This window comes from Halorubrum coriense DSM 10284 (genome assembly GCF_000337035.1).
Lineage (GTDB): Archaea > Halobacteriota > Halobacteria > Halobacteriales > Haloferacaceae > Halorubrum > Halorubrum coriense.
Map to the genome: position 1 here is coordinate 53,881 of NZ_AOJL01000027.1, position 43,560 is coordinate 97,440.

General features: G+C 71.3%; 46 protein-coding genes and 1 tRNA gene (1 of these 47 only partly in view). 17 read left to right on the forward strand and 30 right to left on the reverse strand.

Annotation, left to right across the window (positions count from 1 at the left end; all coding sequences use genetic code 11):
- The 5 genes from C464_RS06515 to C464_RS06535 form a co-directional block, all read right to left on the reverse strand.
- Positions 1 to 441, reverse strand: partial view of a methyl-accepting chemotaxis protein gene (locus C464_RS06515; RefSeq protein WP_006112836.1) — the beginning only. It extends 1,959 nt beyond the left edge of the window; only the first 441 of its 2,400 coding nucleotides appear in the window; its start codon is at positions 439 to 441; the stop codon falls past the left edge of the window.
- Positions 438 to 1,679, reverse strand: coding sequence for an ABC transporter substrate-binding protein (locus tag C464_RS06520; protein WP_006112837.1), 1,242 nt, complete (start codon positions 1,677 to 1,679; stop codon positions 438 to 440). Before C464_RS06520 ends, C464_RS06515 begins: the two co-directional genes overlap by 4 nt.
- 337 nt (positions 1,680 to 2,016) lie before the next feature.
- Entirely contained in the window at positions 2,017 to 2,472 is a 456-nt protein-coding gene (locus C464_RS06525) for a ferritin-like domain-containing protein (RefSeq protein ID WP_006112838.1), read from the reverse strand.
- A gap of 185 nt (positions 2,473 to 2,657) precedes the next feature.
- Positions 2,658 to 3,251, reverse strand: a complete 594-nt coding sequence (locus tag C464_RS06530; RefSeq protein ID WP_006112839.1) for a DUF7411 family protein — start codon at positions 3,249 to 3,251, stop codon at positions 2,658 to 2,660.
- Complete coding sequence (locus C464_RS06535; RefSeq protein WP_006112840.1) at positions 3,252 to 3,605, reverse strand: DNA-binding protein; 354 nt, start codon at positions 3,603 to 3,605, stop codon at positions 3,252 to 3,254.
- 141 nt (positions 3,606 to 3,746) lie between these two features.
- Between C464_RS06535 and C464_RS06540 the strand changes: the two genes are divergently transcribed.
- Entirely contained in the window at positions 3,747 to 4,892 is a 1,146-nt protein-coding gene (locus tag C464_RS06540) for a 60S ribosomal export protein NMD3 (RefSeq protein WP_006112841.1), read from the forward strand.
- Between the two features lie 171 nt (positions 4,893 to 5,063).
- On the opposite strand, the gene C464_RS06545 is transcribed toward C464_RS06540, so the two are convergent.
- Together C464_RS06545 and C464_RS06550 are read right to left on the reverse strand one after the other, a co-directional pair.
- Positions 5,064 to 5,255 (reverse strand): UPF0175 family protein, encoded by a 192-nt coding sequence (locus C464_RS06545; RefSeq protein ID WP_006112842.1) that lies wholly within the window; start codon positions 5,253 to 5,255, stop codon positions 5,064 to 5,066.
- Between the two features lie 363 nt (positions 5,256 to 5,618).
- The gene (locus C464_RS06550; RefSeq protein WP_239640212.1) at positions 5,619 to 7,358 is read right to left on the reverse strand and encodes an ATP-dependent DNA helicase; all 1,740 of its coding nucleotides are present in this window, start codon (positions 7,356 to 7,358) and stop codon (positions 5,619 to 5,621) included.
- 342 nt (positions 7,359 to 7,700) lie between these two features.
- Here C464_RS06550 and C464_RS06555 point away from each other — a divergent pair, with 342 nt between their 5' ends.
- Positions 7,701 to 7,931, forward strand: a complete 231-nt coding sequence (locus C464_RS06555) for a hypothetical protein (RefSeq protein ID WP_006112844.1) — start codon at positions 7,701 to 7,703, stop codon at positions 7,929 to 7,931.
- Positions 7,932 to 8,047: 116 nt separating this feature from the next.
- Positions 8,048 to 9,451 (forward strand): beta-propeller fold lactonase family protein, encoded by a 1,404-nt coding sequence (locus C464_RS06560; protein ID WP_006112845.1) that lies wholly within the window; start codon positions 8,048 to 8,050, stop codon positions 9,449 to 9,451.
- Between the two features lie 73 nt (positions 9,452 to 9,524).
- On the opposite strand, the gene C464_RS06565 is transcribed toward C464_RS06560, so the two are convergent.
- Together C464_RS06565 and C464_RS06570 are read right to left on the reverse strand one after the other, a co-directional pair.
- Positions 9,525 to 9,599 (reverse strand) — tRNA-Glu (locus C464_RS06565).
- Between the two features lie 107 nt (positions 9,600 to 9,706).
- Positions 9,707 to 10,780 (reverse strand): M28 family peptidase, encoded by a 1,074-nt coding sequence (locus C464_RS06570; RefSeq protein WP_006112846.1) that lies wholly within the window; start codon positions 10,778 to 10,780, stop codon positions 9,707 to 9,709.
- A gap of 103 nt (positions 10,781 to 10,883) precedes the next feature.
- Between C464_RS06570 and C464_RS06575 the strand changes: the two genes are divergently transcribed.
- A complete protein-coding gene (locus C464_RS06575) occupies positions 10,884 to 11,897 on the forward strand; it encodes a zinc-dependent metalloprotease (RefSeq protein ID WP_006112847.1) in 1,014 nt (337 codons plus the stop codon).
- A gap of 15 nt (positions 11,898 to 11,912) precedes the next feature.
- Here C464_RS06575 and C464_RS06580 read toward each other — a convergent pair whose 3' ends face one another.
- Positions 11,913 to 12,332, reverse strand: a complete 420-nt coding sequence (locus C464_RS06580) for an SHOCT domain-containing protein (protein WP_006112848.1) — start codon at positions 12,330 to 12,332, stop codon at positions 11,913 to 11,915.
- 98 nt (positions 12,333 to 12,430) lie between these two features.
- Here C464_RS06580 and C464_RS06585 point away from each other — a divergent pair, with 98 nt between their 5' ends.
- A complete protein-coding gene (locus C464_RS06585; protein WP_006112849.1) occupies positions 12,431 to 13,096 on the forward strand; it encodes a non-canonical purine NTP pyrophosphatase in 666 nt (221 codons plus the stop codon).
- A 30-nt stretch (positions 13,097 to 13,126) separates the two neighbouring features.
- Here the strand turns inward: C464_RS06585 and C464_RS06590 are convergent, their stop codons facing one another.
- Positions 13,127 to 14,467, reverse strand: a complete 1,341-nt coding sequence (locus tag C464_RS06590; RefSeq protein WP_006112850.1) for an aminotransferase class III-fold pyridoxal phosphate-dependent enzyme — start codon at positions 14,465 to 14,467, stop codon at positions 13,127 to 13,129.
- 246 nt (positions 14,468 to 14,713) lie between these two features.
- On the opposite strand from C464_RS06590, the gene C464_RS06595 reads away from it, so the two are divergent.
- Positions 14,714 to 15,076, forward strand: coding sequence for an Hsp20/alpha crystallin family protein (locus C464_RS06595; RefSeq protein ID WP_006112851.1), 363 nt, complete (start codon positions 14,714 to 14,716; stop codon positions 15,074 to 15,076).
- Positions 15,077 to 15,190: 114 nt separating this feature from the next.
- Positions 15,191 to 15,838: a deoxyribose-phosphate aldolase gene (gene deoC, locus C464_RS06600; protein WP_006112852.1), complete on the forward strand. Its 648-nt coding sequence runs from the start codon at positions 15,191 to 15,193 to the stop codon at positions 15,836 to 15,838.
- Between the two features lie 32 nt (positions 15,839 to 15,870).
- Here deoC and C464_RS06605 read toward each other — a convergent pair whose 3' ends face one another.
- Both C464_RS06605 and C464_RS06610 read right to left on the reverse strand, forming a co-directional pair.
- A complete protein-coding gene (locus C464_RS06605) occupies positions 15,871 to 18,318 on the reverse strand; it encodes a methyl-accepting chemotaxis protein (protein WP_006112853.1) in 2,448 nt (815 codons plus the stop codon).
- Positions 18,318 to 19,481, reverse strand: coding sequence for a BMP family lipoprotein (locus C464_RS06610; RefSeq protein ID WP_049910926.1), 1,164 nt, complete (start codon positions 19,479 to 19,481; stop codon positions 18,318 to 18,320). Before C464_RS06610 ends, C464_RS06605 begins: the two co-directional genes overlap by 1 nt.
- A gap of 157 nt (positions 19,482 to 19,638) precedes the next feature.
- On the opposite strand from C464_RS06610, the gene C464_RS06615 reads away from it, so the two are divergent.
- Positions 19,639 to 19,863, forward strand: a complete 225-nt coding sequence (locus tag C464_RS06615; RefSeq protein WP_006112855.1) for a hypothetical protein — start codon at positions 19,639 to 19,641, stop codon at positions 19,861 to 19,863.
- Between the two features lie 71 nt (positions 19,864 to 19,934).
- Complete coding sequence (locus tag C464_RS06620; RefSeq protein ID WP_006112856.1) at positions 19,935 to 20,135, forward strand: hypothetical protein; 201 nt, start codon at positions 19,935 to 19,937, stop codon at positions 20,133 to 20,135.
- Between the two features lie 39 nt (positions 20,136 to 20,174).
- On the opposite strand, the gene C464_RS06625 is transcribed toward C464_RS06620, so the two are convergent.
- The 4 genes from C464_RS06625 to C464_RS06640 all read right to left on the reverse strand — a co-directional run bounded on the left by C464_RS06625 (position 20,175) and on the right by C464_RS06640 (position 23,253).
- On the reverse strand, positions 20,175 to 20,990 hold the full coding sequence (locus C464_RS06625) for an ABC transporter ATP-binding protein (RefSeq protein ID WP_006112857.1): 816 nt from the start codon (positions 20,988 to 20,990) through the stop codon (positions 20,175 to 20,177).
- Positions 20,978 to 21,781: an ABC transporter permease gene (locus C464_RS06630; protein ID WP_006112858.1), complete on the reverse strand. Its 804-nt coding sequence runs from the start codon at positions 21,779 to 21,781 to the stop codon at positions 20,978 to 20,980. Before C464_RS06630 ends, C464_RS06625 begins: the two co-directional genes overlap by 13 nt.
- Positions 21,781 to 22,809: an ABC transporter substrate-binding protein gene (locus C464_RS06635; protein WP_006112859.1), complete on the reverse strand. Its 1,029-nt coding sequence runs from the start codon at positions 22,807 to 22,809 to the stop codon at positions 21,781 to 21,783. The genes C464_RS06630 and C464_RS06635 overlap by 1 nt, the downstream gene beginning before the upstream one ends.
- A 222-nt stretch (positions 22,810 to 23,031) precedes the next feature.
- Entirely contained in the window at positions 23,032 to 23,253 is a 222-nt protein-coding gene (locus C464_RS06640) for a hypothetical protein (protein WP_006112860.1), read from the reverse strand.
- 156 nt (positions 23,254 to 23,409) lie between these two features.
- Here C464_RS06640 and C464_RS06645 point away from each other — a divergent pair, with 156 nt between their 5' ends.
- Entirely contained in the window at positions 23,410 to 24,213 is an 804-nt protein-coding gene (locus C464_RS06645; protein WP_006112861.1) for an SDR family NAD(P)-dependent oxidoreductase, read from the forward strand.
- A gap of 33 nt (positions 24,214 to 24,246) precedes the next feature.
- Here C464_RS06645 and C464_RS06650 read toward each other — a convergent pair whose 3' ends face one another.
- From C464_RS06650 to C464_RS06660, 3 genes are all read right to left on the reverse strand, one after another.
- On the reverse strand, positions 24,247 to 24,948 hold the full coding sequence (locus C464_RS06650; RefSeq protein WP_006112862.1) for a PadR family transcriptional regulator: 702 nt from the start codon (positions 24,946 to 24,948) through the stop codon (positions 24,247 to 24,249).
- A gap of 97 nt (positions 24,949 to 25,045) precedes the next feature.
- A complete protein-coding gene (locus C464_RS06655; RefSeq protein WP_006112863.1) occupies positions 25,046 to 25,882 on the reverse strand; it encodes an ABC transporter permease subunit in 837 nt (278 codons plus the stop codon).
- Positions 25,879 to 26,901 carry an ABC transporter ATP-binding protein gene (locus C464_RS06660; RefSeq protein ID WP_006112864.1) on the reverse strand — a complete coding sequence of 341 codons (1,023 nt, stop codon included), beginning with the start codon at positions 26,899 to 26,901 and terminating at the stop codon, positions 25,879 to 25,881. Before C464_RS06660 ends, C464_RS06655 begins: the two co-directional genes overlap by 4 nt.
- 208 nt (positions 26,902 to 27,109) lie before the next feature.
- On the opposite strand from C464_RS06660, the gene C464_RS06665 reads away from it, so the two are divergent.
- The 4 genes from C464_RS06665 to C464_RS06680 all read left to right on the forward strand — a co-directional run bounded on the left by C464_RS06665 (position 27,110) and on the right by C464_RS06680 (position 31,537).
- Complete coding sequence (locus C464_RS06665; RefSeq protein ID WP_006112865.1) at positions 27,110 to 28,690, forward strand: heme-binding protein; 1,581 nt, start codon at positions 27,110 to 27,112, stop codon at positions 28,688 to 28,690.
- 73 nt (positions 28,691 to 28,763) lie between these two features.
- The gene (locus C464_RS06670) at positions 28,764 to 29,228 is read left to right on the forward strand and encodes a universal stress protein (RefSeq protein ID WP_006112866.1); all 465 of its coding nucleotides are present in this window, start codon (positions 28,764 to 28,766) and stop codon (positions 29,226 to 29,228) included.
- A gap of 49 nt (positions 29,229 to 29,277) precedes the next feature.
- Complete coding sequence (locus tag C464_RS06675) at positions 29,278 to 30,516, forward strand: DHH family phosphoesterase (protein ID WP_006112867.1); 1,239 nt, start codon at positions 29,278 to 29,280, stop codon at positions 30,514 to 30,516.
- A gap of 4 nt (positions 30,517 to 30,520) precedes the next feature.
- Entirely contained in the window at positions 30,521 to 31,537 is a 1,017-nt protein-coding gene (locus C464_RS06680; protein ID WP_006112868.1) for a carbohydrate kinase family protein, read from the forward strand.
- A gap of 62 nt (positions 31,538 to 31,599) precedes the next feature.
- On the opposite strand, the gene C464_RS06685 is transcribed toward C464_RS06680, so the two are convergent.
- From C464_RS06685 to C464_RS06700, 4 genes are all read right to left on the reverse strand, one after another.
- Positions 31,600 to 32,502 (reverse strand): DUF106 domain-containing protein, encoded by a 903-nt coding sequence (locus C464_RS06685; RefSeq protein ID WP_006112869.1) that lies wholly within the window; start codon positions 32,500 to 32,502, stop codon positions 31,600 to 31,602.
- A gap of 122 nt (positions 32,503 to 32,624) precedes the next feature.
- The gene (locus C464_RS06690) at positions 32,625 to 33,248 is read right to left on the reverse strand and encodes an adenylate kinase (protein ID WP_006112870.1); all 624 of its coding nucleotides are present in this window, start codon (positions 33,246 to 33,248) and stop codon (positions 32,625 to 32,627) included.
- A 50-nt stretch (positions 33,249 to 33,298) separates the two neighbouring features.
- Positions 33,299 to 33,880 carry a GNAT family N-acetyltransferase gene (locus tag C464_RS06695; protein WP_006112871.1) on the reverse strand — a complete coding sequence of 194 codons (582 nt, stop codon included), beginning with the start codon at positions 33,878 to 33,880 and terminating at the stop codon, positions 33,299 to 33,301.
- On the reverse strand, positions 33,877 to 34,245 hold the full coding sequence (locus C464_RS06700; RefSeq protein WP_006112872.1) for a universal stress protein: 369 nt from the start codon (positions 34,243 to 34,245) through the stop codon (positions 33,877 to 33,879). Before C464_RS06700 ends, C464_RS06695 begins: the two co-directional genes overlap by 4 nt.
- A gap of 312 nt (positions 34,246 to 34,557) precedes the next feature.
- Between C464_RS06700 and C464_RS06705 the strand changes: the two genes are divergently transcribed.
- Together C464_RS06705 and C464_RS06710 are read left to right on the forward strand one after the other, a co-directional pair.
- Positions 34,558 to 35,265 carry a DUF5806 family protein gene (locus C464_RS06705; RefSeq protein WP_006112873.1) on the forward strand — a complete coding sequence of 236 codons (708 nt, stop codon included), beginning with the start codon at positions 34,558 to 34,560 and terminating at the stop codon, positions 35,263 to 35,265.
- On the forward strand, positions 35,262 to 36,959 hold the full coding sequence (locus C464_RS06710) for an ATP-binding protein (protein WP_049910928.1): 1,698 nt from the start codon (positions 35,262 to 35,264) through the stop codon (positions 36,957 to 36,959). The genes C464_RS06705 and C464_RS06710 overlap by 4 nt, the downstream gene beginning before the upstream one ends.
- Before the next feature lie 33 nt (positions 36,960 to 36,992).
- On the opposite strand, the gene C464_RS06715 is transcribed toward C464_RS06710, so the two are convergent.
- From C464_RS06715 to glyA, 6 genes are all read right to left on the reverse strand, one after another.
- Positions 36,993 to 38,714: an aldehyde ferredoxin oxidoreductase family protein gene (locus tag C464_RS06715; RefSeq protein WP_006112875.1), complete on the reverse strand. Its 1,722-nt coding sequence runs from the start codon at positions 38,712 to 38,714 to the stop codon at positions 36,993 to 36,995.
- A gap of 67 nt (positions 38,715 to 38,781) precedes the next feature.
- Positions 38,782 to 39,291, reverse strand: a complete 510-nt coding sequence (locus C464_RS06720; protein WP_006112876.1) for a metallophosphoesterase — start codon at positions 39,289 to 39,291, stop codon at positions 38,782 to 38,784.
- Between the two features lie 36 nt (positions 39,292 to 39,327).
- Positions 39,328 to 40,329, reverse strand: coding sequence for an ornithine cyclodeaminase family protein (locus C464_RS06725; RefSeq protein WP_006112877.1), 1,002 nt, complete (start codon positions 40,327 to 40,329; stop codon positions 39,328 to 39,330).
- Positions 40,330 to 40,387: 58 nt separating this feature from the next.
- On the reverse strand, positions 40,388 to 40,621 hold the full coding sequence (locus C464_RS06730; protein WP_006112878.1) for a hypothetical protein: 234 nt from the start codon (positions 40,619 to 40,621) through the stop codon (positions 40,388 to 40,390).
- Positions 40,622 to 40,807: 186 nt separating this feature from the next.
- Positions 40,808 to 41,218: a DUF3054 domain-containing protein gene (locus C464_RS06735; RefSeq protein WP_006112879.1), complete on the reverse strand. Its 411-nt coding sequence runs from the start codon at positions 41,216 to 41,218 to the stop codon at positions 40,808 to 40,810.
- 77 nt (positions 41,219 to 41,295) lie between these two features.
- Positions 41,296 to 42,543: a serine hydroxymethyltransferase gene (gene glyA / locus C464_RS06740; protein WP_006112880.1), complete on the reverse strand. Its 1,248-nt coding sequence runs from the start codon at positions 42,541 to 42,543 to the stop codon at positions 41,296 to 41,298.
- A gap of 242 nt (positions 42,544 to 42,785) precedes the next feature.
- On the opposite strand from glyA, the gene tbsP reads away from it, so the two are divergent.
- Positions 42,786 to 43,560: transcriptional regulator TbsP (gene tbsP / locus C464_RS06745; protein ID WP_006112881.1), on the forward strand; the 775-nt coding region annotated here is incomplete at its 3' end.

Genomic DNA, 43,560 nt, shown 5'->3' on the forward strand with positions numbered 1-43,560 from the left:
CGACGTGCTCGTGACGACGCTCCCGTCGGCCGTGTCGACGAGGTGGATCGCTCGCACGTCGACCGGGAGTTGGGCCTGCTTCTGGATCAGCTCTCCTTCGGCGGTTCCCGCGTCCGCCCCTGCGAGCGCCTGCGTCGACGAGACGGACCGGGTGTGGGTCTCCATCGAGACCGCCCACTCGTTGATCGAGTCTGCGTACATGTCCACCGCCGAGGTGAGCTGCTGTTCGGCGTCCCGCTCGACCGTAGCCTCGGCGCTCGCGTAGTTCACGCCGCCGACCGCCGCGAGAACGACCACGACGAGAAGGATGGAGATGACGAACTTCGCCCGGTAGTTGCGCCGGATCACGCCCGGCGTGAGCCGCCTCGCGACCCGGCTGACGACCGAGTCGTTGGGGTCGGGCTGGGCGCCGTCGCTCCCTCGGGATCCGGAGTCGCTCATTCGCTCACCTCTGGGGAGACCGTCTCGATCACGCCGATCCCGTCGGCGTCGTACCGGAAGTACTCGTAGTCGATCCCGGAGACGTCGCCGTTCTCGTCGAAGACGACCTCGCTCGACGCGCCCCGGTACTCGACCGGGTCGCCCGCGGCGGCGCGGCGCACGCCCTCGACGAGGGAGTCCGGCGTTACCTCCGCGCCGCCGCCGGAGACGACGTCCCGCATCTGTTCGCGGATCGCACCCCCGTCGTTCTCGCCGGCGGCGGCGTTCGCGAGGAGGAGCACTGCCGCGGCGTCGTACCCGTTCGCGGTGAAGATACCCGGGGCGCTCCCGTACTCGGACTCGTATCGCTCCGCGAAGGCGTCGTAGCCGGGACCGTTCGAGGACGGGGCAGTCCCGTAGACGTTCGACATCGGTTCCCCGACCTGCTCCGGGAGCGACGGGTCCATCATCCCGTCGGTAGTGAACACGGTCTCGTCGCCGGCGTGGCCGTCGTAGTAGTGGCCGAATATCTCGACGCCGTCTTCGGGGTAGCCGATCACGAAGAGTAGGTCCGGCTCGCCGGAGAGCGCGGTCGCGAGGGGCTCCTCGTACTCCTCGGAGAAGGAGACCTGCCGCTGTACCTCCCCGTCGAACGACGTGGCGAACGCCCCGGAGAGCTGCCGGCCGTAGTCGCCCGCGATGTGGAGCGTCGCCGCCGACGACGCGTCGTGTTCGTCGGCCGCGAGGTCCGCGGCGACGACCGCCTGTAGCGAGTCGTCGGGTGCGGTCCGGAAGCTGAACCCGCGGTCGTTGAGGATCGAGAGCGTCGGCGTCGTGCTCGCGGGCGAGCAGTTGACGACCTCCGCCGGGATGGAGGCCTGCTGAACCGCCTGGAGGGTCACGTCGGAGCCGAGCGGCCCGGCGACGGCCGGAAATCCGGCGTCGACGAGCGTTCGCATCGCGTCGATCCCGCCGCGGGCCGTCGTCTCGGAGTCCTCGATCTGCCACTCGACGTCGGCCTCGACGTCCGAGGCGTCGAGCTGTTTCCCCGGCAGCTCGACCGCGTCGGCGATCGGCGTCCCGACGGACTCCAGTCCGCCGGAGAGCGCCATCACGCCGCCGTACCGGAGCGTCCGCTCCGACAGCGGCGTGCGGCGATCGCCGGTGCGTTCGGCGTTCGATCCGAGACACCCGCCGAGCCCGAAGGCGGCGGCCCCAGCCGTCGCGCCCAACAGCTGGCGGCGGCTGCGTTCCTGCATCGGCCTGTTAGGACACACACGCGACCGGAACCAGTATCGGGTTTTAATCCCTCAGGCCAATTTATCGGGGTCGATAACTGAGGCGTGTGGTGTCTTTCCAATCTCCGAGAGATTGGTTTTCACGCCGTGCGACGTGCGAGTGACGGAGATTCGGTCGAATCGACAGACGCACACTTTGAGAACCGGAGCGAAACGAAGCGAAGCGCGGTCGGCGGCGGCGCTGCGACGAGCACTCGCTCGAAAACATCCACTCGGGGTGAGGCTCGCGGGTGCCGATGCGGAGGTCGCGAGCGTCGACGCACGACTCACGGCCGAGGAGACGAAGCCCCGTGCCAGTCTACTCGCGCCGGTATTCCTTCTGGAACCCGCGGAACTCGGTCCGGTGGGCCTCCTCGTCGGAGAGCAGCGTCACGGCGAGGTCCTCGGTGACCGGATCGTCCGCCGCCTCGGCGGCGTCGATCAGGTCGCGGTACGTCGCGATCGCGTCCTCCTCGGCGTCGAGCACGCCGTCGATGACGGCCAACACGTCCGTCGAGTCCTCGGGCGGCTGGAGCGACTCCTGTCTCGCGGTGAACTCGACGGACCCCGGGGGACGCGCGTCGAGCTGTTTGAGCCGCTGGCCGAGCTGTTCGGCGTGCCCGAGTTCCTCTTGGACGTCCTGTTTGAGGCTCTCTTTGATCTCCTCGGCGCGGACGCCGTCGAGGACGATCGCGTTCGTCTGGTAGTTCATCACGGTCTCGATCTCGTCGGCGTACGCCGTTCGGAGCAGGTCGACGACTCGTTCGGATGACATGCCCGGCGCTACGCCTGCGGGGTCGAAAGTAGTTCCGGCGGTTCCGGGTCCGCGGGAGTCCGTCGACAGCGGACGGACCGACGCGTGGGGGCCGGCTACGGCAGCGGAGAGCGCGGCAGCCGAGCGGCGCGGTGGCGGAGGGCGCGGCAGCGGAAGGTGCGGCAGCCGAGCGGCGCGGCCGGCGGTCAGTCGCTCCGGCCGTGGACGTACGTCTGGTCGTGGTCCGGGAACACCTCGCCGACGGTCCCCTCGCCGTACTCGTCGGCGATGAGCGTCCGGAGCTCGTCCTCGTAGTCCGCCTTCGGCACCTCCTCGCTCGGTCCCTGCTGGACGTCGAAGGTGGCGTCGACGAGCTGGTCGACGGCGTGGCGGCCGAACCCGGAGAGCGGGGAGATGTAGTCGATGCCGTTGCGGTCTTCGAGGCTCTGCGCCTGCGCCCGCGACACCGTGGGGACGCGGTCGTCGCGGCGCGTCCCGTCCGCGATGGCGTCGACGTCGAGCGCGGCGATGGCCTCTAGGGCGTGTTCGTGGACGCGCTGGATCCCGTTCCGAGGGTAGCCGTCCGCGACCATCGTCTCGGCGGCGCTCTCGGCCACCTCGCGGTCGAGGTCGGCGCGCTCGAACGGGAATCCGAGTTCGGTGGCCGCCCGCTCGGCGTGCTCCCAGTCGTCCGTGAGCCCGAAGCTCCCGGTGACACAGCGGACGTCGTAGAACCGGTCGAGCAGGAGAGCGGCCAGCGAGGAGTCTTTCCCCCCGCTGTACAGCAGCGCGAGCTCCATCTAGCGCCGTCGGATGTCGAAGCTCTTCTGCTCGGGCTGGAGCTCTTTGAGCAGGTCTCGCATCTGGTCCTCGTCGATCTGTCCCTGAATGCGCCCGCTCTGCGCCAGCGCGGCGACCTGCTGTTTCACCTTCTCGCCGAACTGCGGCTTCGACATCTCCACCGCGTTGAGCCGCTGGCGCGCGCCGTCGGTCAGGTACTGCTTCAACACCGCCTCCTGTTGCGCCTCGGCGCGCTCTTGGGCCTGCTGTTGGGCCTCGGCGGCGTCGCCCTCGCCGCCCTGCCGCTCGCGAAGCTCCTCCATCTTCTGTTCGCGCAGTTCCTCAAGCCGTTCGTCGTCGGGGTTGCCGCTCATACGACCCCGTTCTCGGTCCGTGCGAAAAACCATTTCGGAGGTCGGGACCCGCGCGGAACGGCCGGATCCGGCCTCGGACCCGTCGGACGCGGCGGGGGCGGTCCGCGCCGTTTAAACGGATCCTCGGCGTAGCCGCGTCCAATGAGCGACTCGCGGGAGTTCTGTCCGCGCTGCGGCGACCCGGTCCCCGAGCGGCGCGACCCCCTTCCGGGCGAGCCGCGCGGGCGAGACGCGCTGCTCTGTGACGACTGCTACTTCGAGGACTTCGACCTGGTCGACGCGCCCGACCGCATCGAGGTGTTGGTCTGTTCCGGCTGCGGCGCGGTCAGGCGCGGCGAGTCGTGGCGCGACGTCGGCGCGCGCGACTACACCGACGTGGCCGTCGACGAGGTGGCCGAGGCGCTTGGAGTCCACGTCGACGCCGAGGAGGTCGAGTGGGGCGTCGAGCCCGAGCAGGTCGACGAGAACACCGTCCGGATGCACTGCCGGTTCTCCGGCGTCGTCCGCGGGACCCTCCGCGCCGCGGAGGTGACGGTCCCGGTGAAGATATCGCGGGGGACCTGCGACCGCTGCGGGCGCATCGCCGGCGGGTACTACGCCGGGATCGTCCAGGTCCGCGCGGACGAGCGCGACCTCACCCCGGCGGAGCGCGCCGAGGCGCTCGACATCGCGGAGTCGTACGTGGCCGACCAAGAGGCCGACGGCGACCGCGAGGCGTTCATCACCGAGGTGAACGAGACGGACGACGGGCCGGACGTCAAGCTCTCCTCGAACCGGCTCGCGCAGAACGTGGCGACGCGGATCACGGAGTCGCTCGGCGGGAGCTTCGAGTCGTACCCGACGCTCGTCACCGAGGACGGCGACGGCAACGAGGTGTACCGCGTCACGTTCGCGGTCCGGCTCCCGAAGTACGCGGAGGGCGAGATCGTCGACCCCGAGGACGGCGACGGGCCGGTCCTCGTCACGGGCGTCTCCGGCCGTCTTCAGGGGGTCCGGCTCGCCACGGGCGCCGAGTACACTTCCGCGTTCGCGGACGCGGAGGCCCCCGACGCGACCCGGCTCGGCACCCGCGGGGACGCGGCGGAGACGACCGTGGTGACCGTGGAAGACGAGAACGCGATTCAGGTGCTCGACCCGGTCACGTACGAGGCGAAGACCGTCCCGAACCCGGCGTTCGTCGACGACGACGCGGACGCGGTGCTCGCCTTCGAACACGGCGGCGACGTCCACCTCGTGCCCGACGAGGGGGCGGCGCGGACCGCGGAGTCGGCGCGGAACGGCGACTGAGATAGCGCGGAACGGCGACTGAGATAGCGCAGAACGGCGACTGAGGTAGCGCGGAGAGCCGAACCGAGCGACGTTCGGAAGCGAGCGAAGGGCGGTAGAACTGATCGTTCGTGAGTCGGGATCGCGAAAACGGTCGGCGAGGCGGCGTCCCCGGAAGCGGGGGAGCGCCGCTCAGTCGGCGCGGGCGGGCTGCTCTTGGCCGAGCGCTGCGGCGCGCTCGGACTCCGTTACCTCGATGCCGCGGCGTTCGAGTTGCTCGATGAACTCGGCCTCGCTGAGCCCCGCCTGTGCGGCCGCCTGCGACAGCGTCAGGGTTCGCGCACCGTACAGCGTCAGCGCACTCGACAGCCCGTTCGTGGCCATACATCCAGTAGTCGCGTGAGGGATTATGAAGGTTACTACTTCATTGAGGGACCTGATACACCTTATATGATATATATTGACGACCGATCGAAACGGGGATCGTAATACGTCCGTCGGCTCGTTCCGCTCGCCCGCAGGAGTTATACCGCCTTACGGACGACACGCTGGCATGGACAGACAACAGCTCATGGCGCTGTTCTTCGCGCTCCTCATGGTGAGTTCGATGGTCGCCTGGGGCGTCTCGCTGCTGTAGTCGGCCCGGTTCCGTGGCCGCCTCGACCGACGCGCGTCGGCGCCGCTCGACAGCCGCCGCTCCTCGTCCGTCGTCCTTCTCTGCCCTCCGCGAGAGATCCGCCCGGTCCGTCAGCCGTCGCCCCACACGTCGGATAACGGGTGGTTCTCGCGGCGCTCCGCGTCGCGTTCGGAGCGGGTGCGGACCGACTCGTCGCCCCCAGTCGCGCCGTCGGCGGTCGCGTCGCCGCCGTCGGCCCCGCTATCGGCGTTCCCGCGGGACGAGCGGGTCGCGCCTCGGTCTTCGGCCCCGCCGGAACGGCGGTCGTTCCGCCGTGCGGATCCGGCCGTAGCCGACGGAGACGCGTCGATTCCCGCCAGCGCGGCGTCGGGGTCGAACGCGGGCGGCGACGGGGTCGTCATCGCGTCGATCTGGTCGCGGAACCACGAGGGGGTGTCGGCCGCGGCGCGGTCGAAGAGGTCGAGCAGCGAGTCGTCGGCGAGGTACGTCGCGCCGTAGTCGTCCGGAGCGCGGACGACCCGGCCGCACGCCTGAATCACGGTGCGCAGCGCCGTCCGGTGGTACCACGCCCACTGGCCGTCCGCGAGCCGCCGGGCGACCCGCGAGTCGTTCGTGTTCCGATACGGGGCCTTACACACCACCTGCCAGCGGCAGAGGTCGCCTTTCAGGTCCAGCGCCTCCTCCATCTTCACCGAGACGAACACCTCCGGGTCCGGGCTCGCCTTCCACGCCTCCAGCTCGGCGTCGCGGTTCCGTTTGTCGTGACGCCTGACGCGCGCGGCGACGCCGAACTCGCCGAGGCGCTCCGTGAGCCGCTCCGCGATGTCGTACGAGTGCGCGTGGACGAGCCCCTTCTCGTCGGGGTGTTCGGCCATCAGCCGGACGATCAGGCGGGCGATCTTCGGGACCGTCTCGTCGCGGTGCTCGTAGGTCATCGACCCCTGCGTCACGTCGTAGAGCGGGCGGTTCGCGAGCGGGAACGTGTGCTCGACGTCGACGAGCGCGACGTCCGCGGGGTCGAGGCCGACGCCGCGGCAGAACGCCTCCTTCGAGAGGATCGTCGCCGACAGCAGCGCGAACCGGTTCCCGCGGTCCCACACGGTGTGTCGCAGGTATCTCGCGGGATCGAGGGGCTTGATCTCGATCGCGGTTCCCTCCCCGCCCGGTTGGTCGACGACCCACGAGGTCGGGGACTGGAGATCGCGGTAGTCTTCGAGGAACCAGCCGAGTTCGCCGATCAGCTCCTGGAGCCGGTCGCGCCGCGCGACCTCCTCGCGGTCGAGTTCGCGGCCGACCAGCTCGTCTTTCGCGCGGATCGCCACGTCGCGCAGCGCCTCGACGAACCGCGCGGTCCGGTCGAGCGCGTCCTCCTCGGGGTCGGCGTCGGCCGCGACGTCCGGGACGCCGACGTCGTCCCACACCGGCACGCGCTCGGGCGATATCTCGATCGTCGCGTACATCTCGGCCCACTCGGCGAGGCCGTGCGCCTCGTCGATCACGACCACGTCGCGCTTCCGGAACACCTCGGAGCCGGCGGTGCGCATGAAGTACGCGAGCGTCATGGCGGCGAAGCGGTTCCCCGAGGCGATGGCGCGGTCGGAGAAGTACGGGCAGCGGTGTCGGATCGAGCAGTCGAACCCCTGCTGGCGCGCGCAGGGGGCGCGGTTCACGGGCGTGTCGTGCTCGCCGGGGAGCACGCAGTCGTAGTTCGACTTGCCGCGGATCACCGCCAGGTCGTCGAGGAGGTCGTCGGCCTCGACGTCGTCGATCTGCGACACCTGCGGGGTCGTGTAGTACGCGCCGGTCGCCTCGCTGGGGGCCGCCTCGCCCGCGGTCTCCGCCGCCCCCATGATGGCGCGGGCCAGCAGCGACTTGCCGCTGCCCGTCGGCGCGCGCACCAGCACGACCTCGTTGCCCGCCGCGAAGGCGTCGCGGATGTCGGCGACGGCCCGCTCCTGCGCGCCGCGGAAGCTCGGCGCGGGGAACTCGGCGGGGATCCNATCCGGCTCGGGTCCACACGACGCCCTCGCGCGCTGGCGGAATTAAACCCTCGCTTGGCGGTCAGACGCGGCGCCGTCGCGGCGGTCGAGCCCGACCCGAAGCGAGGGTCGCCTCCCGCCGACGGTCGCGCGCCCGCCGCGCCCGACCCCAGTAGCTATTCGTGGCCGGAGCGACGAGGGGGACCCAGAGCGATGAGCGACGACGGGATCCTCGGGTCGCTGTCCGCCGTGGGCCTGCTGAGCCTCTGTTGTATCGGCTTCGGCGGGCTGGCGGGCGGGGCGGCGCTGGTCGGCGGCTCGGCCTCGGTGAGCGCGTTCGCGACGGGCGCGACGAGCGCCCGCGGCGCGCTGATCTCCGGGGCCGTCACGTTCGGGACGGTCCTCGTCGCCGCCGCGGTGCTCCGCCGGCGGCTGAACCGGTGAGAGGGCGTGAGAGGGCGGGCGAGCCGTCGACGGCGACTCCCCGGCGACGCCGGCGCGCTCGCACCGGAATCGGGACGCCCGGCGGGGCTTTACCCGGCGAGCCCGGTGGTAGCATCATGACCGACGACCGCCGTCGCGGACGACGCGCGAGGACTCGCCGAGAGGGGGCGGCCCCGGACGCGGAGCGAGACGACGCCCGGTCCGCCGAGGCCGACCCGCGACCGTCGAAGGGGGCCGCGCTCGCGAACGGCGACCGGACGAACCCGTTCGCCGGCGGCGTCGACCGCCGCCGGCTGCTCCGCGCCTCGGGCGGGGTCGGTGCCGCGGCGGCGCTCGCCGGCTGTTCGGGCGGGGGAGGCGGCGGTGGGCGCGAGGCGGCCGAAGCGCTCCCCACGGTGTTCGCGTTCAACAACGGCGACCGGACGGTGAGCGTCGTCGACCCCGAGCGCGACGAGGCGGTCGCGACCGCGTTCCTCGACACCACGGCGTCGTTCCCGGCCAACCAGTACTCGACCGGGGCGGACGGCGCGTACGACGTGCTGTGGCTCAACGTCGCCGGCGGCGTCCGCGCGTTCGACCAGGGGACCCTGACGGAGCTCGCGTTCGTCGAGACGGGCTACGGGCCGAACTACCCGAACGTGACCCCCGACGGCGACCACCTGCTGATCGCGTCCGGCGGCACGACGGGGCTCGACCCGGACCCGGACGACCCCCCGGACCACGCGATCTTCCGCGTCGACGCCGACCGCGAGAGCGATACTTTCGGCGAGGTGACCGGCGAGATGCGGACCGGCTACGTCGGCCCCTGCGACGCGACGCTCGGGCCGGACGGCGACTACTGCTTCGTCGCCGACGTCGCCGACGAGTCGATCCGCGTGGTGCGCGTCGACCCATTCGAGACGGTCGCGCGCGTCGACGCGGGCGAGCCGGTTACCGACGGGAAGGTCCTCCCGTTCATGTGTACCGCGACGTTCGACGGGGAATACCTCCTCGTCGAGAACGGGGAGGGAACCCTCGGGAACGACCCCGAGGTCCCCCGCGAGGGCTCCGAGAGCGTCTGGGACGTTTCCGACCCCGAGGCTCCCGAAGAGGTGGCGAAGGTCACCCGCGACGACGGGGTGCCGGGCGCGCCGATCACGAGCGAGGTCGACCCGGACAGCGAGGCGGCGTACCTCCTCATCCCGGGCGAGGGCGTCGGCGTGATCGACTTGGAGACGTTCGAGTACGAGACGACTATCGACGTCGGCGGGAGCGCCATCTCCGCCGCGTGGGGGCCGCGCCGCGAGAAGCTGTACGTGCCGGTCCAAGACGCGAACCACGTCGCCGTGGTGGAGCACGCCTCGCGGTCGGTGGTCGCGACGATCGAGGCCGGCGAAGCGCCGACGGGGGCGGCCGCGGGAACCGTCAGGCCGGCGCGGAGCGCCGTCAACGACGTGCGGGCCACGCTCGCCTCGCTCGGGCTGCCGCTCGGCGACATGGAGGCGACGTTCTGTATGGACGACCACTGCTACTGCGGCTGACGGTCGGCGGGTCCGCGGCGTTCGGCCGAGACGGGGCGCTGCCGGGGAACGAGCAGCGAAACGGGAAGAGAAATGCTCCGGCTGGGATTTGAACCCAGGTCATCACCGTGAGAGGGTGATATGATTGGCCGGACTACACCACCAGAGCACGTCCGTTCGTCGCAATCTACGGTAGGAAAGACGATAGTAAAACAGTTCCGTTTCGCCGCCGCCGTGCCCCGGTTTGTCGTGGCGATCCGACCCGCGGCGGGCGGTTCAGACCTCGACGGCGAACGGGTTCGCCGCCCCCTCGCGGTCGCCCGCCGCCGCGGCGATCGCCGCGAGCAGGTCGGCGACGCCGTCGAGGTCCGCGGTGTCGATCACCTCGACGGGCGTGTGTATGTACCGGTTCGGGATCGAGACGTTGAGCGCGGGGGTCCCCCCGCGGGTCGTGTAGAACGCGTCGGCGTCGGTGCCGGTGCGCGTGCCGGCCGCCTGGAGCTGAACGTCGACGTCGGCGTCCGCAGCGGCGTCGCGCGCGAGGTCGACGAGGACCGGGTGGTTCGCGCTCCCGCGACCGATCACCGGGCCGGCACCGAGCTCGACCGGCCCGCGCCGCTCGCGGTCCACGTCCGGGTTGTCGGTGGCGTGCGTGACGTCGACCGCGACGAAGGCGTCGACGTCGTCGAGGTCGACGCCGACCATCCGCGCCCCCTGGAGCCCGACCTCTTCCTGAACGGTGGAGACCGCGTACACGGTGGCGTCGACGTCGGCCGCGGCGGCGCGGCGGAGCCCCTCCGCGGCCGCCCACGCGCCGGCGCGGTTGTCGACCCCGCGGGCGGCGATCCGGTCGCCGACGAGGTCGCGGAGCCCGGTCGAGAACGTGACGGGGTCGCCGACCTCGACGTGGTCGCGGGCCTCGTCGGCGTCCGCGGCGCCGATGTCGACGAACTGCCCGGCGACGTCCTCGTACTCCTCGTCGCCGTCCCGCAGGTGGATCGCGGTCTGTCCGATGACGCCCTGAACCGGCTCCTCGGCGTGGACCGTGACGTGCTGGCCCTTCGAGACGGTGCGGTCGGCGCCCCCGATCCGCCCGATCCGGAGGAAGCCGTCGTCGAGCACGTCCCGGACGATGAACCCGATCTCGTCGGCGTGGCCGGTGACGGCGACCGTCGGCGCGTCGGGGTCGCCCTCGTGGACCGCGACGGCGTTGCCGTACGCGTCGGTGTCGACCCGGTCGGCGAACTCGCCGACGTAGTCGGTCCACACCCGCTGGGCGGCGGTCTCGAAGCCCGAGGGGCTCGGCGTCGCGAGCAGGTCGTCGAGGAACGCGCGGCGCGTCTCGTCCATGGGCGAGGCTGTGCGGCGTCGGGCAAGAAGACACCGGAGTCGGCCGCGCCGGCGACGCACCGGCCGACACAAGCGCTTTGAGGCGGCCGCTCGTCCGATCGGTATGGACATCCTCCGAAGCGTCCGGGCCGTCGCCGAGGCCGAGGGACCGGGCGTCGTCGACTGGGACCGGGCCGCGGCGGCCGCGAAGGGCGCCACGGACCCCGGGTCGGTCGCGCTCTCCGACGCGGAGCGCGCGGGGTACGCCGCCGACGTCCGCGACGCGCGCTCGCGGCTCGCCGCGGTCGCCGGGATCGAGTTCGACGTGCCCGACACCGTCGAGGTACAGAACCGCCACCACTGGATCGACGCGAGCGTCGGCACGTTCCGGCGCGTGATGGACCCGATCGAGGCGGCCGCGGCGGACCTCGACGAGCCGGACGGGACGTTCGACGCGACGCCCGCGCGGCGCGGTCCCGCGTTCGCGCGGGACCTCAGCCGGGTCGCCAACACGGGGTCGATGGCGTTCGCGCTGGGGTTCCTCTCGCGGAACGTCCTCGGCCAGTACGACCCCCTCCTCCTCGCCGACGAGCCGGCCGCCGACCACGGCCTCTACTTCGTCCACCCGAACATCGTCGCGGTCGCGCGGACGCTCGACGTGGACTACCCCCGCTTCCGGCGGTGGATCGCGTTCCACGAGGTGACCCACGCCGCCGAGTTCGGCGCGGCCCCGTGGCTCCCGGAGTACCTCGAATCGCGCGTCGAGCGCGGGGTCGAGGGGATGACCGACCGCGGGCTCGACCCCGACGCCTTCGCGGAGCTCCAGGCCGCGATGACGGCGGTCGAGGGGTACGCCGAGGTCCTGATGGACCGCGCGTTCGACGGCGAGTACGCCGACCTCCGGCGCAAACTCGACGATCGGCGCGGCGGGGGCGGCCCGGTGCGGCGGCTCGCGCAGCGGCTCCTCGGACTGGGCCTCAAGCGGCGACAGTACGAGCGCGGGGCCGCCTTCTTCCGGCGCGTCGCGGACGAGCGCGGGATCGAGGCCGCGGGCGCGGTCTGGGAGCGCGCCGAGAACCTGCCGACCGGCGAGGAGCTGGACGACCCGGACGCGTGGATCGCCCGCGTCGACCCCTGAGCGCGGTTCGCCGACTCACTCCAGTTCGTACTCGCGCGCTCGGTTCGCGCCGGAGCCGTCCGAGACCTCGGCGGGCGTTCGGTCGAACCGCTCGTCGAGGTCCTCGGTCGCCAGCAGCCGGTCGAGCCGCCGCTCGAACTCCGCCTCGTCGATCTCGCCGCTCGCGTACCGATCGCGCAGCGCCGCGATCGGCCGGTCCGCCGCGGCGGAGTCCGGCGGTTCCCCGGTCTCTCCGTCGTCGGACGCGACGAGCGGGAACGCCTCGCCGAGGACCAACACCAGCGGGATCAGGATGAAGAAGCCGGTGATGAACAGCGCCGGTCCGAGCGGCGCTACGGGGCTCGGGAGGAGGACGGCGGACAGCGAGGTGAGCCCGAACGACAGGATCGCGATGAGCCCGACGAGCCGCTTCTTCTCGAAGGTAGGGAGGGCCATGCGCGGATGCTGTCGTCGAGACGACAAAAACGTACTGCCGCGGCCGGTCCCCGTCCGCGACCGACGGCTATTCCTCGCGGGCGCGCCCACGTCCGTCCGTGCTCAGGTACGTGACGACGAACCCGGGGAAGGTCCGCGAGGCGGAGCGGTACCTCCCGGACGGCTCGGTGGAGCGACTCGACTTCGACTACACGGAGGTCCAGGCCGACGGTCTCGGGCCGATCGCGGCTCAGGGGGCCCGCGAGGCGTACCGCCACGCGGACGGGCCGGTCCTCGTCGACGACGCGGGACTGTTCGTCGAGGGGCTCGACGGGTTCCCGGGCCCGTACTCCTCGTACGTCGAGGAGACGCTCGGGATCGAGCGCGTGTACGAGGTCGCAAGCGAGCTCGACGACCGCCGCGCCGCCTTCCGGTGTACGCTCGGCTACTGCGACGGCGAGGGGTTCGCCGCGAGCCCCGACCCCGTCGACCGGGGCGACCGCGACGCGGCCGCGGCGGCGGGCCCGGACGCGGAGGCGGGCGGCGAGAGCGGCGGCGAGGATGACGCGGTCGGAGCCGACGCGGACCCGCTCCCGGTCAAGCTGTTCGAGGGGTACGTCCCGGGGCGGATCGTCGCGCCGCGGGGCGACGGCGGGTTCGGCTACGACCCGATCTTCGAACACGACGGCGAGACGTTCGCGGAGATGGACACCGACCGGAAGAACGCGGTGTCACACCGCGGGCGGGCCTTAGAGAAGTTCGCGGAGTGGTACGCGGACCGCTGAGGGCGGCCGGCCCGAGCCGGCGGGGACCGCTCAGGCCGCGTCCGCGATCGCGTCGGTGAGGAGGTCGCAGCCGAGGTCGATCTCGCGTTCGGTGACGTCGAGCGGCGGGAGGATCCGGACGACCTCGTTGCCGCACGCGAGCGTCAGCAGGCCCCGGTCGAACGCGTGTTTCACGACCGCGTCGCGGCGCTCCGTCGTGTCGAACTCGACGGCGAGCAACAGCCCCTTGCCGCGAACGTCGTCGACGCCGTCGGGCGCGGCGTCGCGTATCGTCTCCTTGAACTGCCGCCCGCGAGCGACCGCGTTGTCCATGAGGGCCGCCTCCTCGATGGCGTCGAGCGTGATCGCTCCCTGCGCGGAGGCGATCAGGTCGCCGGCCCCCCACGTCGACGAGAGCCGGCCGGTCTCCTCCGGGAACACGTCGCTCCGGGAGACGGTCGCCCCCACGCGGAGGCCCTTCGCGCTCGTGATCACGTCGGGGTCGTACGCGTAGTGGTCCGAGCCCCACATCTCGCCGGTGCGGCCGACGCCGGACTGGATCTCGTCGGCGATCAGCGTGATGTCGTGCTCGTCGGCGAGCGCCGCGATCTCGTCGGTGAACGCCTCGGAGGGGAACCGGTAGCCGCCCTCGCCCTGGATCGGTTCCATGATCAGGTAGGCCACGTCGTCCGGGTGGACGTTCCCCCGCTTCGGGTCGAGCTTCCGGCGGAGCCGGGAGACGCCGTCGGCGAAGAAGCCGCACGAGCACGTCTCGGGCGAGCAGGTCCGGTCGTCGCAGTACGGGACGTCCATCACGCCGCTGACCTCGGGGAACTCCCGGCGGTAGACGGACTTCGAGCGGTTGAGCGAGAGCGCGCCGAGCGTCCGCCCGTGGAACGCCCCGTCGAAGGTGATCGCGTACTTGGCGCCGTCCGAGGCGTCGTAGGCGATCTTGATGGCGTTCTCGACCGCCTCCGCGCCGGAGTTCGAGAGGAAGACGGTGTCCATGTCGTAGTGGCTCGTCAGGTCCGTCAGCCGGTCCATGAGCCCGGACGACCCCGGGATTCCGTCGTCGGGGGAGGGGCCGCCGGCGGCGTAGAAGTCCTGTCCCGCGATCTTCAGCGGGTCGACGAGGTCGAACTCCGCGAGCCGGTCCATGATGAGCGGGTTGTTGTACCCGAGCGGCGCGGCGGCGACGTGGCTGGTGAAGTCCATGAGGACGTTGCCGTCGACGTCGGTACAGAACGGGCCCTCGGCGGGGGCGGTGCGGTCCCAGACGAACTCGTAGACGTAGGTGCTCGGTGCGGCCGACTCGTGGTGGTACTCGACCCACTCGCGAGCGCGCTCGCCGGGGAGGTCCGAGACGGCGGGCGTGGCGGTGTCGCGATCCATGAGCCGGGGTGGCACGCGGACGAAATAAATCCGGGGCGGACGCGCGAACGTTGGAGAAATCTCCAACTATCGGCCGCCCGTCGGCGTCCGCTACGGCGACCGGACTCGGCGGCGGGGCGGCGCGGAGGGCGATCCCGGGTCGGATGCGCCGTCGATCGTACTGTGTTACAAAACACCAAGATACGTCAGATTTTTATAGAATCGCGAACCTATTACCAGATGAGTTCGAGGTGGTCAGCAATGCCCATGCTCGAGCCAGCCAACGCGTGGACGCAGGGACTCGACTTCCCGAGCAGACTGTTCGAATCCGGTAGTACCGACTACGAACTGTACGAGGAGGACGGTGAGTTCGTCCTCTCGGTCGAGCTTCCGGGGTTCGACCCGTCGGAGATCACCGCCTCGTGGAACGACGGCGTGCTCAACGTCGCCGGCGAACACGAGGACGAGAGCCGCGGGACGCGGCGGACGTACCACCGACGGTTCCGCTTCCCGAAGGCGATCGACGAGGACGGCATCGAGGCCACGTACCGGAACGGCATCCTGAGCGTCCGGCTTCCGGTGACGGTCGAGAACGCCGTCAGCGGCACGGAGATAGAGATCGAGAGCTGACGCCGACGCGCTCGGTCTGAGACCCCCGCGGTCTCCGGACCGCCGTCACGAACGACCGGTCGCCGACCGCGGCGACCCCGCACGCCTTTTAGCTCCCGCCGCCACGGGAGAGGCATGAACCGCGACGAGTTCGCCGCCAGCATCGACCACACCGTCCTCGGCCCGGAGACGACGTGGGCCGACGTGCGGACCGTTCTCGACGAGGCCGCGACCCACGGGATGAACGCGTGTATCCCGCCGTGTTACGTCGCCGAGGCGGTCGCGTCCGAGGCCGAGCCCGAGGCGATCGCCACCGTGGTCGGGTTCCCGCACGGACAGCACGACCCCGCGGTCAAGCGCGACGAGGCGGTCGCGGCGTGGGAGGACGGCGCGGACGAGATCGACCTCGTGATCAACGTCGGCCGGCTGAAGGCCGGCGACGACGGCGCGGTCGCCGACGAGCTCGCGGACGTCGTCGCGGCCGTGCCCGTCCCCGTGAAGGTGATAATCGAGACCGCGCTCCTCGACGACGACGAGAAGCGCCGCGCCTGCGATGCCGCGGTCGCCGCGGACGCCGACATGGTGAAGACGTCGACCGGCTTCGCCGACGGCGGCGCGACCGTCCCCGACGTCGAACTGCTGAGCGAGTACCTGCCGGTGAAGGCCTCCGGCGGCGTCGGCTCCTACGACGAGGCGACGGCCATGCTCGACGCCGGCGCGGTGCGGATCGGCGCGTCCTCCGGCGTCGCCATCGTCGAGGGACACCCAGAGAGCGGGGACTAGAGCCGCCGCCGCCGACGACCCGAGGGCGGGGACTAACGCTCGTCGGTCGAGGGCGGTCGCCCGTCGCCGTCGGCGGCGAGCCCGTCTCCGAGCGGCGACTCGTCAGTGTCTCCGACGGATCCGCTCTCCGCGTCCCGTCCTTCGTCGCTCCCGCCCCTCGCGTCGCTCTCGGCCACGTCGTCTCCCCCGGTCGCGTCGACGCCGTCGGACTCCGCGTTCTCGGCCCCGTCGGGATCGACGTCGACCTCGAAGGCGGAGACCGACTCGGCGAGCGAGTCGGCCTGCCCGCGGAGCCGGTCGGCGTTCTCCGCGATGGTGGCGACGGTCGCGGTCTGCTCCTCCGCGGCCGCGGACACCTGCTCGGAGCCGGCGGCGACCTCCCCGCTCACCTCGGCGACGTCCTCGACCCCCTCGACCGCGCGCTGCGTCGACCGGGCCTGGTCCTCGGCCGCCTCGCTTATTTCCTGGACGCCGTGGTTCGTCTCCTCGACGGCGTCGACGACCGCTTCGAGCGACGACGAGGCCTCGCGGACGGTGTCGGCCCCCTCGTCGATCCGCTCGTTTGTCTCGCGGATGTCGTCGACGGTCGCGTCGGTCTCGTCGCGGACCGTCGCGATCTGCGACTCGATCTCGGCGGCGGCCTCCTGCGTCTCCTCGGCGAGGTCCTTGACCTCGTCGGCGACGACCGCGAATCCCTCGCCGGCCTCGCCGGCGCGGGCCGCCTCGATCGAGGCGTTCAGCGCGAGGATGTTCGTCTGCTCGGCCACGTCGGTGATGAACTCGACCACCTCGTCGATCTCGTCCATCCGGTCGTCGAGCGACTCCATCTGCTCGACCGCGGCCGCGGAGCGCGCCTCGATCGCGTCCATCTCGTCGAGCGCCTCCGCGGCCGCCTCGCGACCGGCCTCGCCGCGCTCGGAGGCGGCCTCGGCGGTCTCAGCGACGGACGCGGCGGACGAGGCGACCTCCTCGATGCTCGCGGAGAGGTCGCTCATCTCGTCGCTCACCTCGTCGAGGCGCTCGTCCTGACTGATCGCGCCGTCGGCGATCTCCTGTATCTGCTCGCTGACGGTCCCGCTCGCGGTCTCGACCTCGTCGGCACCGGCGGCGAGCTCCGCGCTCGCCGAGTCGACCTCGCCGGCGAAGGCGGCGACCCGCGCGGTGGTCCGCTCCAGCTGGGCGACCATGTCGTTGAACTCCTCGGCGATCTCGCGCATCGCCTCGCGGTCCGCGTCCGGGTCCATCCGGCGCGTGAGGTCGCCGTCCGCGACCGCGCCCATCACCTCGCTGTAGTCGGCCGCGCGCGCCTCCATGTCGCGGGTGACGGCCTCCGCCTCCTCGCGGGCCGCCTCGGCCTCGTCGGCGGCGGTCTCGGCCTCGGCGATCCGGTTCCGGAGCGCGTCCCGCATCTCGCCGAAGCTCGTGAACAGGCGGCCGATCTCGTCGATCCGCCCGGTCGACAGGTCGACGTCGAGGTCGCCCGACTCGATCCGCTCGGCGCGGTTGCGGAGCCGCGAGAGCGGGAGCACCGTGCGGGTCCCGAGCACGGCGCCCACGACGCCCAGCGAGGCGAGCGTCAGGAGGACGAGGAGCAGCACGGAGTTCCCCACGTCGTTGCGGACGGCGAACGCCGTCGACTGGTCGACGCTCGTGACGGCCACCCAGTCGGTCTCGGGGACCGAGGCGTACGCGTGGACCTGCCCGTCGCCGATCCGCGTCGCGGTCGTGGCGTTGCCCTCCCGGACCGTCTCGATGCCGTCGGCGTGCGCCGCCTCGTCGACCGTGCCGTCGATGTCGAGGACGGTCTGCCCCGCGGCGTTGAGGATCATCGTCTCCTCGCCGGTGTCGCTGTTCTGGATGCGTTCGAGCTGCGGCTGGATGCGGGTGACCACGACGAGGTACCGGCCGTCGGCCCGCGGGACCGAGCTGGCGAACGCCATCACCGGCCGGTCGTTGAGTACGGGCGACCGGTACGAGCGGTCCGACCGCCAGACGCGGTCGTCCGCGCCGACCCCCTCGGGGACGTCCGCGTCGCTCCACGGCGCGTCGAGGTCGCTCGGCGCGCGCCCCTCCAAGGGCCGTTCAGTGCTGGCGACGACCCGGTCCTGCGCCGCGTCGACGAGGTGGATGCTGACGATGTCGTCGGAGAGCAGCTGGTCTTTCAACAGCACGTACGCCGGCGCTCGACGGTCGGACCGGAGCGCGTCGGCCGCCGACATCGACCGCGTCTCGGTGCGCATCCGGTCGGTCCACGAGCCGATCGCGTCGGCCTGGAGGCCGCCGGTCTCCGCGAGCTGCGTCGTCGCGTCGGACTCCACGGTCTCTCCGGTCTGGAGGTAGGTGAACGCGCCCCCGGCGGCGACGACGGCCGCGACCACGAGGAACGCCAGCGCGAACTTCGCGGCGTATCGGCGACGCACCGCGTCCGGGAGGAGCCGGCCGACGGCGCGCACCAGACGCCGGAACGAGTCGGAGGCCATCAGTTCACCGCCTCCGGGTCCGTGGGGACCGACAGGTCGCCGTCGACGATCCGGTCGCCGGAGTCGGTGATCGCGGCGCGCACGTCGTCGGGGATCACCGGCCCGAGCGACGTTCCGTAGACGAGCGCGACCCCGTCCTCGGCGAGACCGAGCGCCGTCGTGGAGCCGGTGTCGAGGTCGCCGTCGATCGTCTCCTCGACGGCGTCGTACACCGCGGTGCCGACCCGCTTCACCATCGACGCCAGGATGACGTCCGCGTACCGGGGGTTGCTGCGCGACTGGTCGGAGTCGACGCCGATCGCGTACCGGCCGTACTCCTGGGCCGCCTGGAACACGCCGAGGCCGCTGCCGCCGGCCGCGTGGTACACCACGTCGGCCCCCTGTTCGAACATCTCCGCGGCGGCGGCGTACCCGCCCTCGGGGTCGTCGAACGCGCCGAGGTACGTGGACAGCACCGACACGTCCGCGGTCGCGTGGGCGACGCCGGCGCGGTAGCCGGCCTCGAACTTGCGGACGAGCGGCGAGTCGACGCCGCCGACGTAGCCGACGGTCCGCTCGTCGGGGACGGTCGCCCCCGCGCCGACGGACAGGTCGCGGTCGGTCACCAGCCCGGCGAGGTGGCCGGCCTGGAACGACCCCTCGTGCTCGCGGAACACGTAGCTCGCCACGTTGTCGCTGTCGACGACGGAGTCGACGATGACATACTGCTGGTCGGGGTGTTCGCCCGCGACCGTCGAGAGGGCGTCCCCCTGAAGGAAGCCGATACAGCAGATCAGGTCGTACGCGGGGTCGCTCGACGCCGAGAGCGCGGCCTGCGTGGCCTCGAACTCCGGGATCGATGTCGGCTCCTCGTTCGCGAACGCCACGTCGTAGTCGAGGCGAGCGCGCTGGATACCCCTGTTCGCGGCGTCGTTGAACGACCGGTCGTCGAGCCCGCCGAGCGCGTATATCATCCCGACCGTCGCGCCGGCGTCGTCTGCGTTAGTGATCGCGTCGCCCCCGTCGTCTCCCGTTCCGTCGCCCGCCCCGTCGTCGCCGGCGTCCATCGACGCCGTCCCGCTGGGATCCGTTCCCAGACACCCCGCGACGGCGGCCGCGGTTCCCGATCCGAGGGCGACGGCGAACCGCCGACGTGAGGCCGTGACACGTCTCTCTTTAGTCATCGATTTGGATTCGACGGAAGGGTGACAAAACCGCTACGGGGAAATTATCACCGCTAATAGTAAACGGTGCGTGCGCATCTCACGCACGGTCGGCCCCGTTCCCCGAGTCTGAGAATCGTACTGTGCGGATTTATAATTAGAGCGCGTATGCGAGGGTATGAGCCATCAGAAGGGATCGTCTGGGTTCGACCTCGACGCGGCGTTCAAGACGTTCGGCGCGGTCGGAATCGCCATCTCCGTCGCGCTCATCCTCGCCGTGTTCGCGCTGACCGACCCGTTCGGCGAGTACGTCACGGCGTCGCCCGCCCTCTTCGGCACCGTGCTCTCGGCCCTGCTCGTCGTCGCGGTCGGCTACACGACGTACGCGCTCCGTCGGCGCTGAGCGGGTGCGGTCCGCCTCCGACCGCCCGCGCCGCCGGGAGACATAAACCGCTCGCGGGCGGACGGACTCGTATGACCGACGACCCGAGCGACGCGGCGGTGGAGCGCTTCCTCGACCGAGCCGAGAGCGCGCTCGACAGCTACGATCAGGGGTACGCCGACGCGGACGCGACGCTGGCGACGATTCGCACCCACGTGGACGAGCTGGCGGCGAGCGTGGAAGATTCATCCGCCGAGGACTCTGTCGCCGAGGATTCCGACGCCGAAGAGTAGCGGGTGTGTGGAGCCGGACGCGGTGCGGGGATCGACCGGCTACGGGTGCGCGCCGATCAGCTCCCTGACGCGACCGACGTACTCCGCGAACGCGGCGTCGCCGCGCTCGCGGGGGCGCTCGACGTCGACGTCGACGACCTGCCGGACGCGCCCGGGCTCCGCGGCCATCACCACGATCCGATCGGCGAGCGTCACCGCCTCCGCCACGTCGTGCGTCACGAAGAGGACGGTCTTGCCCGTAGAGGCCCACACGTCGAGCAGCTCCCGCTGGAGCATCTCGCGGGTTTGCGCGTCCACCGCGCCGAACGGCTCGTCCATCAGCAGCAGGTCCGGATCCACCGCGAGCGCCCGCGCGATGGCGACGCGCTGTTTCATCCCGCCCGACAGCGATTTCGGGTAGGCGCCCCGGAACTCCGTCAGCCCGACGAGGTCCAGCATCTCGTCGACCCGCGCTTCGCGCTCGGCGGCCGGCCGGTCGCTCCGTTCGAGGCCGAACCCGACGTTCTCCTCGACGGTCAGCCACGGGAACAGGTGGTACTCCTGGAACACCACGCCCATGTCCGTCGTCGGGGCCGTGACCTCGGTGCCGTCGAGCAGGACCCGGCCGTCCGTCGCCTCGGTCAGCCCGGCCACGACCCGGAACAGCGTCGTCTTCCCGCAGCCGGACGGCCCGACGAGACAGACGAACTCGCCGTCCGCGACCGAGAAGGACACGTCGTCGAGCGCGCGCACCGGCTCGCCGTCGCCGTCGGCCGCGTACGTCTTGCCGACCCGGTCGAGGGCGACGCTCGCCGCCGCGGGAGAGCTGGACGCGCCGGCGTCGCCGACGGTCCCGTCGTCGTTCACGCCCGCCACGCCAACACCCTCCGTTCGACCGCGCGGAACGCGACGTCGACGAGCAGGAACATCAGGCTCAACACGAGGATGTACGCGATCGCCCGGTCGACGCGTAGGTTGTTGCTGGCGCGGATGATCTCGCGGCCGACCCCGGGGACGCCGAATATCTCCGAGGCGACGACGAGCATCCAACACCGTCCCAGTCCGGTCCGGATCCCGGTCATGATCCCCGGCATCGAGGCCGGCAGCACGATCGACCGGACCGCGTCGAGGTCGCCGCGGACCCCGAGCGTCCGGCCAACGTCGAGCAGGTCCTCGGAGACGCCCTCCACCGCGCCGTACGCCGCGTAGAAGTTGATCCAGAACGCGCCGACGGCGATGATGAACGCCGCGCCGGCGTCGTTGATCCCGAACCACGCGATCGCGAAGCCGATCAGCGCGAGCGGCGGGACGGGGCGCAGCGTCCGGACGAGCGGCGCGGTCAGGTCGTCGAGCACCCGGCTCCAGGCGAACGCGACTCCGGCGGCGACGCCGAGCCCGGTCCCGACCGCGGTGCCCGGGATCCAGTGGCGGACGCTCTGCGAGAGCGCCGCGGTCATGTCGCCCGAGGCGAGCTCCCCGGCGAACGCCTCGGCGACGGCGACGGGCGAGGGGAGGACGAACGGGTCCTGCGTGAGCGAGACGGCGTGCCAGACGAGGAGGAACGCCGCGACGCCGACCGCCCCGCGGCGCAGGCGTCGGCCGTCGCCGAGCGCGAGGCTCGCGAACCCCTCGTCGCCGCCGACGCGCGGTCCGGTTTCGGTCGCCATCAGAGCGAGTCGTACACCTCGAGGTCGAATATCGCGTCGGTCGACAGCTGCTCGTCGATCTGGTCGTTTCCGGCCGCGAACTCGGAGAACACCTGCGTCGCCTCCGTGATCTCGTTGGGGTCGGTGATGAAGTTCGACAGCGGCGAGTCGAGCGCCTGCCGCGCGCGGTCGGCCCGCATCCCGATCCCCTCCTCGACGTGGCCCGCGGTCGCGTCGGGGTTCTCGCCGATGAACTCGGTCGCGCGGACGTGCTGTTCGAGGAACTGCGTCGCGAGCGGGGAGTCCCGGACCTCGTCGCTCATCATGGTGACCGCGGCGGGCTGACCGGGGAGGACCTCGGCCGCCGTCCGCAGCATCGTCACCGACGACTCCTCCGCCTGCGCGATGGTCGGCACCGGCTCCATGATCGAGGTGCCGTCGATCTCGTCGTTGGCGATCGCCTGCCAGACGGAGCTTGCGCCGCTGATCTCGATGATCTTGACGCTGTCGTTCGCGGCGGGGTCGACGCCGACGTCGCGGAGCCAGTAGCGGAGCAGCACGTCCGGGACGCTCCCCTGCGGGAACGTGCCGAAGGTGAACGGCTCGCCCCGCTCTTCGGCCCACGTCGCGAACGCGTCGGCGCCCTGCCGTTCGAACGTCTCGTGGAACGAGGACTCGGCCATGATTCCCATCGGCTCCCGGATGTTCGCGGCGGTCACTTGCGCGGCGATGCCGCGGTCGATCGCGATCATCGCGGGGACGATCCCGAACATCGCGACGTCGATGTCGCTGCCGCCGAGCGCCCGGACGATGTCGGGGCCGTTGCCGAACTCCTGACCGGTGACCTCGGCGTCGATCTCCGAGAAGTACCCCTCGCCCTCCATCACGTACCACTGGAGGTCGGGGTAGATCGGCATGTGCGCGACCGTCAGCTCGTCGAGTCCGCCGCCGCCGGAGCCGCCGAGGCAGCCGGCGAGTCCGACCGTCGCAGTTCCGCCCGCCGCCGCGAGGAACGACCGCCGCGACGCTGTCCGCGTTGGTTCGTACATACCTTCGAAAGCGGACCCGCGGGCAACACCCTCGCGCCACCAGCAACGGAGGCGTGTACCGGTGACGCCGTCAGGAAATCAAAACGTCCGAATTAGCGAGTTTGAGCCCCTCTACCGCAGACAATCGGATCTGTATCCGTCACCGAATAACGCAAATATTGCTGGCTCGTTCCGCCGACTCGCTTCGGCCCCGCTCGCGGTCGCCGGGTCACGGCCGCCGGGTCACGGCCGCTCCGTCGCCTCCTCGTCGAACAGCCCCAGGTCCTCGGCGACGAGGTCGGCGAGCCGGTCTTTGATCGCCGGGTCGACCTCCGCGACGGAGTCGCCGCCGTGTTTCTCCGCGTTGTGTTTCTCGAGCGCGTCCGCGAGGTCGTCGAGCGGCACGCGGGTCTCCGTCTCGCACTCGTCGCACACGATCGGAACGGACGGCTCGTCGGTGGACATTACCCCGACCATCGCCCGTGTCGGATATATGCCTTCGGGCGTCGGCGCGCGGCTCGCCGGCGGCTCCCGGTTCAGTGCCGCGGGGAACCGCCGGCGTCTGCGACCGCCGCCGCGTCGAACCGCCACCGTCTACTGGCCCCACCGCGACGGTCCGCCATGTACGTTCTCGTGACGGGGGCCGCCGGCGGGATCGGCGGCGGCGTCGCGCGCACGCTGGCGACCGCCGGCCACGAGGTCCTCGGCGTCGACCGCGACGCCGAGGGGCTCGCGGAGCTGCCGGACGGGGTCGAGACCGCGGTCGTCGACCTCCGCGACGAGGCGGCCGTTCGCGACCTGCTCTCGGAGCGGCCGCTGGACGCCCTCGTCTCTTGCGTCGGCGGGTACGAGATCGCGGCGGTCGAGGACACCTCGGCGACGGCGTTCCGCCGGCAGTTGGAGACGAACCTGACCGCGGTCCACGTCACCGTCTCCGCGGCGCTCCCGACGCTCCGCGAGCGCGGCGGGCGGGTCGTGGTCGTCGGCTCGATGGTCGGCTCGGTGGCGCTGCCGTACCACGGCGCGTACAGCGCCGCGAAGGCGGGTCTCGACGGGTACGTCGACGCGCTCCGCAGGGAGGTCGCCCCCCGCGGGGTCGACGTGGCGCTGGTCGAACCCGGCCCCGTCCCGACCGGCTTCAACGAGCGGGCGGCCGCGGCGGTCAAGGGGGCGGGCGGCGACGGCCCGTACGCCGACGCTTACCGCGAGTTCGAGGGGTACTCGCCGGCCGCCACGGACGTCGAGTCGGTCGTCGAGCGCGTGGTGGCGGCGACGACCGACGACCGGCCGCGGACGCGCTACCGGGTGAGCCGCCGGGCGCGCTGGCTGCCGCGGCTCGCGCTCCTGCTCCCGGACCGTATCTACGACCGGCTGGTCCGCGCCGGCCTCCCGGGCGGACTCCTCTGGCGGCTGCTCCACCGCTGAGGAGTCCGCCCGGCGCGGGAGCCGCGACGCGCGTCAGTCGTCCGCGGCACCGGAGGAGGACCCCTCCGCGTCGTCCGCGGGCGCCGACTCGGAGGACCCGGGTTCCGTCCGGTCCGGCTCGGCGTTCTCCGGTCCGGCGCTGTCCGACTCGGCGTTCTCCGGTCCGGCGCTGTCCGACTCGGCGTTCTCCGGTCCGGCGCTGTCCGACTCGGCGTCGTCCGATCCGGTCCCGTCCGTCTCGGCGTGGAACTCCTCGGGCGAGGCGTCGATCCGCTCGAACTCGCCGAAGTCGCGCTCGTGGTGGCGGATCATCTGTTCGACGATCCACGCGCTGTCGCGTTCGGAGTACCCCCAGTCGGCGTCCGCGTCGGCCACCTCGAACCGGTCGTCGGTGGCGATCGCGGCGTACAGGTGGTAGAAACCGAGGACGACGTCGCCGAACTCCCGGGCCTCGCCGCCGATCTCGCGGCGCTTCTCCGCGAGCTCCTCGCGGCCCGCGTCGGTGAGCGCGAAGTACTTGCGGTCGGGCTCCGCCTCGCGCTCGACGCGCTCGGCGACGCCCTCCTCCTCGAACTTGTAGAGGATCGGGTAGACGGAGCCGTAAGAGGGCTCCCAGTGGCCGCCGCTGATGTCGGTGATCTCGCCGAGCAGCTCGTATCCGTATCGCGGGCGTTCGTCGAGCAGCTCCAAGACGAGATACGAGATCAGTCCTTTCGGCGGGCCGCTTTTCCGCATCGTCTCGGCTTTTCGCGGTCGCGTCGAAAGGGTTTCGATCACGGCGACTCCGGCGGGTCGCCGCGGCGAGCGGACGCGTCGCGGCGGCGAAATCCGGTCAGCTCAGATCGGCGCGTCGGAATCCGCCGTACCCGACGACGAGGGGGAGCGCGCCCCAGACCAGCAGGACCGCGAGGAACACCGCGGGATCGAGATACGCCGGGGACGGACCACCGAGCGCCGCGTCGGTGGCCGCCCCGCCGAGCAGCGTCCGCTGGACGAGCGCGTTGTACGCGCCGGTCGGACTGAGCCCCCGGACGAGGAGGAACCACGGAGGCAGGGCGGTGCCGGGGAGTTCGCCGGTGACCAGCAGGTGGACGCCGTTCGGGGCCAGGTCCCAGAGGAGGGTCAGGCCGAGGTACGCCGTGATCGCGAGGGTCATCGCCCGGCTTCGCGTCGCCGTGAGCGCCGAGATCCCGACGGCGATCCCGAGGAACGACACGGCGAGCAACACCGTCAGCGCCGTCGTCGCGAGGAACGCGGCGACCGGGAGTTCGCCGTAGAGGGCGGCCGTGATCACGCCCGAGATCGCGAACCCCGACGCGATCCCGACGACGACCGCGCCGCCCCGCCCGAGGAACTTGCCGACGAGGACCTCGCCGCGGGAGGGCGGGAGTCCGAGCAACATCTTCAGACTGCCCGACTCACGCTCGCCGACGATGGAGAGATAGGCCGCGAGGAGCGACATGATCGGGACGAGGAGCCCGGCGAACTGCGACGCGCCGCCGATGGCCGCCTCGGGGCCGCCGCCCGCCTCGGGGACGAGCAGCGGGAGCGCCGCCGACAGCGACGACATCACCGCGATGACCGCGACGATCCCCCAGACCACCCGCGACCGGAGCGCGTCGCCGAACTCCTTGCGCGCGATCGTCAGTCGGATCCCGCTCGCCGTCATCGCGTACCCCCGTCGGCGTCGGCGGCGACCGGTCCGGCGGCGTCGGGACCGTCTCGGTTCGGCGATGAACCCCCCGTGTAGGCGCTGAACAGGTCTTCCAGCGACGACTCCGCGATCGTGACATCGAGGACCGCGGCCCCGTCGTCGCGGACGCGGTCGATGACGTCGACCTTCGCCGCGGCCTCGCCGACGCGGACTCGGATCGTCCGGTCGTCAACTGCGACGTCGTCGACCCCGGCGACTTCCCCGAGCGTCAGCCGGTCCGGGACGGCGTCGACCGTGAGCGTCACCGTCGATCCGGCGTCGAGCGCGGCGCGAAGCCCCGCGATGGTGTCGACGGCGACCAGTCGGCCGCGGTCGAGGATCGCGACCCGGTCGCAGACGGCCTCGACCTGACTGAGGATGTGGCTGGAGAAGAACACCGTTTTCCCCCGATCGGCGTGGTCGCGGGCGATCTCGCGGACGAGGCGGACGCCGTTCGGGTCGAGCCCCGACGAGGGCTCGTCGAGGATCAGCACGTCGGGGTCGCCGACGAGCGCGATCGCGAGCGCCAGCCGCTGGGTCATTCCCTTCGAGTAGCCGCCGACGGCGCGGTCGGCGGCCGCGGATTCGAGGCCGACTCGATCGAGCAGGGCGTCGATGTCGTCGCCCGTGCCCTTCAGTTCGACGGCGTACTCCAGGTTCTTGCGGCCGGTGAGCCGTTCGTAGAGCCCGTACCCGTCCGGGAGGATGCCGACCCGCTCGTGGACCGCGCGCGTCTCCGCCTGCGCGTCGTGGCCGAGGACGGTCACGCTCCCGGCCGACGGGCGGACGTAGTCCATGATCACATCGATCGTCGTTGACTTCCCCGCGCCGTTCGGCCCGAGGAAGCCGAATATCTCGCCGGCGTACACGGTCAGGTCGAGGGCGTCGACCGCGAGCACGTCGTCGCCGTAGCGTTTCGTCAGGTCGGACGTCCGGATGGCGACCGGTCTGTCGTCGGTCGCCTCCTCGGACGATGGAGGTGCGTCAGCGGGCATACCGCCCGTGATGGAGGGGCTGTACAAAACGGTATGCGACGGGACGCATAGACTGCGCGACCCGCGCGACCGTGGCTCCGGTTTCCGGTGCGCGGGACCCGCGACCGTGGCCCCGATTTCCGATGCGCGGGACCCGCGACCGTGGCCCCGATTTCCGGTGCGCGGGACGACCCGCAAACCCCTAAGTCGCGGGGCCCCAACCCGAGGTATGGTCGAGGCTCCACAGACCGCCGAAGGGTGGTTCTCGCTTCACGACTTCCGCTCGATCGACTGGGACGCCTGGCGCGACGCGCCCGAGTCCGAGCGACGGCGGGCGATCGAGGAGGGCGAGGCCTTCCTGAAACACCGCGAACTGGTCGCCGACGCCGAGGACGGCGAGTCCGCGCTGTTCTCCGTGCTGGGACACAAGGCGGACTTCCTCTGTCTCCACTTCCGCCCGTCGCTCGACGACCTCTCCGCGGTCGAGCGCCGCTTCGAGGACACCGCGCTCGCGAAGTTCACCGAGCGCGAGACCTCCTACGTCTCCGTCACGGAGGTGTCGGGGTACGTCTCGGACGACTACTTCGAGGAGGGCGCTGACGCCGTCGACGAGGGGCTGCGCCGCTACATCGAGGGGAAGCTCAAGCCCGAGATCCCGGACGACGAGTACGTCAGCTTCTACCCGATGAGCAAGCGCCGCGGGGAGGAGCACAACTGGTACGACCTCGACTTCGAGGAGCGCGCTGACCTGATGGCGGGCCACGGCGAGGTCGGCAAGGAGTACGCGGGAAAGATCAAGCAGGTGATCGCCTCCTCGGTCGGCTTCGACGAGCACGAGTGGGGCGTCACGCTGTTCGGCGCGGACCCGACCGACATCAAGGACATCGTCTACGAGATGCGGTTCGACCCGGCCTCCTCGCGCTACGGCGAGTTCGGCGACTTCTACGTCGGCCGCCGGTTCCCGCCGCGCGACCTCGACGCCTTCCTCGCGGGCGAGACGGTCCCGACCGGGCGCGACCCCGAGGCGGACAGCGCCGGTCACCACCACGGCGAGGGACACGGCGAGGGCGGTCACCGCGGCGACGACGCCCACGGCCGCGGCGAGGGCCACGACCGCTCGGGCGCGGGCGGCGGCTCCGCACACGGCGACCACCCCCACGGCGAGGACGGCGGCAGCGAGGGCGACCACCCCCACGGCGACGAGGCGGCCGGCGACGGGACCTCCGACGAGGAGATCCGCGGCGAGCTCGCCGACCTCGACATCTACGCCGGGACGCCCCACGGCGAGGACGTGTACGCCACGGTGCTGTACAGCGAGGCCGACGTGGACGAGCTGTTCGACGAGGTCGAGGGGCTCCGGGGCAACTTCGACCACTACGGCACCCACGTCAAGACGGCGGTGTACGAGGGCCGCCACACCGACCGCGCCGCCGTCGTCTCTATCTGGGACACGGCGTCGGCGGCCGAGACGGCGGGCGGCTTCCTCTCGGAGCTGCCCGACATCGTCGCGCGCGCCGGCGAGGAGTCCGGCTTCGGCACGATGGGCATGTTCTACACCGTCAAGCCGGACTACCAGACGGAGTTCGTCGAGACGTTCGACGACGTCGGCGACCTGCTCACCGAGATGGACGGCCACGTCGAGACCGACCTGATGGTGAACGTCGAAGACGAGAACGACATGTTCATCGCGAGCCAGTGGAACGCCAAGGAGGACGCGATGGGCTTCTTCCGCTCCGACGAGTTCTCCGAGACCGTCCAGTGGGGCCGCGACGTGCTCGCCGACCGCCCGCGCCACGTCTTCCTGGCGTAGATCGACCGGCTCCCCACGGTCCGCCCTCTACCGACCGCCGGGTTTTAGGTGTCGTTGCGGCGAACGGGTGGCCATGTTCGACACCATCGTGGTCGCGACCGACGGCTCCGACAGCGTTCAGCGGGCCGTCTCGGTCGCGGTCGACGTGGCGGCGCGGTTCGACGCCGAGGTCCACGCGGTGTACGTCGTCGACGCCGGCGAGGTCGAGTCGTCACCCGACACGGTCCGCGACGACCTCCGCGACGCGCTCGACGACGAGGGACGCGACGCCCTCGACCGCGTGTCCGACGCGGCGCGCGACCGCGACGCCGCCCTCGACGTGACGGTCGAGGTCCGCGAGGGGCGGCCGGCCTCGGAGATCGACGCCTACGCGCGGTCGGTCGACGCCGACGTCGTCGCGATGGGCACTCGCGGTCGCCACGGCGAGAACCGCTTCCTCATCGGCTCCGTCGCCGAGCGCGTCGTCCGGACCTGCCCGGTCCCGGTGTTGACGGTGCGACAGCTGACCGAGGAGGACCCCCGGCGGACGACGATCTGAGCGCCGGCGAGAGCGGCGGAGTTTTCCGGCTGCCGCCCGGGTCGACGGTATGGACGACGACCTGATCGACACGGGGGACGCCCCCCGATCGCGGTACACGAAGCTGCCGGGGAAGGGGTTCTTCTACCCGGACTCGCTGGACGACGAGCGCGCGGAGCGGCGGGCGCGGGAGACGATCGAGGGCAGCGAGGCGGTCGTGATCGCCGACGGCGACGCGGACGGCCTCGCCTGCGCGGCGATGATCCGCGAGGCGTACGACGCCGCCCTCGACGTCGCGCCCTTCGAGGACGCCATCGCGGCCCGGCTGGAGGACGAGCGCGAGAGCGACGAGTCGGACGAGACCGCGGACGACGAGGACCCCCTCGAAGACGCCCACGCGCAGTCCCCCGTCGGGCTGCTCTCCGCGGGCCCGTACTCGATCGACACCGCGCTCGAACGCGTCGCCGCGCACGCCGACGACGGCGTCGACCTGTTCGTCTGCGACCTCTGTCCCGACGACTACGAGTGGATCGCGGAGCCGCTCGCGGAGCTGGCGGACTCGACCGATTCGATCCGCTGGTTCGACCACCACCAGTGGGACGACGAGACCGCGGCCGCGGTCCGCGAGGCCGGCGTCGACCTCGTCGTCGGCGAGTCGGACGAGGAGTGCACCGCGGACGTGACGCTCCGCTCGCTCGACCACGCGTTCGACGACCGCTGGGCCGAGCTCGCCGCGGTCACGCGCGACCACGACCTCTGGCTCAAGGAGGACCCCCGCTCGGACGACCTCGCCGACTACTCCTACTGGGCCGGCGCGGAGGAGTACGCGGCCGTCGTCGGCGCGTACGGCGTCGACCTCCCCGAGACGGTTCGGTCGTTCGTGTCGGAGCGCCGGGTCGAGAAGGAGGCGCGCATCGACCTCGCCGTCGACCGCGCGGTCACCCACGAGGTCGGCGACTGGCGCGTCGCGGTCACCTACGGGCGCTGCTCGCAGAACGAGGTCGCGGAGGGGCTCCGCGAGGCGGGCGCGGACGCCGCCGTGATCGTCAAGCCCGCGGGGTCCGCGTCGATCCGCGGCTCCGACGACTTCCGCCACGCCCACGAGGTCGCCGGCCGGGTGAACGGCGGCGGCCACCCGCAGGCGGCGGGCTGTAAGCCCGACATCTACGACGACATGCTGGACTACGCCCACCACTGGAGCACCGAGGGACAGGCGTGTCAGCGCATCATCCTCGCGGCGTTCGAGGCCGTCGCCGAGGAGGTCGAGGCCGAGGAGAGCGACGCCGACGAGACCGCGACGGCCGAGTAGGCCGATGGCCGGCATCTTCGTCGCCGGAGAGACGCTCGTCGACTTCGTGCCCGAGGCGGGCGAGACGCTGCGCGAGGTCGACGGGTACGCCCACCGCCCCGGCGGCGCGCCCGCCAACGTCGCGGTCGGCCTCGCCCGGCTCGGCTCCCCGCCCGCGTTCTGGACGCGCGTCGGCGACGACGCGTTCGGCGCGTTCCTCGCCGAGACGCTCGCGGACGAGGGGATTCCGGATACCCACGTCGAGCGCGTCGAGGGGAAGACGACGCTCGCGCTGGTGTCGCCGCCCGGCGCGGACGGGCCGCGGTTCTCCTTCTACGGCCCCCGCGAGGCGACGTTCGGGTTCGACCCGGACGCGGTGCCGACCGAGGCGCTGACGGGCGACGACGCCGCGCCGTCGCCGGGGGGCACGAGCGCCCCGCCGTGGGTTCACCTCGGCGGCGTGGCGCTGACGCACCCGCGGGGGCGGGCGGCCACCCGCGAGATCGTCGCGACGGCGACCGCGGCCGGCTGCCCGGTCTCGTTCGACGTGAACTACCGCCCCGACCTCGTCCCGGACGACGCGGCCGAGGCGGCGTCGACCGCGGTCCGCGAGACCGTCGCCGAGAGCGGCGTCGTGCTATGTAGCGACGAGGACGTCGCCGCGGCCGGCCTGTCGACGAGCGAGGGGGAGGAGCTGGCCCGCGACCTGCTCGCGCTCGGCCCCCACACCGCGGTCGTCACGCTGGGCGACGACGGCGCGCTCGCGGTCAGTACCGACGACGCGCCGTGGGGCCCCGCGACGGTCCGGCACGAGGGGTTCGCGGTGGAGGCCGTCGACGCGACGGGCGCGGGCGACGCGTTCACCGCGGGACTGCTCTCGCGGCTGGCTGGGGAGCCCGGAGCCGCTCCCGGGGAGAACGCGCTTCGCGAGGCGCTCGTGGTCGGCAACGCGACCGCCGCGCTTTCGATCCGGTCGGTGGGCGGTATGGGGTCGATGCCGTCGCGCGAGGGGGTCGAGGCGTTCCTCGCGGAGAGGGAGTGAGAGCGGACGGAGAGAGGAGCGGGAACGCGAAGAACGCGAAGGGAGCCGAGTAGGCGCGCCGTCTACGAGGCGGACGGCGACATCTCGATGTTGAGGCTCTTCTGGACGAGCTGGGTGAACGCCATCGAGCAGAGGAAGTACCAGAGGATCCACATCTGGATCGGCCCGACGATCCCCGTGTCCCAGGTCACGGTGCCCGCGAGCGGGACGACCAGCTCTTGGGCGGCGACGGCCGGGTACGCGGCGTCCGACCCGCGGTAGCCGATCACCCAGAACATCCAGAGGAACGCGGGGATGGTGAGGAACATGATCCACACCATCGGGCGGAACTGCTCTTTGAACATGCCGAGCTGGTCGCCCATCGCCTCCATCTGCTCCTCCTGGATCTCGTCGAGCGCCTCGTCGTCGTCGCGCTCCTCTGCCGCCTTCCGGCGCTCCTGGATGTCCTTCATCCGCTCTTGGTACGCGCCCATCTTCTCCATGTCCATGAGTCCGGCGCGCAGCAGCGTCGAGTACAGCCCCGTGCCGAGCGCGATGACCATGATCACGACGTAGAAGGGGACGACGTTGAGGAGGGGACCGAGGACGACGTCGATGCCGCCGGCGATCGCGTTCCGAACCGGGGTGACCGCGTAGCCGACGAACGCGCCGACCGTCGCCAGTCCGGCGAGCTTGTCCCACTTCGACCAGGTCGTCGTCTCCGGCGTCTCCACGTCGCCGCCGCCCGAGTCGTCTTCCATTCCGGCCTCGATGTCGTCGCGGTCGGCCAGGGCGAAGCCGTCCTCGCCGTCGACGAGGACCTCCTTCTCGATGAGCCGGCCCCACTGCCCGCTGGTTATCTGGTCGCGGACGTCGACCCAACGCACCTCGCCGCCGCTGGCGTTGTCGAGGACCACTTGGATGGCGTCCCGCATCTCGCCGTCCTCCCGGACGAGCGAGCGGACTCGCCGTTCGACTTTACTCATTAGCGACCGGTTAGCAGTCGACGGTTAAGAACCTTGTAGGATCGCGGCTCGGATCGGTTCGCGGCAGCGCCGCGGATCGGCTCGCGACGGTGTCGCGGATCAGTTCGCGACAGTCTCGCGGATCAGTTCTCGACGGTGTCGCGGATCCGGTCGAAGACCTCGTCCGGGGTCGCCTCGCCGTCGACCTCGACGAGCACGCCCTCGTCGCGGAAGTGGTCGATCACGGGCTCGGTGTTCTCGTAGAACACCTCGAGGCGCTCGCGGGCGGTCTCCTCGGTGTCGTCCTCGCGCTGGACCAGTTCGCCGCCGCACTCGTCGCAGACGCCGGCCTCCTCGGGCGGCTGGAAGTCGACGTGGAAGTTCGCGCCGCAGTCGTCACAGACCCGGCGTCCGGTGAGCCGGTCGACGAGGACCTCCTCGTCGACGTCGAGCAGGATGACGGCGTCGAGGTCCGTGATCTCGGAGAGGTACTCCGCCTGGTCGAGGTTGCGCGGGTACCCGTCCAGCACGAACCCATCGGCGTCGTCGAGCGCGGCCCGAACGATCTCGTTGACGACGGGGTCGGGGACCAGTTCGCCCGCGTCCATGAACGACTTCGGCGTCCCGTACTCCGTCTCCATCTCCTTGTTCGCGCGGAGCGCGTCGCCCGTCGTGACGTGCTCGACGCCGTACTCGTCGGCCAGCTTCGCGCTCTGTGTGCCCTTCCCGGCTCCGGGAGCTCCCAACAGCAGAATTCGGTGACTCATATCGGAGCGGTCGCGGGCCGCCCCTAAAGGCTTGAAGATTCCGGCCAACCCTACTCGCCGCCGTCGGCACCGTCGGCCGCGGGCTCCTCCGCCACCTCGTCGGCGCGGAGCCGGAGCCCCATCTCCAGTTCGAAGCTCTCCGCGTCGGAGGTCTCGAAGCCGATCTTCTTGTACAGGGAGACGGCGGCGCGGTTCCACCGCTCGACGGTGAGCCACACCTTCCGGACCCCGTTCGCCTGCCCGTGGCCGAGCAGGCCGCGGATGAGGTGCGTCCCGATCCCGGCGCGCTGGTACTCCTGGTGGACGAAGATCGCCAGCTCGTAGGCGTCGCCGTCGGGGACGAGCGTCGCGTGGCCGGCCGCCTCGTCGCCGCACCAGGCGATCACGTTGTAGCAGTCGTCGGCGAGGATCGCGTCGAGCCACTCGCGGATGCGCTTCTCGCCGCCGGGGGGGATCCCCTGCGCGCGGTCGGCCGGGTCGAAGGTGTCGTACATCTCGACGAGCGTCTCGTGGTCGGCCTCGTTCCCCTCGTAGGGCCGGATCTCGACCTCGCGGTCCTCGCGGTCGGTGAACGCGGTCGGCGGCGGCGGGAACTCGTCCGCCACCGCGTCCGGGTAGCCTCGGTCGCTCATCTGACCAGCGTGACCGACGTCTTCGCGTTCAACAGGACGAACTCGGCGATCGACCCGATCGTGATCTTCCCCATCGGGCTCGTGTGCCCGCCGCCGAGGACGATCTCCTCGAACGCCTCCGTCTCGGCGATCTCCACCAGTCGGCTTCCGGGATCTCCCTCGACGCGCCGCACCTCGGCGTCGATCCCCGCCTCGTCGACGGCCGCCTCGGCGCGGTCGACGACCTCCGCCGGGGCGACCGACGAGTCGTCGTTGTCAACCACGGCGATCGTCAGGTCGTCGTTCGCGACCGCCGCGCGCTCGACCGTCCGGTCGAGCGCGCGGAACGAGTCGTCGCTGCCACCGATACCGCAGAGCACCTTCATGTGCCACCCCTCCACGCGGCGATACAAAAGTGGATCTCCGATGACGCGGGTGGAGCCACGCGGCCGTCGCCGGATCGGCTCTCGATCGCCGTCCGCCGCGCCGCGAGAAATGTTTTTACAACCGTTGTAATATAATTTATTAAAAATAATTAGTCATGATTCTCCGTCGCAACGGACGCGATGTCAGACAACCGAGAGCGAGCGGACGAGGCGAGGGTCGTGACGCTCCGACCGGCAGCGTCGTCGTCGCCCGAGTGAGACCGGTAACCGGCCACCGACAAGCCTTTTGTCCGCCCGTGGAGTTTCAGACGTATGAGCGATCACACCGGTCCGTCGGCCGACTCGACCGACGGACCGGACGACCCCGTCGCCGACCGAACTCCGCCGGAGGACGGTGAGCCGGACGGGGACGACTCGGCCGACACCCCCCGGGGTGACGAGGCGGACGAGGAGCAATCGACCACCGGGACGGACGCGACCGACGCAGACGTCCCCCGCGACGTCCGGAAGTACGAGCGGTTCAAGAAGATGGACGGGGCGCGCTACGAGCGCGTCAACGAGTTCCTCCGGGACCGGACGTACATCACGGCCCGCGAGTGGGCGATCGCGCGGCTCTGCGCCGACTTCCGCACGGAGACCGGCGTCGAGATGACGAAGATCGGCGAGAACCTCCCGGAACTCGTCCCCTTCATGACGGACACGTACACGCCGCAGGCGGTCAATCAGGCGCGCTACTCCTTCGAGGAGAAGGTGACGAAGGCGGGCGCGACGTTCCTCTACGGCGCGATGTCCGGGTTCTTCACCGCCGAGGACTTAGACGAGATGATGTACGAGGTGACGGAGGTCGCGAAGTTCCTCTTGGAGGTCGAGGGCGTCGACCTCGCGGTCGCCGACGAGCTGGAGGCCGAAGACAAGATCAGCGAGGTGATGCGCGACGTGCGGGCCTCCTCCGCGGACCTCCGCGGCGAGGAGGTTCGCTGTCCCGAGTGCGGTCACGTCCACGAGCCGACAGAGGAGTGAGCATGAACCGGTTCCCAGGGGCGATCGACGCGACGCCCGACCCGACGCTGGTCGTCGACGGCGACGGCGTCGTCCACGCCGGGACGCCGAGCGTCGAGGCGGTGTTCGGACTCGACCCGGCGGAGCTGGCCGGCCGATCGATCGACGAGGTGTTCGAGGACCCGACCGAGCTGGACTGGGGGAGCGCCCCGTCGATGGCGTCCTCCGAGGACGGCGAGAAGGGCGACGGCGACGATAGCGGCGAAAGCGGAAACGACGAGGGCGACGAGGACATCGCTCGGACCGACGGTCCCGGGGACGCGGGGGTGTCGGGGACCCGGCACGACGTGACGGCGCTGATCGAGACGACGCGGGCCGGCGAGGCGCGGTCGCTGGCCGACGGGTTCGAGCTGGCCGTGCGCCGCGGCGACGGGGTCCTCGTGCCGGTTCGGGTCAGCGTCGGCCCGTTCGAGCTCGACGGCGAGCCGTACGCGGTCGTCACGGCGATAGACGTCTCGGACGAGCGGACGCGGCGGCTGGCGCTCCAGCGCCGCACGGAGACGCTCGAATCCCTCCACGAGGCGACCCGGGAGCTGTTGAAGACGACCGACAAGCGGGCGGCCGCCGGGGCGGCGGTGTCGTACGTCGAAGACGTGCTGGGCCATCCGATCGCCGCGATCTGGCTACACGACGAGGACGCCGACGCCCTCGAACCGGTCGTCTGGACCGACAGCGCCGAGGCGGTCGTCGGCGACCACCCGACGTTCGCGGCCGACGAGCCGAGCATCACCTGGGACGTCTTCGAGAGCGGCGAGCCGACGTACGTGGCGGACGTCGGCGACGACCCCGACCGCTACAGCGACGACGCGACGATCCGGAGCGAACTCGTCGTCCCGCTGGGGCGGTACGGGGTGTTGAACATCGGTGCCACGGCCGCCGACGCCTTCGACGATTCCGACCTGGCGATCGCGCGCATCTGGGCGGCGACGGTGACGATGGTGCTCGTCCGGATCGAGCGGGAGCGGCAGCTCAAACGTCGCGAGGCGGAGGTGTCGCGCGAGCGCGACCGGCTGGAGGAGTTCGCCAGCCTCGTCTCGCACGACCTGCGCAGCCCGCTCAACGTCGCCGCCGGGAACCTCGAGATCGTCACCGACCGGCTCGCCGGGGAGTCGATAGACGCCGCGGAGCTGGGGGCGGTGAAGCGCTCGCTCGACCGGATGGACGCGCTCATCGAGGACCTGCTCGCGCTGGCGCGACAGGGTGCCGGCATCGACGAGACCGAGCCCGTGACCCTGGCCGACCTCGCCGCCGAGTGCTGGTCGACCGTCGACACCGAGTCGGCGACGCTGTCGGTCGAGACGGAGGCCGTCGTCGCCGCGGACCGCAGCCGCCTCCGGCAGGCGCTGGAGAACCTCTTCGGCAACGCGGTCGAGCACGCCGGACCCGACGTCACGGTCGAAATCGGCGCGCTCGACGACGGCGACGGGTTCTACCTCGCGGACGACGGCCCCGGGATCGACCCGGAGCGCCGCGAGGAGGTGTTCGAGGCGGGGATGACGACCGACCCGGAGGGCACCGGCTTCGGGCTGAAGATCGTCGGGGAAGTCGCGGAGGCGCACGGGTGGACGGTGGAACTCGTCGCGGGCGAGCGCGGCGGCGCGCGGTTCGAGTTCCGCGGCGTCGACTTCGACTCGGCCGACGGGAGCGGCGAGTAGGCGGAGGAGGGCGACCGCGGGCCGACAGATCCCTCAGTCGTCGGCGGTCGCCGCGCTCGCCGGGTCGAGCCCGTCGCCGTGGTCGGGGACCGTGCCGTCGTCGTTCCAGCCGCGGAGCGCGTAGTACTCCGAGAGCGCCGCGTCGAACCCCTCGATCGCGTCGGCGTACGGGAGGGTGTCGTCGCTCCGGTCGAAGCCGCGGGCGTTATTGAACGCGCGCTCCAGCTCGACGATCCGCGCGCCGAGCGCCTGGAGGTCGTCGTAGTCGGCGTCGAGGAGCGCGGCGAGTCGGTCGTCGGTCACCGTCCCCCGCGAGAACTTACAGACGACCGCGGAGTCGAGGACCGCGTTGCGGTTCTCCTTCGCGACGAGCTTCGGCGGCTTCCCGTCGAGCCCCTGGGGATCGAGCGCCTCGTCCGGGTCGACGAGCGGGTACTCGTACGGGTAGAACTCGCCGTACATGTGGTCCGCGCCGCGGTTCGCGGTCGCGAACGCGAGCCCCTGGCCGTTCAGCGCGCGGCCGTCGTGCCCGGAGAATGCCATCCCCTTCACCGTCCAGTCGTCCGCGCCGAACTCCTCGTGGGCGCGGTGGACGCCCTCCGCGAGCTTGTCGCCGACGCCCTCGCGGTAGGCGATCTGCTCGACGAGCGACCGGACGAGCCCCGCGTTGCCGAACTCGTCTTCGCTCTCCAAGAACATCGAGACGACGTCGCCACAGGAGATGGTGTCCATCCCGAGCTCGTCGCACAGCTCGTTCGCGCGCATCACGTCGACCACGTCGTCGACGCCCGCGTTCGAGCCGAACGCCATCACCGTCTCGAACTCCGGTCCCTCCGTCTCGACGCCGGTCGCCTCGTCGCGGGTGGGGAGCTTACAGGCGAACGCGCACTGCGAGCAGGTCGCCTTCTTGTACTTCTTCTCTTCGACGCGGTCGCCGGAGATCCCCTCGGCGCCCTCGAAAGAGGTCTCCGCGAAGTAGTACGACGGGAGCGCGTCGACCTCGTTCGCCAGCTCCGTCACGCTCGTCGTCCCCTGCCGTTTCATGATCGAGTCGGAGGTGGCCGCCTCACGGTGGACCTCGCCCGCCTCGTCGGGCCAGTCGAGGTCGATCTCGGGAGCCGCGTCGCCGGCAAACGTGAGCGCCTTCACGCCCTTCGCCCCGAGGACGGCGCCGAGCCCGCCGCGCCCGAACGCCCGCGTATCGGAGGTCATGATCGACGCGAACCGCACCTCGTTCTCGCCCGCGGGACCGACGCAGGCGACGTGTTCGGGCTCCAACTCGTGCGTCTCCGCGAACCGGTCGGAGACGGCCGACACCTCGGCCTCGGCCAGGTCGTCGACCGCCTCGAAGGTCACGTCCGGCTCGCCGCCCGGGCCGATCTCGCGGACGTGGACCGCGAGCAGGTCGTCGCTCGCCCCCACTATCTCGACGGCGGCGTACCCCGCGCCGGTGAAATTGCGCGAGAGGAACCCGCCCGCGTTCGACGAGCAGAGGCCGTTCGTGAGCGGCGAGAGGCTCGTGGCGGCCATCCGCCCGGTGTAGGAGGTCGTCGAGTACTGCATCGGCCCCGTCGAGAGGTAGAGGCGGTTCTCCGGGCCGAGCGGGTCGGCGTCGAACGGGATCCGGTCGTACGCGAGCGACGTGTTGAGCCCGCGGCCGCCGACGAACGACGCCAGTCGGTCGTCGATCCGGGTCGTCGACGCGGTCCGCTCCGTCAGGTCGATCGTGAGGAGCGGGCCCTGTGCGTGTCTCATGCGGGTACGGAACGCGCGAGCGGCGATAAAACTCGGGGTGGGATCGGACGCCCGTGATCGCGGGCCGTCAGCCGTCGAGGACGTGGTGCGTCACCGCGTCGACGCCCGACTCGGCGGTGTCCAGCGTCGCGACGCGGAACGAGTCGTCCGCGCCGTCGACCGGAATCGGAAGCCCGCCGGGGTTCACCCGAACGGTCCCGTCGCGCTCCTCGACGCCGTGCGCGTGGCTGTGGCCGTGGAGCACGTAGTCGTAGTCGCCGCAGTCGACGAGCGCGTCGACGACGAGAGAGCTCGTGCCGTGGGTGACGGCGATATCCGTACCATCGAACGAGAGCGCGGCGGCCTCGCCGTGGTATTCGCCGAACTCCTCGACGGTCGACTCGACCGCCCACTCGCCGTCGTTGTTCCCGCGGACGGCGTGGAACGCGAAGTCGGCGTCGAACGGGGTCACGGAGAAGGGGGCGACGAAGTCGCCGCAGTGGACGACCGCGTCGACCCCCTCGCGCTCGAACAGCGAGACGGCCGCCTCGACCGCGGCCAGGTCGTCGTGCGTGTCGGAGACGATGCCGATCGGCATACCGGCCGGTCGCCGCCGCGCCACTTCAACCCCCGGCTACTCGCCCGTCAGCGCCTCGCTCGCTGGCGCGAAGTCGATGGTCTCCCCGCGGCCCGCCTCGCTCGCGCGCTCGTACAGCATGTGCGCGGCCGCGACCGTCTCGACGCCGGTGCCGCCGGAGTCGAAGACGGTCACCTCCTCGTCGCTCGTCCGGCCGGGGTGGTCGCCCGCGACGACCGCGCCGAGGTCGGCCGCGATTCCCTCTCCCTCCTCGATCAGGCCGGCCGCGACCGCGGCGAGGTACGAGCCGGCGTCCTGCGCCGCGCGCGCCCTGAGGTCGGGGACGTAGGTGGCGCGCGCGACCAGTTCCGGCGGCAGCTCGTTCTTCTCCGGGTCGTACTGGCCCATCGCCGTGACGTGGGTCCCCGGCTCCACGTCGGCGTCGTCGATCACGGGCTCGCTCGCGGTCGTCGCGGTGATGACGACGTCGGCCCCGTCGAGCGCGGCGCTCGCGCTCTCGACCGCGGCGACGTCGGCGGCGAGTCGGTCGTCGAAGTCGGCGGCGAACGCCTCGCGATTCTCGCGGGTCGGCGAGAAGACCCGGACCGCCTCGAACTCGCGGACCGTGGCGGTCGTCGCGACCTGCCCGCGCGCCTGCGCGCCGCTGCCGATCACGGCGAGTTCGGTCGCGTCGTCGCGGGCGAGCGCGTCGACCGCGACCGCGCCCGCGGCCCCGGTCTTGAACGGGTTCATCGACGCGCCGTCAAGCAGCGCGAGCGGCGCGCCCGACTCGGCGTCGAACAGCGGCGTCACGAACCACGCGTCGCCCGCGCCGAAGCCGGCGGAGTAGGTGTATCCGCCCATCGCGCCCGTCTCCGGGAGGACGGCGGCGTAGGTGGTGAGCATCCCCGGCGGCTCGCGGTTGAAGAGCTTCGTCCGCGGCTCCGCGGGCGCTCCCTCGCCGACCTGTCGGTACGCGTCGCGCACGGCGGCGACGTAGTCGGCCGGCTCCGCGAGGTCGTCGACCTCGGAACTGGAGAGGAACAGGGCGTCGGTCATACCCGGCCACTCGGGGCGCGGGGACTAAACGGTACAGGACGCGGCGATCCGTCGGGCGTCAGACGGACGACCGTCCGCCCTCGCCGCGGCCGGAGCGCGCCGCGTCCGCCCGCGCGTCGGCGTCGGTGACCGGGGCCCTGACGAACACCGCGTGGGCCATCACGGTGGCGGCGGCCACCGCGCCCGCGGGCAACGCCGACGTCAACGACAGTCCGGCCAGGGTGAGGAGGGCGGTCACGCCGATCAACGCTGCCGGGATGAGCCCGAGGACGTAGTCGTAGTATCCGGTCATGCTTCCGTTGAATACTAGTCGAAAATCGATATTAAATCTTTCTCGTGGTTCGGAGGTAGTTCGTTCGTGAACACGAGAAAGCGATTCATAACTTACGAATCGGGTCGCGGTCGCACCGACGCGAGTCGCGGAGGTGGTGAAGGAGAGCCGGAAGCGGTCCGGGTCGATATCTGGAACGGAGCGCGTCTACCGGAGCCGGAAGTAGAGGGCGCGCCAGCCGCCGAGCGCGAGCGAGCCGAGCACGAGCATGACGGCCGCGAAGGTGAGTTCGGCCCCGCCGCGGAAGACGAACGCGCGCAGCGCGAGTCCGACGGCCGCGGCCGGGATCCACGACCGGATCACGAGCGGCACCGACGACTTCGCGGTCTCGACCGCGCCGGCGGAGTAGGCCCCCACGAGCGGTGCGACCGCCGCCCAGCCGATCAGGAAGGGCGCGTACACGCCCGGCAGGTACAGCGGGTTCGCGGTGAGGAACTCGACGGTGGTGTGGTTGAGCGTTCCAACGGTCAGTAGCAGGATCAACGCGATCACGTCCCCGACGACGAGCGGCGCGGCGCCGCGGTCGAGGCGGGCGGCGAGAAACGGCGGAGCGTCCATACCGACCCCTGCGAGCCGCCCCCACTTTTACGCACGGATTCGTCCGCGCCGGCGCGGTCCGGCGACGGCGCGGTCGGTTACTCGTACAGCGGGTGCGCCTCGCAGAGCTCGACGACGCGCTCGCCGACCTCGTAGATGACGTCCTCGCTGTCGACGTCGTCGACGACGCGGTAGATCAGCTCGCCGACCTCCTCGATGGCGTCGGCGTCGAAGCCGCGGGTGGTGAGCCCGGCGGTGCCGGCGCGGATCCCCGAGGGGTCGAACGGCGAGCGCGTCTCGCCGGGGACCGTGTTCCCGTTGAGGACGATGTTCGCGGCCGCGAGCGCGTCCTCGGCGTCGCCGCCCGAGAGGTCCGGGTGGGAGTCGCGCAGGTCGGCTAACACGAGGTGGTTGTCGGTCCCGCCGGAGACCAGAGAGAGGCCGTGCTCCTGAAGCGTCTCGGCGAGCACCTCGGCGTTGTCGACGACCTGCTGGGCGTACTCCTCGAACGAGGGGTCGAGCGCCTCCTTGAAGCCGACCGCCTTGCCGGCGACGTTGTGCATCAGCGGGCCGCCCTGTCCGCCGGGGAAGACGGCCGAGTCGATGTCGTCCGCGAACGCCGCGTCGCACATCACGATCCCGCCGCGGCCGGCGCGGATCGTCTTGTGGGTCGACCCCGTGACGAAGTCGGCGACGCCGACCGGCGAGGGGTGGACGCCCGCCGCGACGAGCCCGGTGATGTGTGCGATGTCCGCGAGGTGGTAGGCGTCGACCGCGTCGGCGGCCGCCTGGATCCGCTCCCACTCGACGGCGCGCGGGTACGCGGAATAGCCCGACACGACGATGTCGGGGTCGAACTCCTCGGCGACCTCGCGGAGCCCCTCGTAGTCGATGTACCCCGTCTCGGGGTCGACCTCGTACTGCTCGACGTCGTACAGCTGCCCCGTGAAGTTCGCGGGGTGGCCGTGCGAGAGGTGGCCGCCGTCGTTGAGCTTCAGCGAGAGGATCTTGTCGCCCGGTTCGAGGACGGAGTAGTACACCGCCTGGTTCGCCTGCGTGCCGGAGTGCGGCTGGACGTTGACGTGGTCGGCGCCCCACAGCTCCTTCGCGCGCTCGATCGCCAGCTCCTCGACCTCGTCGGCGTACTCACAGCCGGCGTAGTAGCGCGAGCCCGGGTAGCCCTCGGCGTACTTGTTGGTGAGGACGCTCCCCTGCGCCTCCAGTACCGCCTCGCTCACGTGGTTCTCGCTCGCGATCATCGCGAGGGTCTGTTCCTGTCTGTCGCGCTCGCCCGCCAGCGCGTCGGCGACCGCCGGGTCGACCTCCCGCACGTGCTCGTTGTCCATGTAGAAACGGGGGCACGACCGCGCATTAATCCTTCTGTCGCCGTCGGGAAGTGCCGCGGTCGCGCCCCCGGACGCCGCTCCGCGCCGTCCGCGGTCCGGGAGCGGAGTCGGCGATCCGTTGCCCGGGATTTCTGACGGGCTGATCGCTCGTTTTCGACGGTTTAAGCCCCTCTACGTGAGTTGTTCGAGGCACAAGTCCCGATAATATTAAATACGCAACCGGCTTTTATACCGAGAGACAAATGGTATCGAATTTACTCGCGGCCGACGTGGAGGCGGCGCTGGACGCGGCGTTCGCCGGGGACGACGACGAGCTGCTCGTCGTGGACCCCTCCGCGGAGACGATCGTGTCGCTGATCGAGACGGCCGTCGGGCGGGACGACCTCCCGGAGCTGTCCGTGCTCGCCGACGAGCGCACCCTCAAGGACGTGCTGGACGACTTCGTCGTCGCGTCCCGGGCCGCGGACCTCGTCGCCGACGGGGCCTTGGACCTCCGGGTGCTGGACGGGGCGGTCGACAACGCGCTGTTCGTCTCGCCGTCCCGGGTGGTCGCGCTCGTCACCGCGGGCGACGGCGTGGCCGCGCTCTCGACCGACGACGGCGAGTTCGTCGGCGAGGTGTACGAGACGCACCGCGGCGCGTTCGAGGACGCGGAGTCGTACACGCTCCGCACGCCGGCGATCAGCCGGGTCCGAGAGACGCTGGAGTCCGAGATCGGCGCCGCGGCCCGCGCCGACTTCGACGCCGTCCTCGACGCCGCCGAGCGCGACGGCGGGGCGGAGCTCGACGAGGTGACCGTCTCGCTGCTCGTCGCGGCGAAGAACGACGTGCTGCTCTACGACATCTCGAAGTGGGGCGAGGACGTGGGGATCGCGTCGAAGGCGACCTTCTCCCGGACGAAGACGCGGCTCGAAGACCTCGGGATCATCGACACGGAGAAGGTCCCGATCGACGTCGGCCGACCGCGGCTCCGCCTGAAGCTGTCTCTTATACACATCTCTGAGCGGGCTGGCAAGG

Excerpts from the sequence above, each read along its gene's own strand:
- C464_RS06635 (WP_006112859.1), bottom strand. The coding sequence starts at position 22,809 with ATGTACGAACCAACGCGGACAGCGTCGCGGCGGTCGTTCCTCGCGGCG.
- C464_RS06725 (WP_006112877.1), bottom strand. The coding sequence starts at position 40,329 with ATGACCGACGCCCTGTTCCTCTCCAGTTCCGAGGTCGACGACCTCGCG.
- C464_RS06695 (WP_006112871.1), bottom strand. The coding sequence starts at position 33,880 with ATGAGCGACCGAGGCTACCCGGACGCGGTGGCGGACGAGTTCCCGCCG.
- C464_RS06670 (WP_006112866.1), top strand. The coding sequence starts at position 28,764 with ATGTTCGACACCATCGTGGTCGCGACCGACGGCTCCGACAGCGTTCAG.
- C464_RS06535 (WP_006112840.1), bottom strand. The coding sequence starts at position 3,605 with ATGAGCGGCAACCCCGACGACGAACGGCTTGAGGAACTGCGCGAACAG.
- C464_RS06700 (WP_006112872.1), bottom strand. The coding sequence starts at position 34,245 with ATGAAGGTGCTCTGCGGTATCGGTGGCAGCGACGACTCGTTCCGCGCG.
- C464_RS06685 (WP_006112869.1), bottom strand. The coding sequence starts at position 32,502 with ATGAGTAAAGTCGAACGGCGAGTCCGCTCGCTCGTCCGGGAGGACGGC.
- C464_RS06660 (WP_006112864.1), bottom strand. The coding sequence starts at position 26,901 with ATGCCCGCTGACGCACCTCCATCGTCCGAGGAGGCGACCGACGACAGA.
- C464_RS06560 (WP_006112845.1), top strand. The coding sequence starts at position 8,048 with ATGACCGACGACCGCCGTCGCGGACGACGCGCGAGGACTCGCCGAGAG.
- C464_RS06715 (WP_006112875.1), bottom strand. The coding sequence starts at position 38,714 with ATGAGACACGCACAGGGCCCGCTCCTCACGATCGACCTGACGGAGCGG.
- C464_RS06610 (WP_049910926.1), bottom strand. The coding sequence starts at position 19,481 with ATGACTAAAGAGAGACGTGTCACGGCCTCACGTCGGCGGTTCGCCGTC.
- C464_RS06640 (WP_006112860.1), bottom strand. The coding sequence starts at position 23,253 with ATGTCCACCGACGAGCCGTCCGTTCCGATCGTGTGCGACGAGTGCGAG.
- C464_RS06735 (WP_006112879.1), bottom strand. The coding sequence starts at position 41,218 with ATGGACGCTCCGCCGTTTCTCGCCGCCCGCCTCGACCGCGGCGCCGCG.
- C464_RS06650 (WP_006112862.1), bottom strand. The coding sequence starts at position 24,948 with ATGCGGAAAAGCGGCCCGCCGAAAGGACTGATCTCGTATCTCGTCTTG.
- C464_RS06665 (WP_006112865.1), top strand. The coding sequence starts at position 27,110 with ATGGTCGAGGCTCCACAGACCGCCGAAGGGTGGTTCTCGCTTCACGAC.
- C464_RS06520 (WP_006112837.1), bottom strand. The coding sequence starts at position 1,679 with ATGCAGGAACGCAGCCGCCGCCAGCTGTTGGGCGCGACGGCTGGGGCC.
- C464_RS06570 (WP_006112846.1), bottom strand. The coding sequence starts at position 10,780 with ATGGACGAGACGCGCCGCGCGTTCCTCGACGACCTGCTCGCGACGCCG.
- C464_RS06620 (WP_006112856.1), top strand. The coding sequence starts at position 19,935 with ATGACCGACGACCCGAGCGACGCGGCGGTGGAGCGCTTCCTCGACCGA.
- C464_RS06550 (WP_239640212.1), bottom strand. The coding sequence starts at position 7,358 with ATGGGGGCGGCGGAGACCGCGGGCGAGGCGGCCCCCAGCGAGGCGACC.
- C464_RS06555 (WP_006112844.1), top strand. The coding sequence starts at position 7,701 with ATGAGCGACGACGGGATCCTCGGGTCGCTGTCCGCCGTGGGCCTGCTG.
- C464_RS06525 (WP_006112838.1), bottom strand. The coding sequence starts at position 2,472 with ATGTCATCCGAACGAGTCGTCGACCTGCTCCGAACGGCGTACGCCGAC.
- C464_RS06705 (WP_006112873.1), top strand. The coding sequence starts at position 34,558 with ATGAGCGATCACACCGGTCCGTCGGCCGACTCGACCGACGGACCGGAC.
- C464_RS06595 (WP_006112851.1), top strand. The coding sequence starts at position 14,714 with ATGCTCGAGCCAGCCAACGCGTGGACGCAGGGACTCGACTTCCCGAGC.
- C464_RS06545 (WP_006112842.1), bottom strand. The coding sequence starts at position 5,255 with ATGGCCACGAACGGGCTGTCGAGTGCGCTGACGCTGTACGGTGCGCGA.
- glyA (WP_006112880.1), bottom strand. The coding sequence starts at position 42,543 with ATGGACAACGAGCACGTGCGGGAGGTCGACCCGGCGGTCGCCGACGCG.
- deoC (WP_006112852.1), top strand. The coding sequence starts at position 15,191 with ATGAACCGCGACGAGTTCGCCGCCAGCATCGACCACACCGTCCTCGGC.
- C464_RS06630 (WP_006112858.1), bottom strand. The coding sequence starts at position 21,781 with ATGGCGACCGAAACCGGACCGCGCGTCGGCGGCGACGAGGGGTTCGCG.
- C464_RS06720 (WP_006112876.1), bottom strand. The coding sequence starts at position 39,291 with ATGCCGATCGGCATCGTCTCCGACACGCACGACGACCTGGCCGCGGTC.
- C464_RS06590 (WP_006112850.1), bottom strand. The coding sequence starts at position 14,467 with ATGGATCGCGACACCGCCACGCCCGCCGTCTCGGACCTCCCCGGCGAG.
- C464_RS06615 (WP_006112855.1), top strand. The coding sequence starts at position 19,639 with ATGAGCCATCAGAAGGGATCGTCTGGGTTCGACCTCGACGCGGCGTTC.
- C464_RS06690 (WP_006112870.1), bottom strand. The coding sequence starts at position 33,248 with ATGAGTCACCGAATTCTGCTGTTGGGAGCTCCCGGAGCCGGGAAGGGC.
- C464_RS06575 (WP_006112847.1), top strand. The coding sequence starts at position 10,884 with ATGGACATCCTCCGAAGCGTCCGGGCCGTCGCCGAGGCCGAGGGACCG.
- C464_RS06580 (WP_006112848.1), bottom strand. The coding sequence starts at position 12,332 with ATGGCCCTCCCTACCTTCGAGAAGAAGCGGCTCGTCGGGCTCATCGCG.
- C464_RS06540 (WP_006112841.1), top strand. The coding sequence starts at position 3,747 with ATGAGCGACTCGCGGGAGTTCTGTCCGCGCTGCGGCGACCCGGTCCCC.
- C464_RS06645 (WP_006112861.1), top strand. The coding sequence starts at position 23,410 with ATGTACGTTCTCGTGACGGGGGCCGCCGGCGGGATCGGCGGCGGCGTC.
- C464_RS06675 (WP_006112867.1), top strand. The coding sequence starts at position 29,278 with ATGGACGACGACCTGATCGACACGGGGGACGCCCCCCGATCGCGGTAC.
- C464_RS06605 (WP_006112853.1), bottom strand. The coding sequence starts at position 18,318 with ATGGCCTCCGACTCGTTCCGGCGTCTGGTGCGCGCCGTCGGCCGGCTC.
- C464_RS06730 (WP_006112878.1), bottom strand. The coding sequence starts at position 40,621 with ATGACCGGATACTACGACTACGTCCTCGGGCTCATCCCGGCAGCGTTG.
- C464_RS06680 (WP_006112868.1), top strand. The coding sequence starts at position 30,521 with ATGGCCGGCATCTTCGTCGCCGGAGAGACGCTCGTCGACTTCGTGCCC.
- C464_RS06530 (WP_006112839.1), bottom strand. The coding sequence starts at position 3,251 with ATGGAGCTCGCGCTGCTGTACAGCGGGGGGAAAGACTCCTCGCTGGCC.
- C464_RS06655 (WP_006112863.1), bottom strand. The coding sequence starts at position 25,882 with ATGACGGCGAGCGGGATCCGACTGACGATCGCGCGCAAGGAGTTCGGC.